At 71.1% G+C, this 56,073-nt stretch carries 50 protein-coding genes and 2 pseudogenes (2 of these 52 only partly in view); 21 read left to right on the plus strand and 31 right to left on the minus strand.

Going from position 1 to position 56,073, the window contains the following annotated elements; all coding sequences use genetic code 11:
* Positions 1-1,302, minus strand: partial view of an oligosaccharide flippase family protein gene (locus J2Z33_RS03800; RefSeq protein WP_209838029.1) — the 5' portion only. The gene continues 114 nt to the left of window position 1, outside the view; only the first 1,302 of its 1,416 coding nucleotides appear in the window; it begins with the start codon at positions 1,300-1,302; the stop codon falls past the left edge of the window.
* A gap of 142 nt (positions 1,303-1,444) precedes the next feature.
* Here J2Z33_RS03800 and J2Z33_RS03805 point away from each other — a divergent pair, with 142 nt between their 5' ends.
* The 3 genes from J2Z33_RS03805 to J2Z33_RS03815 are packed head-to-tail and all read left to right on the plus strand — an operon-like array spanning position 1,445 to position 4,783.
* Positions 1,445-2,719: a Coenzyme F420 hydrogenase/dehydrogenase, beta subunit C-terminal domain gene (locus tag J2Z33_RS03805; RefSeq protein WP_245218519.1), complete on the plus strand. Its 1,275-nt coding sequence runs from the start codon at positions 1,445-1,447 to the stop codon at positions 2,717-2,719.
* 26 nt (positions 2,720-2,745) lie between these two features.
* A complete protein-coding gene (locus J2Z33_RS03810) occupies positions 2,746-3,927 on the plus strand; it encodes a polysaccharide pyruvyl transferase family protein (protein WP_209838031.1) in 1,182 nt (393 codons plus the stop codon).
* The gene (locus tag J2Z33_RS03815) at positions 3,920-4,783 is read left to right on the plus strand and encodes a glycosyltransferase family 2 protein (protein ID WP_209838033.1); all 864 of its coding nucleotides are present in this window, start codon (positions 3,920-3,922) and stop codon (positions 4,781-4,783) included. Before J2Z33_RS03810 ends, J2Z33_RS03815 begins: the two co-directional genes overlap by 8 nt.
* Here the strand turns inward: J2Z33_RS03815 and J2Z33_RS18645 are convergent.
* The 4 genes from J2Z33_RS18645 to J2Z33_RS03835 form a co-directional block, all read right to left on the minus strand.
* Positions 4,780-5,322: an acyltransferase gene (locus J2Z33_RS18645; RefSeq protein WP_209838035.1), complete on the minus strand. Its 543-nt coding sequence runs from the start codon at positions 5,320-5,322 to the stop codon at positions 4,780-4,782. The two genes, J2Z33_RS03815 and J2Z33_RS18645, sit on opposite strands and share 4 nt — an antisense overlap.
* Before the next feature lie 140 nt (positions 5,323-5,462).
* Positions 5,463-6,299: a CpsD/CapB family tyrosine-protein kinase gene (locus J2Z33_RS03825; RefSeq protein ID WP_209838037.1), complete on the minus strand. Its 837-nt coding sequence runs from the start codon at positions 6,297-6,299 to the stop codon at positions 5,463-5,465.
* Positions 6,300-6,310: 11 nt separating this feature from the next.
* Positions 6,311-7,912: a GumC family protein gene (locus tag J2Z33_RS03830; RefSeq protein ID WP_209838039.1), complete on the minus strand. Its 1,602-nt coding sequence runs from the start codon at positions 7,910-7,912 to the stop codon at positions 6,311-6,313.
* A 3-nt stretch (positions 7,913-7,915) separates the two neighbouring features.
* Positions 7,916-8,815 (minus strand): ExeA family protein, encoded by a 900-nt coding sequence (locus J2Z33_RS03835; RefSeq protein ID WP_209838041.1) that lies wholly within the window; start codon positions 8,813-8,815, stop codon positions 7,916-7,918.
* 347 nt (positions 8,816-9,162) lie between these two features.
* Here J2Z33_RS03835 and J2Z33_RS03840 point away from each other — a divergent pair, with 347 nt between their 5' ends.
* The 6 genes from J2Z33_RS03840 to J2Z33_RS03865 all read left to right on the plus strand — a co-directional run bounded on the left by J2Z33_RS03840 (position 9,163) and on the right by J2Z33_RS03865 (position 17,671).
* Positions 9,163-9,870, plus strand: coding sequence for a sugar transferase (locus J2Z33_RS03840; protein WP_377109663.1), 708 nt, complete (start codon positions 9,163-9,165; stop codon positions 9,868-9,870).
* A 74-nt stretch (positions 9,871-9,944) separates the two neighbouring features.
* A complete protein-coding gene (locus tag J2Z33_RS03845; RefSeq protein WP_209838043.1) occupies positions 9,945-12,428 on the plus strand; it encodes a tetratricopeptide repeat protein in 2,484 nt (827 codons plus the stop codon).
* A gap of 141 nt (positions 12,429-12,569) precedes the next feature.
* Positions 12,570-13,199 (plus strand): polysaccharide biosynthesis/export family protein, encoded by a 630-nt coding sequence (locus J2Z33_RS03850; protein ID WP_209838045.1) that lies wholly within the window; start codon positions 12,570-12,572, stop codon positions 13,197-13,199.
* A 50-nt stretch (positions 13,200-13,249) separates the two neighbouring features.
* Positions 13,250-14,494, plus strand: coding sequence for a hypothetical protein (locus tag J2Z33_RS03855; RefSeq protein ID WP_209838047.1), 1,245 nt, complete (start codon positions 13,250-13,252; stop codon positions 14,492-14,494).
* A 215-nt stretch (positions 14,495-14,709) separates the two neighbouring features.
* Positions 14,710-16,308: a VPLPA-CTERM-specific exosortase XrtD gene (xrtD, locus tag J2Z33_RS03860; RefSeq protein ID WP_209838049.1), complete on the plus strand. Its 1,599-nt coding sequence runs from the start codon at positions 14,710-14,712 to the stop codon at positions 16,306-16,308.
* A 154-nt stretch (positions 16,309-16,462) separates the two neighbouring features.
* Positions 16,463-17,671 (plus strand): glycosyltransferase family 4 protein, encoded by a 1,209-nt coding sequence (locus J2Z33_RS03865; protein ID WP_209838051.1) that lies wholly within the window; start codon positions 16,463-16,465, stop codon positions 17,669-17,671.
* On the opposite strand, the gene J2Z33_RS03870 is transcribed toward J2Z33_RS03865, so the two are convergent.
* Positions 17,653-18,297: a rhomboid family intramembrane serine protease gene (locus J2Z33_RS03870; RefSeq protein WP_342454123.1), complete on the minus strand. Its 645-nt coding sequence runs from the start codon at positions 18,295-18,297 to the stop codon at positions 17,653-17,655. The two genes, J2Z33_RS03865 and J2Z33_RS03870, sit on opposite strands and share 19 nt — an antisense overlap.
* 263 nt (positions 18,298-18,560) lie before the next feature.
* Here J2Z33_RS03870 and rfbB point away from each other — a divergent pair, with 263 nt between their 5' ends.
* Together rfbB and rfbD are read left to right on the plus strand one after the other, a co-directional pair.
* Positions 18,561-19,625 carry a dTDP-glucose 4,6-dehydratase gene (gene rfbB, locus J2Z33_RS03875; RefSeq protein ID WP_209838053.1) on the plus strand — a complete coding sequence of 355 codons (1,065 nt, stop codon included), beginning with the start codon at positions 18,561-18,563 and terminating at the stop codon, positions 19,623-19,625.
* A complete protein-coding gene (gene rfbD, locus J2Z33_RS03880) occupies positions 19,622-20,491 on the plus strand; it encodes a dTDP-4-dehydrorhamnose reductase (protein WP_209838055.1) in 870 nt (289 codons plus the stop codon). The genes rfbB and rfbD overlap by 4 nt, the downstream gene beginning before the upstream one ends.
* A 16-nt stretch (positions 20,492-20,507) precedes the next feature.
* Here rfbD and rfbA read toward each other — a convergent pair whose 3' ends face one another.
* From rfbA to J2Z33_RS03900, 4 genes are all read right to left on the minus strand, one after another.
* On the minus strand, positions 20,508-21,395 hold the full coding sequence (gene rfbA, locus J2Z33_RS03885) for a glucose-1-phosphate thymidylyltransferase RfbA (RefSeq protein ID WP_209838057.1): 888 nt from the start codon (positions 21,393-21,395) through the stop codon (positions 20,508-20,510).
* Entirely contained in the window at positions 21,392-21,961 is a 570-nt protein-coding gene (gene rfbC / locus J2Z33_RS03890; protein WP_209838060.1) for a dTDP-4-dehydrorhamnose 3,5-epimerase, read from the minus strand. Before rfbC ends, rfbA begins: the two co-directional genes overlap by 4 nt.
* A 120-nt stretch (positions 21,962-22,081) precedes the next feature.
* On the minus strand, positions 22,082-23,005 hold the full coding sequence (gene rarD, locus J2Z33_RS03895) for an EamA family transporter RarD (protein WP_209838063.1): 924 nt from the start codon (positions 23,003-23,005) through the stop codon (positions 22,082-22,084).
* A gap of 102 nt (positions 23,006-23,107) precedes the next feature.
* Complete coding sequence (locus J2Z33_RS03900) at positions 23,108-26,089, minus strand: PAS domain S-box protein (protein ID WP_209838065.1); 2,982 nt, start codon at positions 26,087-26,089, stop codon at positions 23,108-23,110.
* Positions 26,090-26,211: 122 nt separating this feature from the next.
* Here J2Z33_RS03900 and J2Z33_RS03905 point away from each other — a divergent pair, with 122 nt between their 5' ends.
* Positions 26,212-26,514, plus strand: a complete 303-nt coding sequence (locus J2Z33_RS03905; protein WP_209838067.1) for a lipid-A-disaccharide synthase N-terminal domain-containing protein — start codon at positions 26,212-26,214, stop codon at positions 26,512-26,514.
* A gap of 4 nt (positions 26,515-26,518) precedes the next feature.
* Here J2Z33_RS03905 and J2Z33_RS03910 read toward each other — a convergent pair whose 3' ends face one another.
* From J2Z33_RS03910 to J2Z33_RS03935, 6 genes are all read right to left on the minus strand, one after another.
* Positions 26,519-27,535: a glycosyltransferase family 2 protein gene (locus J2Z33_RS03910; protein ID WP_209838069.1), complete on the minus strand. Its 1,017-nt coding sequence runs from the start codon at positions 27,533-27,535 to the stop codon at positions 26,519-26,521.
* A gap of 160 nt (positions 27,536-27,695) precedes the next feature.
* Positions 27,696-28,478, minus strand: coding sequence for a DeoR/GlpR family DNA-binding transcription regulator (locus J2Z33_RS03915; RefSeq protein WP_209838071.1), 783 nt, complete (start codon positions 28,476-28,478; stop codon positions 27,696-27,698).
* A 94-nt stretch (positions 28,479-28,572) separates the two neighbouring features.
* On the minus strand, positions 28,573-29,643 hold the full coding sequence (locus J2Z33_RS03920; protein ID WP_209838073.1) for an ABC transporter permease: 1,071 nt from the start codon (positions 29,641-29,643) through the stop codon (positions 28,573-28,575).
* Complete coding sequence (locus J2Z33_RS03925; protein WP_209838075.1) at positions 29,640-31,169, minus strand: sugar ABC transporter ATP-binding protein; 1,530 nt, start codon at positions 31,167-31,169, stop codon at positions 29,640-29,642. Before J2Z33_RS03925 ends, J2Z33_RS03920 begins: the two co-directional genes overlap by 4 nt.
* Entirely contained in the window at positions 31,166-31,795 is a 630-nt protein-coding gene (locus J2Z33_RS03930; protein WP_209838077.1) for a DUF2291 family protein, read from the minus strand. The genes J2Z33_RS03925 and J2Z33_RS03930 overlap by 4 nt, the downstream gene beginning before the upstream one ends.
* A gap of 62 nt (positions 31,796-31,857) precedes the next feature.
* A complete protein-coding gene (locus tag J2Z33_RS03935; protein WP_209838079.1) occupies positions 31,858-32,802 on the minus strand; it encodes a D-ribose ABC transporter substrate-binding protein in 945 nt (314 codons plus the stop codon).
* Positions 32,803-33,081: 279 nt separating this feature from the next.
* Here J2Z33_RS03935 and J2Z33_RS03940 point away from each other — a divergent pair, with 279 nt between their 5' ends.
* The 6 genes and pseudogenes from J2Z33_RS03940 to J2Z33_RS03965 all read left to right on the plus strand — a co-directional run.
* On the plus strand, positions 33,082-34,608 hold the full coding sequence (locus tag J2Z33_RS03940; RefSeq protein ID WP_245218520.1) for an L-fucose/L-arabinose isomerase family protein: 1,527 nt from the start codon (positions 33,082-33,084) through the stop codon (positions 34,606-34,608).
* A 13-nt stretch (positions 34,609-34,621) separates the two neighbouring features.
* On the plus strand, positions 34,622-35,446 hold the full coding sequence (locus tag J2Z33_RS03945; RefSeq protein ID WP_209838082.1) for a transketolase: 825 nt from the start codon (positions 34,622-34,624) through the stop codon (positions 35,444-35,446).
* A complete protein-coding gene (locus tag J2Z33_RS03950) occupies positions 35,446-36,405 on the plus strand; it encodes a transketolase family protein (protein ID WP_209838084.1) in 960 nt (319 codons plus the stop codon). The genes J2Z33_RS03945 and J2Z33_RS03950 overlap by 1 nt, the downstream gene beginning before the upstream one ends.
* A complete protein-coding gene (locus J2Z33_RS03955; RefSeq protein WP_209838086.1) occupies positions 36,405-37,880 on the plus strand; it encodes an FGGY-family carbohydrate kinase in 1,476 nt (491 codons plus the stop codon). The genes J2Z33_RS03950 and J2Z33_RS03955 overlap by 1 nt, the downstream gene beginning before the upstream one ends.
* A 59-nt stretch (positions 37,881-37,939) precedes the next feature.
* On the plus strand, positions 37,940-38,092 hold the full coding sequence (locus tag J2Z33_RS03960; RefSeq protein ID WP_209838088.1) for a hypothetical protein: 153 nt from the start codon (positions 37,940-37,942) through the stop codon (positions 38,090-38,092).
* A gap of 105 nt (positions 38,093-38,197) precedes the next feature.
* A pseudogene (locus tag J2Z33_RS03965) lies at positions 38,198-38,574 on the plus strand (IS3 family transposase); the annotation flags it as partial.
* 1,016 nt (positions 38,575-39,590) lie between these two features.
* Here the strand turns inward: J2Z33_RS03965 and J2Z33_RS03970 are convergent.
* The 4 genes and pseudogenes from J2Z33_RS03970 to J2Z33_RS03985 all read right to left on the minus strand — a co-directional run.
* A pseudogene (locus J2Z33_RS03970) lies at positions 39,591-39,734 on the minus strand (IS256 family transposase); the annotation flags it as partial.
* Positions 39,735-40,910: 1,176 nt separating this feature from the next.
* Positions 40,911-42,215, minus strand: a complete 1,305-nt coding sequence (preA, locus tag J2Z33_RS03975) for an NAD-dependent dihydropyrimidine dehydrogenase subunit PreA (protein ID WP_209838090.1) — start codon at positions 42,213-42,215, stop codon at positions 40,911-40,913.
* Positions 42,216-42,218: 3 nt separating this feature from the next.
* The gene (locus tag J2Z33_RS03980; protein WP_209838266.1) at positions 42,219-43,547 is read right to left on the minus strand and encodes an NAD(P)-dependent oxidoreductase; all 1,329 of its coding nucleotides are present in this window, start codon (positions 43,545-43,547) and stop codon (positions 42,219-42,221) included.
* 81 nt (positions 43,548-43,628) lie between these two features.
* The gene (locus J2Z33_RS03985; RefSeq protein WP_209838092.1) at positions 43,629-44,999 is read right to left on the minus strand and encodes a 1-acyl-sn-glycerol-3-phosphate acyltransferase; all 1,371 of its coding nucleotides are present in this window, start codon (positions 44,997-44,999) and stop codon (positions 43,629-43,631) included.
* Between the two features lie 237 nt (positions 45,000-45,236).
* Between J2Z33_RS03985 and J2Z33_RS03990 the strand changes: the two genes are divergently transcribed.
* Entirely contained in the window at positions 45,237-45,572 is a 336-nt protein-coding gene (locus J2Z33_RS03990; protein ID WP_209838094.1) for an H-NS histone family protein, read from the plus strand.
* Positions 45,573-45,599: 27 nt separating this feature from the next.
* On the opposite strand, the gene J2Z33_RS03995 is transcribed toward J2Z33_RS03990, so the two are convergent.
* A complete protein-coding gene (locus J2Z33_RS03995; RefSeq protein WP_209838096.1) occupies positions 45,600-46,109 on the minus strand; it encodes a DUF4329 domain-containing protein in 510 nt (169 codons plus the stop codon).
* 129 nt (positions 46,110-46,238) lie between these two features.
* On the opposite strand from J2Z33_RS03995, the gene deoD reads away from it, so the two are divergent.
* Positions 46,239-46,943 carry a purine-nucleoside phosphorylase gene (gene deoD, locus J2Z33_RS04000; protein WP_209838098.1) on the plus strand — a complete coding sequence of 235 codons (705 nt, stop codon included), beginning with the start codon at positions 46,239-46,241 and terminating at the stop codon, positions 46,941-46,943.
* A gap of 144 nt (positions 46,944-47,087) precedes the next feature.
* Complete coding sequence (locus J2Z33_RS04005; RefSeq protein WP_209838100.1) at positions 47,088-47,444, plus strand: DUF6455 family protein; 357 nt, start codon at positions 47,088-47,090, stop codon at positions 47,442-47,444.
* Here the strand turns inward: J2Z33_RS04005 and J2Z33_RS04010 are convergent.
* The 10 genes from J2Z33_RS04010 to araD1 form a co-directional block, all read right to left on the minus strand.
* A complete protein-coding gene (locus J2Z33_RS04010; RefSeq protein WP_209838101.1) occupies positions 47,420-48,283 on the minus strand; it encodes a DUF429 domain-containing protein in 864 nt (287 codons plus the stop codon). The genes J2Z33_RS04005 and J2Z33_RS04010 overlap by 25 nt on opposite strands.
* A 20-nt stretch (positions 48,284-48,303) precedes the next feature.
* The gene (locus J2Z33_RS04015; RefSeq protein ID WP_209838103.1) at positions 48,304-49,083 is read right to left on the minus strand and encodes a succinate dehydrogenase iron-sulfur subunit; all 780 of its coding nucleotides are present in this window, start codon (positions 49,081-49,083) and stop codon (positions 48,304-48,306) included.
* 60 nt (positions 49,084-49,143) lie between these two features.
* Positions 49,144-49,455: a hypothetical protein gene (locus J2Z33_RS04020; protein WP_209838105.1), complete on the minus strand. Its 312-nt coding sequence runs from the start codon at positions 49,453-49,455 to the stop codon at positions 49,144-49,146.
* Positions 49,456-49,469: 14 nt separating this feature from the next.
* Complete coding sequence (locus tag J2Z33_RS04025) at positions 49,470-49,772, minus strand: hypothetical protein (RefSeq protein WP_245218521.1); 303 nt, start codon at positions 49,770-49,772, stop codon at positions 49,470-49,472.
* Positions 49,772-51,577 (minus strand): succinate dehydrogenase flavoprotein subunit, encoded by a 1,806-nt coding sequence (gene sdhA, locus J2Z33_RS04030; protein WP_209838107.1) that lies wholly within the window; start codon positions 51,575-51,577, stop codon positions 49,772-49,774. Before sdhA ends, J2Z33_RS04025 begins: the two co-directional genes overlap by 1 nt.
* A gap of 11 nt (positions 51,578-51,588) precedes the next feature.
* A complete protein-coding gene (sdhD, locus tag J2Z33_RS04035) occupies positions 51,589-51,972 on the minus strand; it encodes a succinate dehydrogenase, hydrophobic membrane anchor protein (protein WP_209838109.1) in 384 nt (127 codons plus the stop codon).
* Complete coding sequence (gene sdhC / locus J2Z33_RS04040; RefSeq protein WP_209838111.1) at positions 51,969-52,364, minus strand: succinate dehydrogenase, cytochrome b556 subunit; 396 nt, start codon at positions 52,362-52,364, stop codon at positions 51,969-51,971. Before sdhC ends, sdhD begins: the two co-directional genes overlap by 4 nt.
* A 936-nt stretch (positions 52,365-53,300) precedes the next feature.
* Complete coding sequence (locus J2Z33_RS04045; RefSeq protein ID WP_209838113.1) at positions 53,301-54,215, minus strand: Gfo/Idh/MocA family protein; 915 nt, start codon at positions 54,213-54,215, stop codon at positions 53,301-53,303.
* Complete coding sequence (gene araD, locus J2Z33_RS04050; RefSeq protein WP_209838114.1) at positions 54,215-55,957, minus strand: L-arabinonate dehydratase; 1,743 nt, start codon at positions 55,955-55,957, stop codon at positions 54,215-54,217. The genes J2Z33_RS04045 and araD overlap by 1 nt, the downstream gene beginning before the upstream one ends.
* Positions 55,958-55,966: 9 nt before the next feature.
* Positions 55,967-56,073 carry the end of an AraD1 family protein gene (araD1, locus tag J2Z33_RS04055; protein ID WP_280922874.1) on the minus strand. It continues 880 nt past the right edge of the window, so only the last 107 of its 987 coding nucleotides appear in the window; the start codon falls outside the window, past its right edge; its stop codon occupies positions 55,967-55,969.

Raw genomic sequence — 56,073 nt, forward strand, 5'->3', positions numbered from 1 at the left:
CACCCCGGGCCACTCGCGCAGGACCAGCGGCAGCGCCAGGAGCAGGGCCGTCGCCAGCACGGGCGCCGCAAGCGGCCGAAGCGATGCGCCGAATCGGCTCCGAAGCAGCAGGAGCGAGACCGCGAAGCCGACGGACTCGGCCAGGATGCCGATCCAGATCACCATCTCCAAACCGAAGCCCTGCTGGACGGCGAGCCAAGCCAGCGGCAGAGAGACGAGCCGGACCAGGTTCGCCATGGCGGCATTGCCGGCCTTCCCTCGGGCAAGGGCGATGGTCGAGCTGCCGGTCTTGAAGATGCGGGCCGCCTGCATCACGGCCATCATGTCGATCAGCGGCACGAGCGCCGCATATTGCGCGCCCAGGGCCAGCCGTACGAAGGGCCCGCCCAGGAGGACGGTCGCGACCACCAGCAGCCCGCCGGTGAAGAACCCGGACTGGTGCGCCCCTTGCGAGAGGCGGAAGAAGCGGCGGCGCGCTTTGGGACCTTCGCCGTGCGCGGCCTCCGACAGGCGGGGAAGGAAGAAGTTCTGGATCGACTTGCCCATGACCAGCGTCGGCGCCAGCGTGAGCGTCATGCCCATGCTGAAGATCGCCAGGCTCTCCATGCCGAGGAGCCGCCCCACGACGATGCGGTCGCCGTTGAAGACGAGGAACAGGAGCACGTTGTTGAGGAGCAGCGGCCAGCCGAAGATCACGCTCTCGCGTATGATGGCGCGGTCGAGCACGAGCCTATAGGGCCGCTCCGCGACGATGTGGGTGGAGATCATGCCGACCACGCTCTGGATCAGGATGGCGAAGAGCATCGCCCGCCAGTCGCCGAACCAAGCCACCAGCGGCCAGACCGCCAGCAGGGACGCGAGCGCGGGCAGGAGGCTGGCGAGGATCATCGGCCCGAATATCCCCTTACGGTTGAGCCGATAATGGTCGAAGTGCCCCAGGGCGTTCAGCACCGGAACCAGCGCCATCAGACGGTGGCCCCAGGTCGCCTCGGGGACGTTCATGAAATCGGCGATGGGTCCGGCGAGAACGGCCAGGAGCAGGCCCGAGAACAGGCCCCGCACCACCTGGAAGCCCTGGAGCGCCGCCTGGAAGCGCGGGTCGTCGCCGTTCTTGGCCTGGATGATCTGCTGCTGGAGCCCGAAGGCCGACACCATCTCGACGATCGACATGGCGATGGCCAGCGTCGCGGCCACCCCGAAGTCGGCGACGGGGATCATGCGGGCGATGAGGAGGTTCCGCAGCAGCATCAGGAGGGACGCGGCGGCGTTGCCCGAAAGGATCAAGAAGGCGGTGCGGAACATGGGGGGAAGGGGAACCTGGGCTGCGACGTCATGGCGCCATTGGGACGCAGTGTGTTTCCGCCAATCGCGACGAGGTCAAGTTGCCGTTCCGGCCCCGGGCAAATAAAAGCCTCGGGACCGAGGCCCCAAGGAGGACCGATTGTTGGAAAACGCGGAACGAGGGATCGGCTTCGCGCCGGCCGTCTCCGAGCCGGCGACGGCCCCCTCCCTGGCGCGGGTCGCCCGGGGGAACACCTGCGCGGGCTGCGGGGCCTGCGCCGCCATCGCGGCCGGCAAGGTCCGCATGGCGGTCGCCGTGCCCGGCTACCTGCGTCCCGTCCAGTCTGCCCCGCTCAGCCGGGCCGAGGACGAGGCCATCCAGCGGGTCTGCCCGGGACTTGGACAGATGGTCGAGGCCGGGGACCGCACGGACGACGTGCTGTTCGGGCCTTACGTGTCGATGCGGACCGCGTGGGCCACCGATGACGGCATCCGCCACGCCGGGGCCTCGGGCGGCGGGCTGTCGGCGATGCTGCTCCACCTCGTCCAGAGCGGTGCGGTGGATGCGGTGATCGAGACGACCGCCTCGGCCGACCTCGCGATCGGCAACGCCACGGTGGTCACGGCGGGGCGCGACGGCATTCTCGGTGCCGCCGGGTCGCGCTACGCGCCCTCGGCGCCGCTGGAGAACCTCCAGGATCGTCTGGCCGAGCACGAGGCCACGGGCCGGCGCTTCGCCTTCGTGGGCAAGCCCTGCGATGCCGCCGCGATGGCGGCCCTGCGCGCCGCCGACCCCAAGGTCGCGGCGGCGGTGCCGGTGATCCTGTCCTTCTTCTGCGCCGGCGTCCCGTCCCACGCGGGCGGGCGGGCCGTGCTGAAGGCGCTGGAGGCCGAGGAAGCGCGGGTCCGGAGCTTCCGCTACAGGGGCAACGGCTGGCCGGGACGGGCGACCGCCACGCTCGACGACGGGACCGAGCGGTCGATGACCTACCACGAGAGCTGGGGCAAGATCCTGAGCCGCCACGTCCAGCACCGCTGCAAGATCTGCCCCGACGGCACGGGCGTCATGGCCGACATCGTCTGCGCCGACGCCTGGGAAAGCGACGAGGGCGGCTATCCGGTCTTCGAGGAGCAGCCGGGCATCAGCCTGATGGTCGCCCGCACCGCCCTGGGCGAGCGGCTGGTCCGCGACGCCGAGGCGGCGGGCCGGATCGGGACCGCGCCCTTCGACGTGGGCACCCTGCCCGCCATCCAGCCTGGCCAGCGCGAGCGTCGCCGCGCGCTTGCGGCGCGGCTCCTCGCGCTGCGGGTGGCGGGGCGGCCCGTGCCGCGCTACCAGGGCTTGCGAATCCTCGCTGCGGCGCGGCAGAACTCTGCGCAGCGCAACATGAAGAACTTCCTGGGGATGATCCGCCGCTCGCTGAAGCGCCGGCCCTGATCCCGGTCCGCCTAGAAAGGGTGACAATGGCCCCGAGACCGATCCGCGTCTGCCTCATCATGCACTCCACCCGCTCCGACAACCTGGGCGTGGGGGCGCTGACTGTCTCGGAGGTGGCGATCCTGCGCCGGCTCGCGGCCGACCTGAGGCGCGAGATCGAGATCACCGTGCTGGACCTCATGGACCGGCGGGAGCCCTACGTGACCGGGCCCGACATCCGCCTCGTTCCATACAACCGGCAGGCGATGACCCGGCCGGACGGCTACTTCGCCCTGGCGCGCAAGTCCGACTTCGTGATCGACATCGGCGCAGGCGACAGCTTCGCCGACATCTACGGATCGGGGCGGCTGAACAGGATGTTCCTGCTCAAGGGGCTGACTCACCTTGCCCGGACGCCGCTGGTCATGGCGCCGCAGACCATCGGGCCGTTCACCAAGCGGAGCTCCAAGCTCGCCGCGCGGCTGTTCCTGAACCGCGCCGCCGTGGTCGCGTCGCGCGATCGGCAATCGACCAAGGCCGCGAAGGACCTGGGCCGGCGCGACGTGATCGAGGCCTCGGACGTGGCCCTGCGGCTGCCCTACGATCCCCCGGCCCCGCGCGAAGGCGGCCCGGTGAAGGTCGGGATCAACGTCTCGGGCCTCCTGCTCGCGGGCGGCTACAGCGGCAGGAACGACTTCGGCCTGCGGACCGACTATCCGGGCCTGATCCGCGACCTGATCCGCCACTTCCAGGCGCATCCGGCGGGCTGCGAGGTCCACCTCGTGTCGCACGTCATCGTGCACACCGGCCGCATGACCGGCGAGGACGACCTGCGCGCCTGCCAAGCCCTTGCCGCCGAGTTCCCCGGCACGGTCCTCGCCCCCGACTTCGCCTCGCCATCCGAGGCCAAGACCTACATCGCTGGCCTCGATTTCTTCATGGGCGCGCGGATGCACGCCTGCATCGCCGCATTCTCCTCGGGCGTGCCGGTGGTGCCGATGGCCTATTCGCGCAAGTTCGCCGGACTCTTCGGCTCCCTGGGCTACGACCGCACCGTGGACTGCACGGGCGAGGAGAACGCCGCCATCCTGGGCAAGGTCGCCCAGGCCTTCGAGGACCGCGCGGCCGTCAAGCGGGAGACGGAGGCGGCGCTCGCCCTCGGCATCCAGAAGCTCGCAGCCTACGAGACGGCCCTGCGGCGCCTGATGGAGGCGGCCCCTCGTGCCTGAGGTCGCCGTCATCATCCCCCATTACAACGACGTGGCCCGCCTGACGCGCTGCCTTTCGGCGCTGATGCCGCAACTCACGCCCGAGGTGGCGGTCGTCGTGGTGGACAACGCTTCGACCGACAGCCTCGAGCCGGTGCGGGCGGCGCATCCGGGGCTCCGCATCGTGGTGGAGCCGCGCAAGGGCGCGGCGATGGCGCGCAATCGGGGCGTCGCCGAGACCACCGCGCCGGTGATCGCCTTCCTCGACTGCGACTGCGTGCCCGCGCCCGACTGGCTGGCCACCGTCCGCCGCGTGGCGGGGCGCGCGGACATCGTGGGCGGTACCATCACGCTCTTCGACGAGACGCCGGGGCCCCGCAGCGGGGCGGAGGCCTTCGAGACGGTCTTCGCCTTCGACAACCAGGGCTACATCGAGAGCAAGGGCTTCTCGGTGACGGCCAACCTCGTCACCTCGCGCGCCATCTGGGACAGGGTGGGCGAGTTGCGGCCCGGCTTGTCCGAGGACCTCGAATGGTGCCACCGCGCCCGGGGCCTGGGCTTCCGCCTCGTCCATGCGGACGAGTTGCGCGTCGCCCATCCCACCCGCTCGGACTGGTCGGCGCTGGAGCGGAAGTGGCGCCGGCTCACCGCCGAGATGTGGGAGCTGCGCCCCACCCAGAGCCCGCGCGCCCGCGCGGCCTGGGCCCTGCGCGGCCTCGGCATGGTGCCGTCGATCGGGGTCCATGCGGTGAAGGTGATGACCTCCCCGCGCCTGAGCGGCGTGGCGGAGCGGCGGGCGGCCCTCGCGACGCTGACGCGGCTGCGCCTGCGCCGGTGCGCCTGGATGCTGGGCCAGGCGGCGGGCCGGAAGGTCTAGCTCCGCATCCGGATGACGCGGGCGGGGACGCCGGCGGCGATGGCCCCGGCCGGAACGTCCTTGGTGACCACCGAGCCCGCGCCGATCACGCAGCCCTCGCCCAGCGTCACGCCGGCGGTGATGACCGACTTGGTGCCGATCCAGCAGTCCGGGCCTATGACCACGTCGCGCTCCACCATCTCCTGATCGGTGATGCGCCGGCCGGCAGCAAGGCCGTAGTCGGCAGCGGTGACGAAGCAGCCCGGCCCGAAGGTCGTCCGCGCGCCGATGCGGACCCACGAGGTGCTGCGCCCCGCCCAGAGCGCGGTGTGCTCCCCGAGTTGGACCTGATCCCCGAGCTCGATCCTCTCGGCGTTGCGGAAGGAGGTGTTGGGGGCGAGCCGCACGTCGCGCCCGAGCCGCATCTGACGACGGGGCCGGACATGGCTGTAGCCGTAATAATGCAGCATCCGGAACGGATGCAGCCAGACGAGCGGATCGAGGACGGAGCCCAGCAGGTGGGCGACGCGCCCCAGCGTCGTGCGTTTCCGGACAGCCATCGCGGCCCTCTCTCCTCGTTGCTTCGCGCGACGGGCCACTCCCGGCCCGGCCAGCGCGTGGCCGGCGCCGTCCCGGCCGCGTGACCCGGTCCGCCGGGGACGGTCGCCCCCAGTCCCCATGGCGCGGCGGCTTGGCCCGGTCAGTCCTTGTAGTCGTAGTCTTTGCCGAGGTAGCGGCAGCTGTTGACCACCACGCCCATGATGTTGGTCCGGCTCGCCAGCTCGCGCTCGCAGTTGTCGATCTCGGCGATGGTGGTGGTGCCCGCCCCCGCGATGATGAGCGCGGCGTCCACGTGCCCCGCGAAGGACATCACGTCGTCGCCCGACAGGACCGGTGGCAGGTCGAACAGGACCACGGTGGGCTCCAGGGCCTCCTCCAGCGCGGCGATCGCCTGGGCTGTGGCGGGCGACTGGAACAGCTCGGGCGCGTTGCGGCGCGGCTCGGGGCTGGACAGGACCGCGAGGTTCGGGCGCAGCCGGATAGAGACGTCGGACAGGCCTGCCTGCCCGTCGAGGAACTCGGCCACGCCGACGGACGGGCGGAGCCCGAGCACCTTGGCCAGCGACGGGCGCCGCAGGTCGGCCTCCACCACCACGACACGCACCTCCGGCTGCCGCGCCAGGCTGTAGGCGAGGTTCAGGCAGACGGTGGTCTTGCCGCAGGACGGGCCGGGCGAGGTGATGGCGATCCGCCGCCACTGGTTGGCGCGGACCTCGTGGATAAGCTTGGTCCGCATCATGTCGAAGCGAACCGCTTCCTTCTCGCCGGTGGCGGTGACGACATGAGCCCGAACCAGGGCCTGCGCCGGCACGGCGACCTCACGCAGCGCCTGCCAGTTGGCGAGGACCGCAGCCTCCGCCCCGGATTCGGCCGGCTGGCGGGCGCAGCCGGCGGGCGCCTGCGCAACCCCCGGGCCGGCGACGGCGTCGGTCCGGGCCGCGCGGGCCTTTTCGATCGCATGTTGGATGCGTTCCATGGATCTGATCCTCAGCCGAGGTTGGACAGGACGGGATCGAGGCTGGCGGTCATCCGACCGAGCAGGCGATCCGCCACGAGGTTGAGCGGCATGATCTGGCTGTGGATGAACCAGAGGGCGCCGGGAAGGACGACCAGGATCAGCGCCAGGGCCACTGCGATCCGCATCTTGCGGCGCCGCAGGTCGTAGCGGCTCCGGATCAGCGGCAGCGCCGCGAAGGGCACGATGCCGAGCTTGCCGGTCAGCTCGACCGGACGGCGGATCGAGCGGTCGGACAACTCCAGCAGGGCCACCAGCGCGAGGCCGAGGAACAGCCCGCCGCCCAGGCCACCGGCGGCGATCAGCAGCCGGTTGGGGCTCTGCGGCCGCTCGGGCGGGACGGCCTGCTCGACAACGGTGATGCGCTGGCCGCGCGACAGCGTCTCGATCATCTCGCCGGTCTCGGCGACGGCGCGGCGGGCCACGGCCTGGTCGTACTGCTCGCTGACGTTCTCGTAGTCGCGCTGGAGGTCGGCCAGCGTGATCGCGTTCGCCGGAGTGGCCTCGATGGTGGCCTGGAGCTCGGCCAAGCCGGCTTCGATGGCGGGCTGCTGCTCCTCCAGTTGCCGGATCTGCAGGTCCATGTCGGCGAGCTGGATCTCGTAGGCGCTCATGCCGGCCCGGGCGCTGTTGGCGACCGAGGCCCCCTGGGTGGCCGCCACCTGCGCCTCGAGCGCGGTGATCTGGTTCTGGAGCACGGTCACGCGCGGGTTGGTCGGCGACAGGACGGCCAAGGCGGACGAGAGCTGGTTGCGGAGCTCCTGGAGCTGCCGCTGCTCGGGCGTGAGGGCGGCGCCGGCCGCGTCGAAGCCGACGGCGCCGGTGGCCTCGTAGAGGTTCACGAGCTGCTGGCGACGTTCCCGCAGCGCAGCCGCGTCGCGCTGGAGTTGAAGCAGCCGCTCCTGCTCGGCGACGAGCTGGCCGCGCCGGAACTCCAGGCTGTCGGGCAGCGCGTCGCGGTTGGACTCCTGGAAGGCCCGGATCGCGGCGCCCTTCCGCGCGAGATCCTGGCCGAGCCGGTCGACCTCTTGGTTGAAGAAGTCGAGCGTCTGGCCCGCCGTCTGGGTCCGCATCTCCACGTTCTCGCGGAGCATGAGAGTCACGACCTCGTTGGTCACGGCGGCCGAGAGCTGCGCGGTCCCCGCCGTGAAGCCCACGGTGACGCTGATGGGCTGCACGGGTTCGCGAGTCGTGCGGCCCGGACCGCCGCCGGTGGTGGTGATCTGGATCCGCTCGCGCAGGTCGGCCACCAGGTCGTCGGCCGCCATCTGCACAGGCGCCTCGCCGGGGGCGGGGGCGTAGATGTCCAGGCGGTTCGCGAGGTCGATCAGCCTCTCGCGCGACAGGATGCGTTGCGTGATGAACTGGATCTGCTCGAGGGGCGGGCTCTGGACCGTGGAGGCGGCCAGGTCGCCCGGGATCTGCTCGGATTCCACGGCGAGACGGGCCTGGGTGTAGTAGCTCGGCGGCAGCAGCGCCGCGACGGTCCCGCCGAGCACCGCGCCCAGCACCGTGAGCAGGATCACGTAGGGCAGGCGCCGCAGGAAGACGGACAGGTAGAACTTGAGGTCCATGCGTCAGGCCTCCCCTCGGCTGGTGGTGGTTTCGCCCACGGCGCGGGCGCGCGGCGGGATGGTGACGGTCTGGCCGCCCGCGAAGAACACGCCATCGTTCAGCACGTCCTCGACAGTCGCGCGCGAGACGTGGCGCTGGTCCTTCGTGAAGGCGTAGACCATGGCGAGGTCGCAGAGCTGGTTGACCAGCCGCGGCACGCCCTTCGAGGCCTCGTGCACCAAGTCGATGGCTCCTTCGCTGAAGATGGGCTCCTGCGCGCCCGCCACCTCCAGCCGGTGCCGGATGTAGCCCTGCACGGTGGGACCATCCATCGCCGGAAGGTGGAAGCTGGCGGCGACGCGCTGCGCGAGCTGGATCATGTCCGGGCGGCGGATCAGGTCGCGCAGCTCCGGCTGGCCGACGAGCACGAGCTGCACCAGCTCGTCCTTGTTGGCGTTGATGTTGGTGAACATCCGGATCTCCTCCAGCGACTCGCGCGAGAGGTTCTGCGCCTCGTCGAAGATCAGGATGACCCGGCGCCCCTGGGCGTATTCCGCGATGAGATGCGCCTGGAAGCGGCTGAACAGGTCCACGTAGGAGGCCTCGACCGGCGCGGGCTGGTCGAGCGCCATCAGCACCCAGCGCAGCAGCTCGCCCCGATCGCCGTGCGAGTTGGTGATGAGCCCCACCCGCACGTCGTCGCCCAGCGTCGCCAGCAGCTTGAACAGGATCGTGGTCTTGCCGGCCCCGACCTCCCCCGTGATGAGGGTGACGGGCGCGCGGGTGACGATTCCGTATTCCAGCATGGCGAAGGCCCGCCGGTGATGCTCCGACCAGAACAGGAAGGCCGGATCGGGCACCAGGGAGAAGGGCCGCTCCGTGAGACCGAAGTGTTCGACATAGATGTCAAGGCTCGTGGCCATCTTGCGCCTTGTCCAGGAGGTTTCGGGACTTCCTAGCCCAGAGCGCCGACCTTGGCCAGACGGACTCGCCGCAGTGCGGCGAATCGTTCCCGCCCAGCGTGGCGCATTCTCCTAGAATGCCGACCAAATCTGAGGCAGTTTCCAATCGAACGCTAGTCTGTTGCCCGATCCGGCTCCGGACCTAGGTCGGAACATGTTGCACCTGCGGCATCAACAGGGCTAGAACCATTAATGAAATATTAATGACCTCGCCACCCGGGGAACCAGGGTAGCCTTCATCCGCGGGGGGCTGCCGGGCCAGCGGGCTCCAGCCTTTCCTGCCTTGACCTTTCGCGCTGAGGAAACCCATGTCGATGCATGATCGTGAGCAGAGCTGGCTTCTCGGCCGGTCGAACAACACGGCGACGGCGACGATGTCCGATGCTCCCATGGCCCCGACGAAGCAACGGCACTTCTACCGCCGCGTGGCCAAGCGCGCCCTCGACGTGCTGGTCGTGCTCCTGGCCTTCCCGATCGTCCTTCCTCTCGTCCTGCTCCTGGCCCTCGTCGTGGCGATGGAGGGCGGGAAGCCCTTCTACACGCAGGACCGGGTCGGCCGGGGCGGGCGCGTCTTCCGCATCTGGAAGCTCCGCAGCATGGTGCGCGACGCCGACGCCCGCCTGGAGGAGCATCTGAGGAACGACACCGCTGCCCGGGCCGAATGGGACGAGACGCAGAAGCTCAAGGCCGATCCCCGCATCACCCGCGTCGGCCACATCCTGCGGAAGTCCTCGCTCGACGAGCTTCCCCAGCTCTGGAACGTGCTCAAGGGCGACATGAGCCTCGTCGGGCCCCGTCCGATGATGCCGTCGCAGACGGAGCTCTACCCCGGCACCGCCTACTTCCAGATGCGTCCCGGGATCACCGGCCCCTGGCAGGTCAGCGAGCGGAACGGCACCTCCTTCGCGGCGCGCGCCTCCTACGACAACGCCTACCTCAACAGCCTGTCCTTCGGCGAGGATGTCCGCATCCTGGCGGCGACGGTCCGCGTCATCTTGCGGGCGACCGGCTACTGACGCAATAAGGGGATCGAGTAGCAGGCTGGCCGTTCGAGCCTGGTTCCCGCGTATCCTGTTTCAATCGAGATCCCATGCTGAACCGATCTGGCGTCATCCTCGCGGCGGCCCTGTCCTCCGTCCTTGTCCTGTCCGGCTGCGAGAGCCAGGAGGACAAGGCCGAGCGATTCTACCGGTCCGCCCTTGCGCTCATCGAGCAGGGCGACGAGGACCGCGCCCTGGTCGAGCTGCGGAACGTCTTCGACAACGACGGCTTCCACCAGGAAGCCCGCATGGCCTACGCGGACATCAACCTCCGCCGCGGCAACGTGACCGAGGCCTACCGCCACTATCTCCTGCTGGCCGAGCAGTATCCCGACCTAGGCGAGGTCCGCCTGACGTTGGCGGAGCTCGCCATCGAGCAGGGCAACTGGGACGAGGCCGAGCGCCACGGCGCCGAGGCCCTGCGCCTGCTGCCCGATGACCTGCGCGCCCAAGCCGTGGACCTGGCGCTGCGCTATCACGGCGCGGTCATGGCCGGCGACGAGGCCCGGCAGGAGGAGGTGGCCCGGCAGGCCCGCATCCTCCTCGCCGCCCATGACGAGCTCGGCATCGCGCGCCGCGTGGTGATCCACCGTCTGGTGTCCGGCCCGAACCCCGTCGATGCCGTGCCGGTGATCGACCGCGCGCTCCAGGACGACCCCGATTCGCTCGACCTGCACATGACCAAGTTCCGGGCGCTGGTCGCGGCCGAGGACATGGACGGCACGGGGGCCCAGCTCCGCGAGATGTATCGCCTCTTCCCCGACAACGAGGAGGTCCGCTCCTCCCTGGTGCGCTGGCACCTGATTCAAGGCGACAGCGCCGGGGCCGAGGCCCTCCTGCGCGAGTTGGCCGGCGATCCCACGGGAGCCACGGGCGGCTTCGTCACGCTGATCGACTTCATCCGGGCCGCCCGTGGCGCCGATGCCGCCCGGGCCGAGATTGAATCGCTGGTCAAGGCCAACGAGGGCACGGCCAACGCGGACCTCTACCGGACGCTCCTCGCCGGCCTCGACTACGAGGCGGGCAAGGCCGACGAGGCAGTGGCCGCCATCGAGGCGGTGCTGGAGACGGCGCCCGATTCCGACCAGACCCGCCGCATCAAGACCACGCTGGCGCGGATGCTGTCCGACATGGGCAACCGCGTCGGCGCGCGCCAGCGTGTCGAGGAGGTGCTGGAAGTCGATCAGGGCAACGTGGACGCGCTCAAGCTGCGCGCGGCCTGGGCCATCGACGAGGACCGGCCCGGCGATGCCATCGTGGACCTCCGCACCGCCCTCTCGCAGGAGCCGCGCGACATCGAGGTGCTGACCCTGATGGCCGAGGCGCACCAGCGCGACGGCGACCTCGACCTCGCGGGCGAGCGCCTGTCGGCCGCCGCCGAGGTGTCGAACTTCGCCGTGGAGCCCTCGCTTCGCTACGCCGAGTTCCTCCTCGCCCAAGGCCAGGCCACCGCCGCCGAGACCGTGCTGTCGGACTCCCGCGCCGCGAACCCGGCCTCCGTCGAGGTGGCGCTGCGGCTGGGCCAGCTCTGGCTGGGGCAGAACAACCTCCCCGGCGTCGAGCAGGTCGCGGCGCAGCTCGACGCGATCGGCTCCGACGCGGCCAAGGACGCGGCGCAGCGGCTGCGGGCCGGGCTTGCCTTCTCCAGCAACCGGACGGAGGACGGGCTGGAGATGCTCCGCACGCTGGCCGACCAGGGCGGCGGCGCCGAGGACGTGGCCCGCGCGGTCAGCGCCATGCTCCGCACCGGCAGCGCCGAGGAGGCGCGCGACTTCCTCGACCAGCGCCTGTCGGATTCGCCGGACGACTTCGACCTGCGGCTGCTCGACGCCGGCCTGATGGCCTCGGAGGACCGGATCGACGAATCGGAGGCGCTCCTGCGCGAGCTGATCGCCCTGGACCCGACCTCGGAGCGGGCGACGATGCAGCTCTACACCCTGCTGGCCCGCACGAACCGGGCCGAGGAGGCGACGGCGGTGCTCGACGCCGGCCTTGCCGCCAGCCCCGGTTCCCAGCAGTTGTCCTGGATGAAGGCCGCCGAGCTGGAGCGGAGCGGTGACATCGACGGGGCGATCGCGATCTACCAGTCGATGTACGACGCCAACAGCTTCAACGTCGTTGTCGCCAACAACCTCGCCAGCCTCCTGAGCCAGCGGGCCTCGAGCGCCGAGGACCTGGACCGCGCCTTCGCCATCGCCAAGCGGCTCGAGGACTCGCGCGAGCCGGCGCTGATGGACACCTACGGCTGGATCCTGGCGCAGCGGGGCCAGCACGCCGAGGCCCTGCCCTACCTGGAAGGGGCCGCCGAATCGCTGGGCGAGGACCCCGTGGTGAGCTTCCACCTGGGCATGACCTACCACGCGCTGGGCCGGACCGAGGAGGCGCGGGCGGCCCTGACCCGCGCCCTCGACCTGGCCGGCGACCGTCCCATCCCGCAGATGGCGACCGCCAGGGAGACCCTGGCCGCCCTGCCGGCGGCACCCGCCGGGCTGTCGTCGAACTCCTCGGCGGCCGAGCCCGCCTCCGCGCCCTGACTCCCCCACCTGTGGTGCCGGGACCGCGCCGCGCGGAAACTCGGCGCCCGGGGATGGTGCCGGTCTTGTGCGCCCGGCGGCGGTTGCTATCGTGACGGCAGGACCTAACGCAGGGCTGCCGTCGCGCAGTTGAGGAACCGCATGATCATTCGGAAGACCACCATCGCCACGGTCACGGCCGGGCTCCTGGGCCTGGGGGTGCTGGGGACGGCGCAGGCGCAGGACGCCTATCGGATCCGGCCCGGCGACGTGCTCCAGATCGAGGTCATCGAGGACCCGGGCCTCAACCGAAGCAGCCTCGTGTCGCCGGACGGGCGGATCACCGTCCCGCTGGCCGGCTCGGTGCCGGCCGCCGGCCGCACGGTGGAGCAGATCCAGTCGGACCTCGTGGACCGGCTCGCCCCCAACTTCACCGCGCCTCCCAACGTCTTCGTCGGCCTGGCCCAGATCGCACAGGACGAGGAGGAGCCTCTGGCCGCCGAGGAGCCCCCCACCATCGACGTCTACGTGGTGGGCGAGGCCGGGCGGCCCGGCAAGCTCAGCGTCGAACCGGGGACGACCATGCTCCAGATCGTGGCCGAGATGGGGGGCTTCTCGCCCTTCGCCGCGACCAAGCGCATCCAGCTCCGCCGGACCGACCCCGCCACCGGGCGCGAGACCGTCTACGGCATCGATTACCGCGCTATCGAGCAGGGGCGCAGCGGCGCGGGCTCGGTCGCGCTGGCCGACGGCGACGTGATCGTGGTCCCGCAGCGTCGGCTCTTCGAATGACTACCGCGCCGTCCCGGCGATTCGGGCGCCCGCCGTCCCGGCGGGGCGGCGTGCCCGTCCTGGCCGCGCTGGCCCTTGGCCTGCCGCTGTCCGCCCCCGCGCCCGCGCAGGAGGGGCCGAACCCCGGCCTGACCGTCAGCCTGTCGCAGGGCCTGGGCTTCGACACCAACGCCGACCTCGACCCCGGGGTCGAGGACTCCCGCACCAGCGCCCTGACGGCCTTGGGCCTGTCCTACGCCAGCAGCACCCCGGCCTCGCGGCTCACGCTCCAGGCGGGCGCGAACGTCGAGGTGCCGTTCTCCGACGACGAGGCGCGCGTCGATGGCCCGAGCCTGTCCTTCGGCTACGAGCGCGCGGTCCCCGCGTCCAGCTTCACGGCCTCGGGGCGATTCAGCCGCACCGACGTGTCGTTCCTGCGGGGCCTTGGCGACTTCCTGGGCGAGGACGGGACCATCGACCTCCCCGACGACTTCGAGGACCTGGAGGGCGAGGGCACCCGCCAGCTCGGCCGCCTCGACGCCAGCCTCTCGCTGCGCGACGACGCGCCCTTCGGCGCGACCCTGTCCGCCGGAGTCCAGGGCGTGGACTACAGCGACGTCTCGGCCGAGAGCGAGCTTCTCGACTACACCGACACCAACTTCGGCGCGGAGCTGCGCTTCAGCCTGACCGAGACCATCGACCTCCGGGCCGGCTTCACGACCTCCACCTACGAGGAGGACGGCAGCGATCCCGAGACCGAGAGGGGCGTCGATTTCCAGGGCTCCATCGCGCGGCCAGACGGACAGTATGTGGCCAGGCTGGGCTTCGACGACACCGACGAGGGGCTGCGGACCTCGCTCAGCTTCGGCCGCGACCTCGAACGCCCGCTCGGCGCCGTCTCGGGCCGGATCGGCGTCACCCGCGACGGCACGGGCGACCTCCAGCTCACCGGCGGCGTCTCGGCCAGCCGGACGCTGCCGCGCGGCACGGCGTCGCTCGCGCTCGACCAGTCGGTCGAGACGCTGGAAGGCGACGAGGAGGAACTGGTGACCACCCTCGCCGCCCGCCTCAACCAAGAGATGACCCCGACCACCTCGCTGAGCCTCGACGCGCTCTACGGCGCCTCCCAGGACACCTCGACCGACGCGAGGACCCGCAGCCTGGAGCTCGGCGCGACGGTGCAGCGGCAGCTCACCCGCGCCTGGAACCTGTCGCTGGGCTACCGCCACGAGCGCGAGGACGAGACCGGCGAGGAGCTGGCGAAGAACGACAATCTGTTTCTGACCCTGGGCCGCCAGTTCGGCGGCGGGCTCTAGCCCCCCTGAGGAGGGCACCCGCCGGCCGGAAGCTCCTGAAAGGGCACGGAGTCGCAGCCCCGGCGGCCGCCCGGGGCCTCGACCGGCCCCCGGGCGGCGCAAGTTGTCGCGCCCCGCGCGACCACTCGATTTCCGTGGCGTGACGCCCTATGGTCCCTTTCGGTTCGGCTGCCCGCGCGGGCGGTCCTGATGCGCACGTCCTTCTAGGGTGATCGATGTCCTACGTTCCCTCCCAGGCCCTCGGCCGTCCCGACCGTGGCTTCAACCCGCCGGGCCTGTTCTGGTTCGCGGCCCTGATCGTCGCGTCGCTGCCGGTCTACTGGCTGGGCTTCGAGGCGCTGGCCCGCGCCTGGTCCACCCCCGAATACAGCCACGGCCCGATCATCCCGCTGGTCTCGCTCTATCTCTTCCTGCGCGAGCTTCGGATGGCTCCGCCCGAGGACCCGGCCCAGCCGCGCCGCCGCTGGCCCGGCATCCTCGTGATCCTCTTCGCGCTGGCCTTCGGCATCTTCGGCAACCTCGTGCAGATCCCGGACGTGACCACCTACGCCTTCATCATCTGGATGATGGGCGTGGTGCTGGTGGGCTTCGGCTGGGACCGGGGCCGCAGCCACTGGGCACCGGTGCTGCACCTCATCTTCATGCTGCCCCTGCCCCAGTTCCTCTACTGGCAGCTCACCATCTTCCTCCAGCTCGTCTCCTCCGAGCTGGGCGTCTGGTTCGTGCGGCTGGCGGGAGTGCCGGTGTTCCTTGAAGGGAACGTGATCGACCTGGGCGTCTACAAGCTCCAGGTGGCCGAGGCCTGCTCGGGCCTGCGCTACCTGTTCCCGATCCTCAGCTTCTCCTACCTGTTCGGCATCCTTTACCGCGGCCCCTTCTGGCACAAGGTCGTGCTGTTCCTGATGGCCGCTCCGCTCACCGTGTTCATGAACGCGGTGCGGATCGGCGTGATCGGAATCCTCGTGAACAGCTACGGGATCGAGCAGGCCGAGGGCTTCCTCCACTTCTTCGAGGGCTGGGTCATCTTCGGGGCCTGCGTGGCGATCCTGTTCATCATGGCGGTGACGCTCCAGCGGCTCACGCCCAACCCTCTGCCCCTGTCCGAGGTCATCGACCTCGACTTCGAAGGCTTCGGCCGGCAGGCCGCCCGCCTCGGCGGGATCCAGGCCTCGCCCGGGCTCGTCGCGGCCGCCCTCCTGTCGGGCGCGGTGACGCTGGCCTTCGTGGCCACTCCGGCCCCGGAGCGGCCGGATCTCGTCCGCGAGACCTTCGCCATCTTCCCCGAGGACATCGACGGCTGGTCCGGCTTCTCCGAGGCGCTGGCGCCCGAGACCGAGACGGTGCTCGATGCCTCGGACTACGTGAACGTCACCTACGTCTCCCCCGAAGAGGCCGCGCCGGTGAACCTGTTCTCGGCCTGGTACAGCAACCAGACCGAGGGCACGGGCATCCACTCGCCCGAGGTCTGCCTGCCGGTCGGCGGCTGGGAGGTGTTCTCGATGGAGCCCGTGGCCGTCTCCATGCCGGGCACGGTCTACGGCGACTTCACCCTCAACCGAGCGGTGATCCAGAAGGGCCTGTCCAAGCAGCTCGTCTACTACTGGTTCGAGCAGCGCGGGAAGCGCATGACCAACGACTACCTTGCCAAGGCCAGCGTCGTCTGGGACAGCCTGACCATGGGCCGCACCGACGGGGCCATCGTGCGCTTCGTCACCGCCATCAACGAGGGCGAGGCCGAGGAGGTGGCCGACGCCCGCATCCGCCGCCTGATGGCCGAGGTGCTGCCCCGCCTGCCGGACTACATCCCGAACTGACGGGCTGCGCGAAGCCGTCTCCCGGGGGAGCGCCACGCGCGCTCCCCCGGGCGTTTCGCCCATGGACACAGACCGGCCCGAGCCGGGTCGTTGCGCCTTCCGGCCCGAGCGGCTAGGCAACCGCCGGGACCGCAACAGCAAGGTGAACCGCGACATGGCCGACGCAACCTCCCGGCACGTCCTCATCGTCGTGGAGAACCTGCCCGTTCCCCTCGATCGCCGCGTGTGGCTGGAGGCTACGACGCTGATCGCGGCGGGCTACCGGGTGTCGGTGATCTGCCCGCAGATGCGGAACTGGACGGCCCCCTACGAGGAGATCGACGGCGTCCACATCTACCGCTATCCCCTGCCCCTGGAGGCGCACGAGGGCGCGGTCGCCTACGCCCGCGAATACGGCGCGGCGGTCAAGGGCTGGTTCAATCTCGCGGCCAGGGTCTGGAAGGAACAGGGGCCGTTCCAGGTGATCCAGGGCTGCAACCCGCCCGACCTCGTGTTCCTGCTCGCGCGCCGCTACCGCTCCAAGGGCGTGGCCTACCTCTTCGACCACCACGACCCCTCCCCCGAGCTGTTCGAGGCCAAGTTCGGCCGCAAGGGGATGCTCTACAACGTGATGCTCCTGTGGGAGAAGCTGACCTTCCGCACCGCCCGCGTCTCCATCGCCACCAACGAGAGCTTTCGCCGCATCGCCATCGAGAGGGGCGGCATGGACCCCGACGACGTGTTCGTCGTCCGCTCCGCGCCCAAGCTCGAAACCTTCATCCCCGGCCCGGGCAACCTCGTCCACCGCAACGACGCGGGAACGGTCCTGGGCTACGTGGGCGTGATCGGCCAGCAGGAGGGCATGGACCTCCTCGTCGCCGCCGCCGACCACCTCGTGAACGGCCTGGGCCGCTCCGACGTGCATTTCGCCATCGTGGGCTTCGGCTCGGGCCTCGACGAGATGAAGGCTGACGTCGCCCGGCGCGAGCTGACGGACAAGTTCACCTTCCACGGCCCGCTCTATGGCGAGGCGCTGGTCGAGGTCCTGAACAGCATCGACATCGGCGTCGCGCCCGATCCCCGGAACGCGATGAACGACATCTGCACGATGAACAAGGTCATCGAATACATGGCGCTCGGCAAGCCGGTGGTGCAGTTCGACCTGACCGAGGGCCGCGCCTCGGCCGGCGAGGCGTCGCTCTACGCCCGCGCCAACGAGCCCGAGGATTTCGCCGACAAGATCGCCGTCCTGATGGACGACCCCGACCTGCGCGAGAGGCTGGGCCAGATCGGCCTCGACCGCGTGCGGGGCGGACTGAGCTGGAGCCACTCGGCTCCCCGGCTGCTCGCGGCCTACGACCGGATCTACCGCACCCTCGGCTGATCCGGCGCGCGGCCCAACGCCCGGGTCGCGGCCATCCCGGTCAGCAGCCCGCCCAGATGCGTCTGCCAGGCGAGCTGCCCCCCCGCCAGGACCCAGGTGACGAGGTTCAGCGCCGCCAGCACCGCGAGAGCCGCCAGCACCCCGCCGGGGCGGCGCTGCTCCTCCCAGTAGAGGACCAGCGCCGCCCCGGCGAGGCCGAAGATCGCGCCCGAGGCGCCGACCATCGGCGCCGCCGTCGCGGACAGGAGGCCGAACACCACGGCCCCGCCCAGCGCCGACAGGGCATAGACCACCGCGAGGCGCCACGCCCCCAGCCGCCGCGCGAGCGAGGGGGTCAGGGTGGCCAGCGTCGCCATGTTGCCCAGGGCATGGCCCGGCCCGCCGTGCAGGAAGGCATAGGTCGCGAACATCAGCACGGCCTGTCCTGGATAGTTGGGCTGCCAGTCGCGCAGCAGACCCGACCAGAAGCCCCCATACTGATAGGCCGTCACCCGCCAGAGCGGCGACCCCCAAAGGCCCCGGTCCGCCGCGAGGAGCACGGCCTCGACCAGCAGGTTGACCGCGATCAGCGCCATGGCGACGCCCGGCAGCCGGAGGCCCGGCTCCCCTTCCGGCCGACGCTCCACCCGGGACGAATCCCGCCCGCGCATCTCCGCTGCCGCCACCCTGCCCCCCGGTTCCCCGCGCCGGCCCGCGCGCCGTGTCCGTCCATCATGCGGCCCCTGGCCGGGGGACGCCAGCGTCCCGGGGCCACACCGGCACGGCGACCGCCCCGGCGTGGCCGCGCCGCCCTTGCCGTGGTCTCTGCGATGCGGCATGGCGCATACTTGACCATCCCGCCGTCCCGTGGCGGGGTCCCCCGCGTGGCAGAGGAAGGGAGAACCCCCAGATGAAAATCCTGGTGACCGGCGGCGCCGGCTTCATCGGCTCGGCGGTGGTGCGCCTCGCCGTGGCGCGTGGCCACGAGGTCGTGAACCTCGACGCCCTGACCTACGCGGCCAACCTCGCCAACGTGGCGCAGGTGACGAACTCGTCGCTCTATGCCTTCGAGCAAGCGGACCTCCGCGACCGCCCGGCGCTCGACCGCGTCCTCGCCGCGCACCGGCCCGACGCGATCATGCACCTCGCCGCCGAAAGCCACGTGGACCGTTCCATCGACGGCCCCGGCACCTTCGTGGAGACCAACGTCAACGGCACCTTCAACCTGCTGGAGGCCGCCCGCGCCTATTGGCTGCGCGAGGGCCGCCCCGAGGGCTTCCGCTTCCACCACATCTCCACGGACGAGGTGTTCGGCACCCTGGGCGCGACCGGCCAGTTCACCGAGGACACGCCCTACGCCCCGAACTCCCCCTACTCCGCCACCAAGGCCGCATCCGACCACCTGGTCCGCGCCTGGCACGAGACCTACGGCCTGCCGGTCGTGCTCACCAACTGCTCGAACAACTACGGTCCTTTCCACTTCCCCGAGAAGCTGGTCCCCGTCGTCATCCTCAACGCGCTCCACGGCAAGCCCATCCCCGTCTATGGCCAGGGCCTGAACGTCCGCGACTGGCTGTATGTGGAGGACCACGCCGACGCCCTCCTGACCGTGCTCCAACGCGGGCAGGTCGGCCGCAGCTACAACATCGGCGGCGAGAACGAGGCCCGCAACATCGACCTCGTGCAGACGATCTGCGCCATCCTCGACGACCTGCGCCCCGAGGCCGCGCCGCACGACCACCTCATCACCTACGTCGCCGACCGCCCCGGCCACGACCTCCGCTATGCCATCGACCCGACCCGCATCCGCGAGGAGCTGGGCTGGCGTCCCTCCGTCACGCTGGAGGAGGGGCTGCGCCGCACCGTCGAATGGTATCTTCGGAACGAGGACTGGTGGCGTCCCCTGCTCGCGCGGCAGGGCGTGGGCCAGCGGCTCGGCACCAAGGTCGATCCCGTGCCGGAGAGCGCGGAATGAGGCTCCTCCTCATCGGCCGCACCGGCCAGGTCGCCACTGAGATCCTGCGCCGCGCCCCCGAGGGCGTGGCCGTGACCGCGCTCGGCCGCGACGTGGCCGACCTCTCCGACCCCGCCGCCTGCGCGGCGGCCATCGCCAGGGCCGAGGCCGACGCGGTGGTCAACGCCGCCGCCTGGACCGCCGTGGACCGCGCCGAGTCCGAGGAGGAGGCCGCCCGCGTCATCAACGGCGAGGCGCCTGCCGCCATGGCCCGCGCCGCCGCCGCGCGCGGGCTGCCCTTCGTCCACATCTCCACCGATTACGTCTTCGACGGGCTGGGCACGAAGCCTTTCGCGCCCGAGGACCCGGTCGCCCCCCAGAACGCCTACGGCCGCTCCAAGCTCCTGGGCGAGCAGGGCGTGCGTCAGGCCGGCGGCCCCCATGTCATCCTGCGGACGGCCTGGGTCTTCTCGGCCCATGGCGCGAACTTCGTGAAGACCATGCTCCGCCTCGGGCGCGAGCGGGAGGCGATCACCGTCGTCGCCGACCAGATCGGCGGCCCCACCCCCGCCGCGGCCATCGCCGACGCCTGCTTCGCGCTGGCGCAGGGCCTCGCACAGGGTGGCCCAAGCGGCACGCACCATTTCTGCGGCGCCCCGGAAACGAGCTGGGCTGGCTTCGCCGAGGCGATCATGGCCGAGGCGGGCCTCGCCTGCCGGGTGAACCCGATCCCCTCCTCGGCCTATCCGACGCCGGCCACGCGGCCCCTGAACTCGCGGATGGACTGCGGCTCGCTCCACTCCGCCTACGGCATCGCCCAGCCCGACTGGCGCGACGGCCTGCGCAACGTGCTGAGGGAACTGGGGGCGCTGCACGCCCCCGCCTAGGCGAAAGGGCGGCCGATCAGGCCGCCCCCCCCTCCTCCGCCATCGCACGCAGGTAGCGCCCATAGGCGTTCTTCCCGAACAGCCTGGCCCGATCCAGCAGCGCCTCGCGGCCGATCCAGCCCTGCCGCCACGCGATCTCGTCCGGGCTGCCGGTCTGGAGCCCCTGCCGCTCCTCCAGCGTGCGGACGAAGTTCCCCGCGTCCAGCAGCGAGGCATGGGTCCCGGTGTCGAGCCACGCATAGCCCCGGCCCATGGTCTTCACCGACAGCCGCCCCTCGTGGAGGTAGGTCTCCAGCAGCGTGGTGATCTCCAGCTCCCCCCGGGCCGAGGGCTGGACGCCCCGCGCCCGCTCGGAGGCCGTGCCGTCGAGGAAGTAGAGCCCGGTCACGGCGTAGTTCGACGGCGGCACCTCGGGCTTCTCGATGATGGCGCTCGCCTGACCGTCGGCGCCGAAGGCCACCACCCCGTAGCGCTCCGGGTCGGCGACGTGGTAGCCGAAGACGGTCCCGCCCTGGGGCTGGCGGTCGGCCTCGGCCATCAGGTCGGGCAGGCCGTGGCCGAAGAAGATGTTGTCCCCCAGCACCATCGCCGAGGGGGAGCCGGCCAGGAAGTCCTCAGCCAGCAGATAGGCCTGCGCGAGCCCGTCCGGCGAGGGCTGGGCGATGTAGGTGAGCGACAGGCCCCACTGCGCGCCGTCGCCCAGCGTCCGCCTGAACTGGTCCTGGTCGGCGGGGGTGGTGATCAGCGCGATCTCCCGGATGCCGGCCAGCATCAGCACCGACAGCGGATAGTAGATCATCGGCTTGTCGTAGACCGGCAGGAGCTGCTTGGAGAGCCCGATGGTGATCGGATACAGCCGGGTGCCCGACCCGCCCGCGAGGATGATGCCCTTGCGATTCGTCATTTCGTTCCGTCCCAGGTGAAGGGGCTGTCCCATTCCGCGAAGCGCGGCGCGGCGCGGTCCTTGTCCGACAGCACCGCCTTGTCGGCCCCGATGCCCCAGTCGATCCCCAGCGTCGGGTCGTCCCAGGCCACCCCGCCGTCGCAGTCGGGCGCGTAGGTGTCCGTGCACTTGTAGGCGACCTGCGTGTCGGGCGTCAGCGTGACGAAGCCGTGCAGGAACCCCACCGGAATGAGGAGTTGGCGGGAGTTGACAGCCGTCAACTCCTCCGCGACCCACTTCCCGTAGGTCGGCGAGCCCTTCCGCGCGTCCACCGCCACGTCGAGGATCGCCCCGGCGATCACGCGCACGAGCTTGTCCTGCGCGCGCGGCGGGCGCTGATAATGGAGCCCCCGGACCGTGCCGGCGGCCGCGCTCAGGGAATGGTTGTCCTGCACGAAGTCGAGGTCGATCCCCTGCGCCCGCAGGACCTCGCGGTTCCAGGACTCCATGAACCAGCCCCGCGCGTCCCCGAACCGCCGCGGGATCAGGACCTTGACCCCGGATAGGGCCGTATCTTCGATCTGCACCGTCGCCTCGTTCCTTGCCAGTCGCCCCGGCTCTACCAAGGCGACCCGGCAGCGTCACGGGCTTTTCGGCCCCCGGCTCGCCGCGGCGCGGAAACGCATCGTCGCCCGGGCCGCCGCGCCTCAGCCGGCGGCGACGGGCCGCCGCGCCTGCCGCAGCAGCGAGGCCGTGTAGACCGCCAGCGCCGCCCAGATCATCGGGAAGGCGATCATCCGGGCGCGGCCGAACTCCTCTCCGAACAGCAGCACCGCCGTCAGCGCGATCATCGTCGGCGCGATGTATTGCAGGATGCCGATGGTCGAGAGCCGCAGGAGCTTCGCGCCGTTGGCATACAGGATCAGCGGCACCGCCGTCACCGGCCCGCAGGCCAGCAGCAGCCAGGTCGTCGCGGTATCCCCCGAGAGGAAATGGCTCCGCCCCGTCGCCACCAGCCAGCCCAGGTAGGCCAGCGCGGGCGCGAGGAGGATCAGCACCTCCAGCAGGAAGCCCTGGTTCGGGCCCACCGGCAGCCGCTTCTTGAGGAAGGCGTAGATCCCCCAGGTGAGCGTGAGCCCCAGTGCCACCATCGGCAGCCGCCCCGTCTCCCAGGTCAGCACCGCGACCCCGGCGGCGGCCAGGGCGATGGCCGCCCATTGCGCGGGGGCCAGCCGCTCGCGCAGCAGCGCCGCGCCCAAGAGCACGCTGAACAGCGGGTTGATGTAGTAGCCCAGCGCCGCGTCGAGCGCGTGCCCCGCGCCGATGGACCACACGTAGATCCCCCAGTTGACCGAGATCAGCGTCGCCGTCGCCACGGCCATGCCCAGCATCCGGGGCGAGCGCAGCGCGCGCCGCAGGTCCTCCGTCCGGCCCGTCGCCCAGATCACCGCACCGGCGATGGGGATGGACCAGATCACGCGATGGACGATCACCTCGGACGGGGGCACATGGGCCAGCGCCTTCATGAACAGCGGCAGGAAGCCCCAGAGCACGTAGACCGTGGTCGCCAGCACGATGCCCTTCAGGCTGTCGCCGTTGCCGTCCCCGTTGCCGTCCCCGTTGCCGTCCATGACCGACCCTCCCCCGGATGCCGCGCCCGCAGCCGGTAGCGCAACGCCCCGCCGGGGGCCACCCCGGACGCGCCGCCGGGACGGGACCGGGGCAAGGGGCCGCTAGCGCTCCAGCAGTTCGCGGACCTTGGCGGCCAGCGCCTCGACGGCGAAGGGCTTGGTCAGCATCGCCATGCCGGGCCGCAGGAACCCCCCGGCCCGGATCGCCCCCTCGGCATAGCCGGTGATGAACAGCACCTTCAGGTCCGGCCGCCCCTCCCGCGCCCGGTCGGCGAGCTGCCGGCCGTCGAGTCCCGGCAGCCCGAGGTCCGTCACCAGCAGGTCGAAGCGCCGCCCCGGCCCGAGCAGCTCCAGCGCCGCCGGGCCGTCGCCGGCCTCCAGCACCGCGAAGTCCCGCTCGCGCAGGACCTCGGCCACCAGGGCGCGCACCACCGGCTCGTCATCCACGACCAGGGCGGTGCCGCCGCGCCGGGCGGCGGGGATCTCGGGCCCCCGCATCTCCACCCCGCCCGGCTCCATCCCGCCCGGCGGCGCCCCGCCCCGCTCCGCCGCGTCCTGGATGCGCGGCAGCAGCAGCGTGACCGTCGTGCCCCGCCCTTCCTGCGACTCCACCCGGACCAGGCCTTCGGACTGCCGGGCGAAGCCGTAGACCATCGACAGGCCAAGCCCGCTCCCCTGGCCAAGCGGCTTGGTGGTGAAGAAGGGCTCGAAGGCCCGCGCCACCACCTCGGGCGCCATGCCCAGGCCGGTGTCGGCGACCTCGACCGCCACGAAGGCACCGGGACCGGCATCCCCCTCGCCTTCCCCAAGGAGGACGTTGCGCGTCCCCACCCGCAGCCGCCCGCCCCCGGGCATGGCGTCCCGCGCATTGATGCAAAGATTGAGGAGCGCGCTCTCCAGTTGCACCGGATCGCAGAGCGTCCGCCACAGCCCCTCGGCGCGGTCCAGCTCCAGCGCGATCGCCGGGCCCAAGGTGCGGCGCAGCAGGTCCTCCATGCCCGACAACAGGGCGTTGGCGTCCACGGGCCGGGGATCGAGCGGCTGGCGGCGCGCGAAGGCCAGCAGCCGGTGGGTCAGCGCCGCCGCCCGCTGCGCCGAGCCCATCGCCGCCTCCACGTAGCGCCCGAGCCCGTCCGTCCGCCCCTGCCGCAGCCGCGTGCCCAGCAGGTCCAGCGATCCCACGATCCCGGCCAGGAGGTTGTTGAAGTCGTGGGCGATGCCGCCGGTGAGCTGCCCCACCGCCTCCATCTTCTGCGCTTGCCGGAGCTGCTCCTCGGCCTGCCGCTGCCCGGTCACGTCGCGGCCGATGGCGTGGAACACCCCGTCCCCCGGCACGCCCGTCCAGGACACCGTGCGCCAGCTCCCGTCGGCGTGGCGCAGGCGGTTCTCGAGGTCGGCGATCCGCTGGCCCCGCCGCAGCCGCGCCAGCGCCCGCAGCAGGCGCGGCCGGTCCTCGGGCCGGGTGAGATCGAGGAAGGGCGTCCGCCGCAGCGTCTCCTCGTCGTGGCCCAGCGTCCGCGCCCAGGCCGGGTTGATCGCCCGCCGCGTCCCGTCGAGGCCGAACACCGCCATCAGCTCGTTGGAGTTCTGCCAGATCCGGTCCCGCTCGGCGGTGCGCTGCGCCACCTCGGCCTCCAGGTCGCGGTTCAGCCGCCGCAGCTCCTCCTCGGCGCCGGCGCGGGCGGTGTCGTCGCGCAGGGTCAGCACCGCGCCGATCCGCGTCCCGTCCGGCAGCCGGATCGGCCGGGCCGACCCCACCGCCCGCACCTCCCGCCCGTCGGGGCGGCGGATGCGCCAGCGCGCCTCCTCCGCCGCCTCGCCCCGCAGCGCGGCCCGCGCCAGCGGCAGCTCCTCGCCGGGATAGGGCGCGCCGTCCTCGGTGAAGAGCCGGTAGGTTGCGCTGTAGTCCTCCGGCCCGACGCCCAGCCGCGCCACCCCGTGGATGCGCGCGGCGGCCTCGTTGACGAAGGCGATGCGTCCCCCGGTGTCGGTGACGACCACGCCCTCGGCCAACTGCCCCAGGATCGCCGCCGTCCGCGTGGCGTCCCGCTCCGCCGCCTCCCGCGCCTCCCGCAGCGCCCGCTCGGCCGCCTTCCGCTCGGATATGTCGGCCACCAGCACATAGAAGCCGTCCCAGGCCCCGTCGGCGGCCCGGCGCGGCAGGTAATGGACCTCGGTCTCCTCCCCGCCGCCGTCGGCGCGCGGCGTCGCCGCCTCGAAGCGCCGCGCCTCGCCCCGCAGGGCGGCCTCGGCATGGTGGCGGCGCAGCCCGAAGGCCTCCGCGCCCAGCACCTCCTCCATGGTCCGGCCCAGCACGTCGTCGCGCGCGCGGCCGAACCAGTCCTCGTAGGCCCGGTTCACGAAGCGGTAGCGGCCCTCCCGGTCCACCAGCGACATCAGCATGGGCAGGGCGTCCGCCAGCAGCCGCAGGCGCTCCTCCTCCGCCCGCAGCCGCGCCTCGGCCTCCGCCTTCTCGACCGCCGAGGCGGCGAGCTGCGCGAGCTGCACGAGGATCGCCTCGTCGGTCCCGTCGAACTCCCCCTCCAGCCGGTCCGAGAGCTGGACCAGCCCGAGGTTCCGCCCGTCCCGCCCCACCAGCGCCGTCGCGAGCCAGCCGCGCATCGGCGGGTGCCGGGCGGCCTCGGGGCCGAAGCCGCGCCAGCGGGGATGCGCCTCCAGCTCGGCCTGGGTCATGCGGACGGTGAGGTTCCCCTCGCAGACCCAGGCATAGACGCCCGACCCGTCCGGCGCGCTCTCGTAGCCGGCCCAGCGCGCATAGCGGTCCGACAGGGAGACGGCGGTGATCGCCTGCGACCAGTCGGGCCCGCGCGTGAGGCTGCACACCGACTGGTGCGCGCCGACGATCTCCCGCGCGGCGTCCGTGATCGCCTGGAGCGTCGCCGGCAGGTCCGGGGCGCCGACGATGGCCCGCGCCGCCCGCGCCAGCGCCGGCATCCGGTCGGCCGCGCCCCGGGCGGCGCCGTCGGAGGCCTCGCGCAGCCGGGCGTTCTCGGCCCGCAGGACCGCCGCCTCGCGCCGCAGGGCCTCCAGCTCGCCCGCCGCGTCGCCGATCCGCGTTTCCATGCCGACCCTCCCCGGAACCGCAACAAAGCCGAGCGGGCGGGGTTCCGCAAGGCCGCCGGGCGCTCTGGACGCCGCGCCCCGCGCGGGGCAGAGGGGAAGGCGCCGCAGCAAAGGGGACGCGCATGGACCTCCTGGCCCTCTTCCACGTCGAGAGCGGGACCGAGCTCGCCTGGGTCCTGGTCGGCTTCCTCGCCCAGGTTCTCTTCGGCGGGCGCTTCGTCCTGCAATGGTGGCGGTCCGAGAAGGCGGGCGAATCGGTCGTGCCCGTGGGCTTCTGGTGGCTGTCGATCACCGGGGGCGCGCTGATGCTGGCCTACGCGCTCTATCGCATGGACCCGGTCTTCGTGCTGGGCCAGGGGCTCGGCCTCGTCGTCTACCTCCGCAACCTCGCGCTGATCCGCAAGGCCGCGCGCCGCCGGGCCTGAGCCCTCACCCCTCGTCCCCGAGGTTCGCCGTCCGCCGCACCGAGTAGTGCGTCCGCGCCTCCTGCCGGCCGTAGTAGATGCGGACCAGCACCTCGCTGAGGAGGCCCAGGGAAAAGAGCTGCAACGCCGACAGCCCCGACAGCACCGTCAGCAGCAGCAGCGGGTTCCCCGACATGTCCACCCCGCCCGCCAGCTTCATCCCCACCGCGCCCAGCAAAGCCAGGATGCTGACCCCCAGCGCCAGGAGCCCGAGCCCCCCGAAGAGCCGCATCGGATGGGCCGAGTAGTCGAGCAGGTATTTCAGCGTGATGAGGTCCAGCAGCACCACCACCGTCCGCCACAGCCCATACTTCGTCACCCCCGCCACGCGGGGCCGATGGCTCGTCGGCATCTCGGTCCAGCGCGCCCCGCGCTGCACCATCAGGATCGACACGAACCGGTGCATGTCGCCATACAGCTCCAGCTCCGACAGGAACTCGCGCCGGATGACCTTGAGCGTGCAGCCAAGGTCCCGGATCGGCACCCCCGTCACCCGCCGGATCAGCCCGTTGGCGAGCCGCGAGGGCAGCTTCCGGGTCAACCGCGCGTCCTGCCGGTCCCGCCGCCAGCCCGCCACGAGGTCGTGGCCCTCCTCCAGCCTGGCCACCATCGCCGGGATGTCCGCCGGGTCGTTCTGGAGGTCGCCGTCGATGGTCACGATCGCCCCGAACCGCGCCCGGTCCATCCCCGCCCGCAGCGCCGAGGTCTGCCCGTAGTTGCGCCGCAGCAGCACGAGCTTCACCCGCCCGTCCCGCGCCGCGATCCCCTCCATGAGCCGCGCGCTGCCATCGCGCGAGCCGTCGTCCACCAGGATGATCTCGTAGGGCTTGCCCACCCGCGCCAGCGCCGCCGTCAGCTCCTCGTGGAGCCGGGGCAGGTTCTCCTCCTCGTTGTGGATCGGCACCACCACCGACACGCCGTCCACCGGCTCGGCCGCCAGGTCGCGGGCGAGAGGATCGGCGAGCGGGGCTTCGAGGGGCATCGGCGGGGCTCCTGGGCGGGACTGCGGTCCACGACGATAGCACCCTTCGCCGCCGGGGGCAGGGCCCGGCCCGTTCCCGGTGGCGCGCCCGCCACGAAAATGTCACGGCGGCCGGCGGCCCGGCGCCCCGTCTGGGCGCGTCTGGGCGCGTCGGGGCGCGTCACCGCGCGATCAGCACCTCGATGCCCCGCGCCTCGAAGGCCTTGGCCTCCCGGTCCGGGATGCCGTCGTCGGTGACGAAGGCGTGCACCACGTCCAGCGCGGACAGCCGCGTGAAGGACGACCGGCCGATCTTGGTCGAATCCGCCACCAGATAGACCCGCGCCGCCGCCCGGATCATCGCCTGCTTGAGCTGGAGGTCGGCGAAGCTCGGGTAGGTGAGCCCCGCCTCCAGATCGACGCCGGCGGTGGCCAGGAACAGCTTTCCCGCGAAGATGCTGCGGAAGTAATCCACCGACGCATCGCCCGACAGCGACAGCGTCGGCGGCTTGAACTGCCCGCCGGGCATGTGGATCGTGTTCCCCGGCACCGCCCCCAGGATCACCGCGATGTTGAGGGCGTTGGTGATGACGGTCAGCCCATGGCGCGGCACCAGCCGGCTCGCCACCTCGGTCGTCGTGGTCCCGGCGTCGAGGATCAGCGTCTCCCCGTCCTGCACGAGGCTCGCCGCGAACGCCCCGATGCGGCGCTTCTTGTCCATGTTCTCGCTGTGCTGGAGCGTCAGGGCATTGACCTGCTGCGGCACCGTGTTGAGGTAGGCCCCCCCGTGCTCGCGGGTGATCTGCCCCTCGGCCTCCAGCCGCTCCAGGTCCTGGCGGATCGTCGCCTCGGACACCTGGAAGGCGGCGGCGAGGTCGCGCACCCGCGCGCTCCCCTCCTCCTGGAGCCATTCGAGGATGCGCCGGCGCCGCGGCTCCGACAGAAGGCCCGGCTGGACCTCCATCCTGAACTCGCTCGGCTTGGCGTCCAACGGGGCCCCCATCGTCTCTGCCTCCCGAGTTATGCTGCAAACGGAGGAGGGAGCAAGCCGATCCCCCTCAGCGCCCCAGCGCCGCCTGCTGCTGGAGCACCACGCGCGCCTGGATGCGGCTCTGCGCCTGGTCCACCACCACGGCCGCGATGATGACGAGGCCCTTGATGACCGTCTGCCAGAAGGACGAGACCCCCATCATCACCAGCCCGTCCGACAGGATGCCGATGACGAAGGCCCCGACGATGGTCCCGCCGATCCGGCCCCGGCCCCCCGACATCGAGGTTCCCCCCAGCACCGCCGCCGCGATGGCGTTGAGCTCGAAGGTCTCCCCCGTCGCCGGATGCGCGGCCTGGAGCTGCGAGGCGATGATGAGCCCCACCAGCGCCGCGCAGAAGCCCGAGAACATGTAGACGGCCATCTTGACGCGGTTGACCTTGACGCCCGAAAGCGCCGCCCCCCGCTCGTTGCCGCCCACCGCGTAGATGTGCCGCCCCAGCGGCGTGCGCCGCGCGACATAGGCCGCCGCCAGCGCCACCACGACCAGGAGCCAGATCGACACCGGGATGCCGAGCCAGCTCCCCGCCCCGAGCACCCGGAACGTGTCCGACCCATAGTCCGGGTTGCCGTTGAGGTTCGGGAAGGTCTTGCCGTCCGATGACAGCAGCGCCGCCCCCCGCGCGACATAGAGCGTCCCCAGCGTCGCGATGAAGGGCGCCACGTTGAGCTGCGTGATCAGGAGCCCGTTGACGACGCCCACGCCCACCCCGATGGCGATGACGATCAGGCAGATCTCCACCATGTTGAACTGGATCGTCCAGGCTTGGCCCAGGTCCAGCCCGTTCAGCACCAGCCAGCCCGCCACCATCCCGCAGAGCCCGACGATGGAGCCCACCGACAGGTCGATCCCGCCGGTGATGATGACGAACGTCATGCCGATCGCCAGGAAGGCGTTCAGCGCCACGTGCTTGGACATGATGACCATGTTCGCCGCCGACAGGAAGTTCGGCGCGGCGAAGGCGAAGAAGCCGAACACCAGGATGAGCGCGACGAAGGTCCGCAGCCGCAGGAGCAGCAGGAGCGTCGAACCCGAGCCGGCGCCCGGGCGGGTGGGGAGGGAAGCGGGGGCGGCGGTCATGCGGCGTCCTCCAGTCGGGATGTGGCAGGGGCGGCGGCCGAGGCCACCTTGGCCGCGTCAGCCTCGGCGGCGTCGAGGATGGCGGTGACGCGGCCGTCGGCCATCACGGCGATGCGGTCCGACAGCGACAGCACCTCGTCGAGGTCCGAGGTCACGAAGACGATCCCGAGCCCCTCCCCCGCGAGGTGGCGCATCACCCGGAACACCTCGGCCTTGGCGCCCACGTCGATGCCGCGCGACGGCTCGTCCATGAGGAGCACCTTCGGACGGGTCATCAGCGCCTTGCCGATCACCACCTTCTGCTGGTTGCCGCCCGACAGGCTGAACACCGGGTTCTCGACCGACGCCGCCTTGATGGCGAGCCGCTTCGCGTAGTCCAGCGCCGCCCGCGCCTCGGCCCGCAGGTCGAGCCGCCCAAGCCGCGCGAAGTCCCGCAGCGACGACAGCGTGAGATTCTCGCGGATCGCCATGGTCCCGATCAGCCCGTCGCGCTTGCGGTCCTCGGGGATCAGCGCCACGCCGCGCCGGATGCGGCCCGCCACGTCGCCCGCCAGCGGCTCGCCCCCCACGAGGACGCGGCCCGTGGCATGGGGATGCCGGCCCATGATGCAGTCCAGGAACTCGGTCCGCCCCGCGCCCATCAGGCCGTAGATGCCCAGGATCTCCCCCTCGCGCAGCGACAGCGACACGCGGTCCACCAGCCAGCCGCCGCCCTGGCGCGGCAGGCTCACCTCCTCGGCCCGCAGCACCTCCGGCCCGAACCGGGCCGGCCCCTCGCGCGGGAAGTCCTTCGAGGCGTCGCCGATCATGTTCCGCACGATCCAGGGCACGTCCACCCCCTCCATCGACCGCGCGCCCGTGACGACCCCGTCCCGCAGCACGGTGATGTAGTCGCCGACCCGGATCAGCTCGTCGAGCCGGTGCGAGATGTAGACGATCCCCACGCCGCTGGCCTTGAGGTCCGCGATCACCTTGAACAGCCCCTCGACCTCGGCGGCCGACAGCGCCGAGGTGGGCTCGTCGAGGATCAGGATGCGCGCGTCCTTGGCGAGGCTCTTGGCGATCTCCACGATCTGCTGCTGGCCGATGCTCAGCTCGCCCACCAGCGCGTCGGGGTCGATGTCGCGCTCCAGCCGCCGCATCACGGCGCGCACCGCCGCGGCCTGCGCGGGGCGGTCGATGTCGATGCCCGCGCGGGTCCGCTCGTGCGCGATGAAGATGTTGTCCGCGACGGTCATGTCCGGGAACAGGTTCAGCTCCTGGAAGACGATCCCGATGCCGTGCCGCTCCGCCTCGCCGGTGGAGCGGAACCGGACCGGCCGCCCCTCCATCTCCATCCGGCCCTCGGTCAGCTCCTCCACGCCGGCGATGACCTTCATCAGCGTGGACTTGCCCGCGCCGTTCTCGCCCACCAGCACGTTCACCGCGCCCATCCGCAGGTCGAAGTCCACCGCCTTCAGCGCCCGCGTCCCCGGATAGACCTTGGTCCCGCCCCGGATGGACAGGCCGATCGGAGGCCCGCTCACGGCGCGTCCTCCAGCGCCAGCCGCGTCGGCACGACCTGGATCGGGTCCGACCCCGACCGCAGCGCGAAGGCGCCCTCGAAGGCGACGCGCTTGCCCAGGAGGTCGCCCTCGGGCAGCGCCAGCGCCTCGGTCGCCCGCGCGTTCAGCGCCCGCGCCAGCGCCGCGAACTCGATCTGGTCCTTGAAGTCGGTGAAGACGTAGAAGGGCGAGGCGTCGCGCAGCGCCGTCCCCTTGACCACCGGCCCGAGCTGGATCTGGAGGTCCGCCGCCCGGTCGCCGTCGAGGTCCACCTCCAGCACCGCCGCCCGCGACTCCCGGTCCGCGCCGACCACCGTCCCCTCGCCCTTGGCGAGGAAGTTCCAGGCCCCGCCTCCCGCCGCCCGCGCGCCGAGCGCCTCGCCCGCCGCGTCGAGCCCCTGCCCGATGGCGGCCGTCAGCTCCCGCGCGTCCACCGCCCCCTGCGCCACGTGCGGCAGGAGCCGGGCCTCGTAGGTGTCCGCCACCACCTGCCCCACCATGTCGGCGGGCGCGGCGGCCCCGGCCCCGGCCCCGGGGGCCTTCTGGACGATCTTGCAGCCGCACAGGACGGACGCGGCCAGGAGGCCGGCGAGAAGGGCGCGGGTCATCGCGAACCCCCTTGGAACAGAGGAAAAGGGGCGGCCCGGCCGCGCGGGCCGCCCGAACGCCCTCAGGACGCCAGCGCGAAGGTCTCGAGCTGGTCGGCGTTGTCGGCCGTGACGAGGATGCAGTCCATGAGCTGCTTCTCCTCCAGCCCCGTCGAGCCGTCGGTCAGGAACCTGTCCGCCTGGTCCACCGCCATCTGCGCCTGGGCAAAGGCCGGCTGGAGCACCGTCGCCTTGATTCCCCCCGCGAGGATCGAATCGCGCACGTCGTTCGACCCGTCGAAGCCCACCACGACGACATCGGTCCGCCCCGCCGCCTCCAGCGCCGCCCAGGCCCCCATCGCCATCGTGTCGTTGCCCGAGATGACGCCCTTGATCCCCGGGTTGGCCTGGAGGATCGACTCCATCACCGTGTAGGCCTCGGTCTGCGACCAGTTGGCGGTCTGCTGGGCGACCATGGTCATGTCGGGATACTGGTCGATGATGTCGTGGTAGCCCGAGGATCGGATGCCCGCGTTGGTGTCCGACTCCTTGCCCACCAGCTCGGCGTAGTCGCCCGCCTCGCCCATGAGCCGCACGAACTCCTCCGCGCCAAGCTGCGCGCCCTGGTAGTTGTTCGACACGATCTGGCTGACGGCCACGCCCGACTGGGTGATCTCCCGGTCGATCAGGAAGCTCGGGATGCCCGCGTCCTTGGCCCGCTGGATCGGCGCGACCGAGGCGTCGGCCCCGGCATTGTCGAGGATGATCGCCTTCGCGCCCTGCGCGATGGCGGTGTCGAACAGCTCCGACTGCTTGTTCGGGTCGTCGTCGTGGACGAGGACCAGCGTCGCGTAGCCCAGCTCCCGGGCGCGGGCGTCCGCGCCGTCGGCCTCGGCCTTGAAGAACGGGTTGTCGTGGCTCGGCGTGATGATGACGATGAGGCCCTTCGAATCCTGCGCCCAGGCGGGAACGACCCCCGTCGCCCCCACGGCCAGCGCGCCCAGCACCGCGCGACGGCTGATGTTCATGTCTGTCCTCCCTTTCCCTTGCCCACCAACGGGCTTCCTCCAAGAGCAAAAGAGAACGAAAGCGGTTGGCTTGTCAATTGCTTTCGTTTGCCGAGCATCTCACCGAATCGCGCTGTTAGCGCCACCATCAAGCAAATTCGACGGGACCACGCAACGCTCGTTCCTGTCAGACGCCGTTAACTTCCGTCAGGCATCTTTGTCTTGCGCGTCCAAGTCGGGCCCGCTAAACGAAAACAAATGCAAGCGATCGAAAGTCGAGCCAGCAGGGAGGATGCGAACATGACGCTGACCGTCATCGGAGAGGATGTCACGACCCAGGAGGCGGGCTCCGTCCCCGTGACCCCCCTCGTCCGCCGCGCCGTGACGCTCGGCGTGGTGATCGGCTCGCGCGCCTTCTTCAACGCCGCCCCCTGCCGGCAGGCGCGCGAGGAGGTGCTGGCCCAGCTCGACCGCTTGGGCATCCGCGCCCTGACCCTGCCCTTCGAGGCCACGCACAACGGCGCGGTCCAGTCGATCCCCGACGCGCAGCTCTACGCCGACTTCTTCAAGCGGCACCGCGACGACATCGACGGCCTCGTGATCTGCCTGCCCAACTTCGGCGACGAGATCGCCGTCGCCGAGCTGGTGAGCCGGTCGCGGCTGAACGTCCCGATCCTGCTCCAGGCCAGCAACGACGACAACGACAAGGTGTCCGTCGCCGAACGGCGCGACGCCTTCTGCGGCAAGATCAGCGTCTCGAACAACTTCTGGCAATACGCCGTCCCCTTCACCGAGACGACGTTCCACACGGTCGATGCCGGCGGGCCCGAGTTCGCGGCCGACCTCGACCGCTTCGCCCGCACCTGCCGCACCGTGCGGGGGCTCCGGGGCGCCCGCCTCGGCGCCATCGGCGCGCGCACCGGCGCCTTCCAGACCATGCGCTACTCGGAAAAGCTCCTCCAGGCCTCCGGCATCACCGTGGTCACCGCCGACCTGTCCGAGCTGATGGGCGCCGCCGGCCGCCTGCCCGACACCGATCCCGCCCTCCTCGCCAAGATCGGGCGGATCCGCGCCTATGGCCGCATCCCCGCCCATATCACGCCCGACCAGATCCTGCGGCAGGCCAAATGGTCCCTGACCGTGGACCGCTGGATCGTGGAGAACGGCTGCGACGCCTCGGCCATCCAGTGCTGGCGCAGCTTGCAGGACAACTTCGGCTGCGCCACCTGCGTGACCATGTCGATGCTGGGCGAGGAGCTGATGCCCTCGGCCTGCGAGGTGGACATCATGGGCGCGCTGTCGATGTATGCCCTCGCGCTCGCCTCCGGGGCCCCGCCCGCGATCCTCGACTGGAACAACAACTTCGGCCGCGAGCCCGACATGTGCGTGGCCACCCATTGCGGCAACTTCCCCAAGCGGTTCATCGGCGACACCCCCGAGATCGGCGAGCTGGACGTGCTGGGCGAGACCATCGGGCGCTCCAAGTGCTTCGGCGCCGTCAAGGGCAAGGTCAAGGCCGGCCCGATGACCTACTTCCGCCTCAGCTCGGACGACCGCGCCGGCACGCTCAAGGCCTATCTCGGGCAGGGCGAGTTCACCGACGACCCCTATCCGATGGACGGCGGCATCGCCGTCTGCCGCGTCCCGCGCCTGCGCGACCTGATGCGCTTCGTGACCCAGAACGGCTTCGAGCATCACGTCGCCATGGTGCGCGGCCACCACGCCGCCGTCGTGAACGAGGCCGTCACCCGCTACCTCGGCTGGCCGCTCCACGACCACGACACTCCGCCCGCGCCGATGCTCGTCCCCCCGCCCCGCCGCTTCTGAAGGACCCCGCCCGATGTCCCTGCCCAACGACCCGCTCCCCCTGATCCGCGAGAAGGCGCTCTGGATGCGCCGCCGCGCCTTCCGCATGGTGTTCGAGGCGCAGCTCGGCCATCCGGGCGGCGACTTCTCGGCCATCGACGTGCTGGCCACGCTCTACTTCGGCGCGATGCGCCACGACCCGTCGCGGCCCGACGACCCGAGCCGCGACCGCTTCATCATGTCCAAGGGCCACGCGACGGGCGCCATCTACACCGCGCTCGCGGCGGCCGGGTTCTTCCCCGAGGACTGGCTCGACACCTACATGCGGCCCCGCTCGCTCCTGAACGGGCATCCCAACCGCAATTACCTCCCCGGCATCGAGACCAACACCGGCCCGCTCGGCCACGGCTTCCCCGTGGCGGTCGGCATCGCCATCGCGGGCCAGATCGACGGCGCGGGCTTCCGCACCTTCGTCCTGACGGGGGACGGCGAGCTTCAGGAGGGCTCCAACTGGGAGGCGGCGATGACCGCCGGCCACCGCCGGCTCGCCCACCTCACGCTGATCGTGGACCGCAACCGCCTCCAGCAGGGCGCCGGGACCGAGGAGACCAACGGCCTCGACCCGCTCGACGACAAGTTCCGCGCCTTCGGCTGGCACGTCGAGGAGGTGGACGGCCACGACCACGCCGCCCTCCTGAAGGTTCTCGGCTCGCCCGTGGGCGACCGGACCCGGCCGCTCTGCGTGATCGCCAGCACCGTCAAGGGCAAGGGCGTCTCGTTCATGGAGAACAAGGCCTCCTGGCACCACGGCGTGCCCAACGCCGCCCAGTTCGACCAAGCGATGAAGGAGCTCGCGTGATGGCCCAAGCCGCACCCGTCCAGACCGGCCTCCACGACTGCCGCGAAGCCTGGGCCCGCACCATCGAGGATCTGGCCGCCGCCGATCCGCGCATCGTGGCCGTCGTCAACGACTCCGTAGGCTCCTCGAAGCTTGGCGGCTTCCAGAAGAAGTATCCCCAGCGCCTCATCAACGTCGGCATCGCCGAGCAGACCATGGTCGGCGTCGGCGCGGGCCTCGCCAACGGCGGCAAGGTGCCCTTCGTCTCGGCCGCCTCGCCGTTCCTGACGGGGCGCTCGCTCGAGCAGGTGAAGGCCGACGTGGCCTATTCGAATGTCAACGTGAAGCTCGTGGGCCAGTCCTCGGGCGTGGCCTACGGTGAACTCGGGCCGACCCACCACTCCATCGAGGACCTGGCCTGGCTCCGCCCCCTGACCAACCTCACCGTCGTCGTCCCTTCGGACTCTTGGGAAACCGCCGAGGCGGTGAAATGGGCGGCCGAACACGAGGGCCCCGTCTTCCTGCGGATCAGCCGGATGCCGGTGCCCGACCTCGCCATCCCGAACCGCGTCTTCCGCGTGGGGCAAGCCGAGACCGTGCGCGACGGCGACTCGCTCGCCATCATCGCCTGCGGCACCACCGTGCACCTCGCCGCCGAGGCCGCCGACCGGCTCGCGGCCGAGGGCATCCGCGCGCGGGTCCTGAACATGGCGACGATCTCCCCCCTCGATCGCGACGCGGTGCTCGCCGCCGCCGAGACCGGCGCGATCGTGACAGTGGAGGAAGCCAACATCCTCGGCGGTCTCGGCAGCGCCGTCGCCGAGGTGACGGCGCAGGCCCGCCCCGTTCCCATCGAGATGGTGGGCTTCCCGGGCTTCCTGCCCACCGGCTCGGTCGAATGGCTCTTCGAGCAATACGGCCTCTCGCCCGAAGGAATCGTCGCAGCGGCCCGCCGGGCCTTGTCTCGCAAGGGGGCGTGATGGCGACGCCCCGCATCCTCGCCCTCGACCAGGGCACCTCAAGCACCAAGGCGGTCCTGTTCGAGTCCGACGGAGCCGTGGTCGCCCGCGCCAGCCGCCCGCTGGCGTCGAGCTACCCCCGCGACGGCTGGGCCGAGCAGGATGCGGGCGCGATCTGGGACAGCGTCCAAGGGGCCGTAGCCGACATCGTGGCGCAGGCCGGGGCCGAGGGCATCGCGGGCCTTGCCATTGCCAACCAGCGCGAGACGCTGGTGGCCTGGGATGCCGAGACGCATCGACCGATCGCTCCTGCGATCCTGTGGCAATGCCGCCGCACCGCCGAGGCCTGCGCCGCGCTCATCGTGGCGGGTCACGACGCGCGGGCGCGGGACCTGACGGGCCTCGGGATCAACCCGCTCTTCCCCGCCTCCAAGCTCGGATGGCTCCTGCGGCACGTCCCCACCGCCAAGGACCTGCTGGCCCGGGGCCGGCTCCGCGCCGGCACCGTGGACTCCTGGCTCCTCTGGAACCTCACCGGCGGGGCTGCCTTCGCCACCGACCACTCCAACGCCTCCCGCACCCAGCTCCTCGACACCGCCCGCCTCGAATGGTCCGAGGAGCTGGCCGACCTCTTCGGCGCGTCCCTCGCGGCCCTGCCCGAGCCGCGCCCCTCCGACAGTCGCTTCGGCGAGACGGCCCCGAACGCCACCGCCCTGCCCGCCGGCACGCCGGTCCTCGCCATGATGGGCGACAGCCATGCCGCGCTCTACGGCCATGGCGTGCGCGCGCCGGGGATCGTGAAGGCGACCTACGGCACTGGCTCGTCGCTGATGACGCTCACCCCCCGCCGGATCGCCTCGGCGCACGGCCTCTCGGGCACCATCGCCTGGTCCACCCGGGCGGGTGGCCCGGCCCACGCCCTCGAAGGCAACATCACCGTCTCGGCCCAAGCCGCCGCCTTCGCGGCCCAGCTCCTCGGCCTGCCCGACGCCGCCGCCCTCTCGGACCTCGCCCAGACGGTCGAGGGCTCCGAGGGCGTGACCTTCGTCCCCGCCCTCGCGGGCCTCGGAGCGCCGCACTGGGACGACCGGGCGCGCGGCACCCTCGCCGGGCTGACGCTAGGCAGCCAGCCCGCCCACGTGGCGCGCGCGACCCTCGAGGCCATCGCCCTCCAGATCGCCGACGTGCTGGCCGCCATGGAGCAGGATCTGGGACAGCGCCTCGATAGTCTCCGAGCCGACGGCGGAGCCTCCGCGAACGATCTTCTGATGCAGCTCCAGGCCGACCTGCTGGACCGCCCGGTGATCCGGGGCGAGGTGGCCGAGGTCGGCGCGCTCGGCGTCGCCACCCTGGCCTTCGCGTCCCTCGGGGTCGAGGTCGCGGGCGGCGAGGGCCGCACGACGACCTTCACGCCCCGCATGGACCCCGCCCGGCGCGAGGCGCTCCACCGGGGCTGGAGAGCGGCCTTGGACCGGGTGCTGCACCACGCCCCCTGATCCCCCGCCCCGAAGCACGGCTAGCCTGCGGGCAAGGGGACGCAGGAGGAGGCCTTGGCATGATCCTGTCCACCATCGGCTACGAGGCCGCGACCCTGCCCGAGGTGATCGCGAGGCTCCGGGATGCCGGCGTGGCGCTCGTCCTTGACGTGCGCGCCGTGGCCGCCTTCCGCCTGAACTGGCCCCCGTTTCGACCGGGCACCTGGGCATGACCATGGAGGCTCAGGTCAGCCCCAAGCACGTGCTTGTGTCTGACGCTGAGATCATCACCGATGGCGGCCGGCGCCGCCGCTGGTCGGCGGCCGAGAAGCTCCGCATGGGTGTATCGGATCATGCAGGCGCACAGCCTCCTGCTGGCCCGCCACTGCACCGAGCGGCCGGACCTCGCCCACGACGGCAAGGTCATCGCCATGCGTTCCAATCTCCGCTGGCGCAGCGATGGCTTCGAGTTCACCTGGCTCGGAACGGCGAGGTCGTCCGGGGCGCCTTCCTCATCGACGCCCACGACCGCGAGGCCATCGCCTGGCGGGCTGTGGCGAACGCCGGGATCGGCGGCTCGGAGGTGCGAAACATGATGCTGGAGGCCGTCGAGGCGCGCTTCGGCGGCTGCCGGGCCCCCCAACTCGTGGAGATGCTCAGCGACAACGGCTCGCCCTGCACCGCCAAGGAGACCCGCATCTTCGTCCACCAGCTTCCCGCGACGGTGACGCACAGCATCAGAAGCAGGCCCGCAGCCACGACGAGTGGTCCGATAACCGGGGCACCCGCGACCCGGTCCTCCCTACGAGCCCATCCATGAGAGGCAAGGTCGCGGCCAGCACGAGCGGAACAGGCGGAAAGGTCGCCTCCGCGACTGGACCGCAGTGATCCCTCCGCCTCGATCAGGAGGACGGGCAGGAGCACCAAGATCGTGCCCAAGACACCGCAGAGGAGCAGCATCAAGAGCATGAGCCCCACGAAGGGGCGCGAGCCGAGGACCGAGATAGCCACCATGGCCCGGTCGCCGCCTTCTCGACCAGGACGACGACATCTAGCGCTCCCGACGGCGAGGCTCAGCGTTGGATGGCCCAGCCTCCCGGCTTCGCGCCCCGCATTGGTCCTCGGACAGATGTTCCCAGCCCCAGCGTCGGCGCTGCGATGCCCAGACCGATGCGGCGCCCCGCGCGTCGCATCGCCGACCAGATCAGGCCGAGTGCGCAGGGACACGGTTCGGGACGACGCGGCGGCCGGGCGGCTGAGACGCGGCGGTCGGCGCAGACCGGAGGCCGGGAACCGGCGAGGGCGGACGAGCGGCTGTCGAGCAGCGACAACGTCGGGCCCCCGTACTGCTGCCGCTGGGCTGGGCTGAACCGGCTCAATCAGGGCTCCGCTCCGGCCTCGACCATCGGCCACGAGCGCCGAATCGCCTCGGTCGGGGCCGGATGTCCGAACGCCACGACCGTGGCAGCTTGGCGACAGTCTGACATCTGCGTGATCGGCGCTCCGCTGAAGGGGCAGATGGCCTATTCCACAAGCCGAACTCGAAAACGAATCGCGGACATTCCTTTCCACCCGCTTGGCCCAAGCCAGCTTGGCCATCCCTGCGGGAAACTGCCGCCATGACGCAATGAGCCAATGAGAGGAGTGTTCGTCGAGGGTCTTCGCCAGAAGCGCCCCGATAGCGTCCGTCAATGACGTGTGGTCTTGGGTGTGGGGCTGGGTGGTCACGGGTCATGCGGCGTGGGGTGTAGGCCTGGGCGCGGTGAGCTCATCGAGCTGCGGTGCAGCGAGTTCGGCCATGCCCTCGATCTGCATGTAGAGATGCTGGAGCTGCCATTCGTCGTTGGCATCGAGGAGCACGGCGCCGATCAGTCGGGTGAACGGCCACGGCCGCCGTCATCGAGCTTGCGACCATGTGCGGCCGCCACGGCCGCCGCATCACCGCCCTCCTGAGAGCCTCGGGATGGCGGGTGGAGCGCGATCCGGCCGGCGCGAAGGGCTCAAGGCACCACGCCGACAGCCTGAGAGGGGCCGGCTGTGGCTGAACGACGTCTCGCTTGTCCGGCTCGGGCCGGAGAGGCCGGACCATGTGCGGGCCTGCGACGTCGTGCAGGGCCAGACCCGCGACGGGCGCAGGTTCCGGATGCTCTGCGTCGTGGACGAGTTCGCGCGCGATGCGGGTGAACCGGACGCTCCCCTCGGCCAGCCGCTCGAGACCTTGGCCGGGCTCACGCCCAAGCGCGGCGCACCCCAACGGCCCGGCGTTCATGGCTCGGAATGTGCGGGGCTGGCTCGCCGCAGGGGGCGCCAGGACCGCCGACATCGAGCCGGGCAGCCCTTGGGACGATGGATGCGTCGAGAGCTTCACCGCCAAGCTCAGGGAGGACCTGCTCCATGGCGGGATCCGTCCCCCGCTTCGAGACGCCCAGGTTCCCACCGAAGGCGGGCGACGCCATCCGCCCGCACTCGGCCCCGAGATGGAAGCCCCCCGCTCCGCAGGTCCGGCTCCCCGAGCCCCACGTCCGGCCCGCCAGGAGGCTAGCCCACCCCGCCCCGGCGAACCATCATCGACTCCGGAGCCGCGATCAGGGGCCAGCCAGATCTCCCGAAAGGTCCGTAGCCTGCCGAGCCGATGCTAGTGACAGGCGCCCCTGCCTCGTCGTCGCCCCTGTGATCCGCCCGAGGCGACGGCCACATCCAGGTAGCTGCGCCGTATGCAGGGCTGCCCGACCGGGAAGCCCACTTGCATTCCACCTGGACAGCCTCGACGGACGAGACATCGCCCGCAACCCGGAGCGAACATCGACGCCGAGGGAGTCGCTGAGCTCCGGTTTACCGTGGAGAACGCTACCTCGCGCAGCTCAGCAAGGGACTCTTCTCCCGACGCCGCACAGCGACCAGCAAGGTCTTTCGGCGAGCCTCTCCCTTACGCGCACCCCGTAGCCGACCGTGAAAGGAGAGCCATGGCACGGCAACCCCTCGCGGTGCCCCGCCCCGACGACAAGGGGCCGGAGCATCGCTCCGGCCTCCCCTCGCCCCAAGGACGGGGTCTCACTCGGCCGCGAGCTTCGCCTGCGGGTTGTTGGGATGCGTCGTCCAGTTGGCGTAGCCGCCGACCACGCGGCCCGTGCGCGGGTCCACGCTCCCGCGCGGCAGCTCCACCATGGTGATGCAGTCCTGCACCGGGCAGACGTCCACGCAGAGGTTGCAGGCCACGCAGTCCTCGTCCTTCACCGTGAACACCCGTCCGGGGTTCATGGCGACCGCTTGGTGGCTGGTGTCCTCGCAGGCCGCATAGCAGCGCCCGCACTTGATGCAGAGGTCCTGGTCGATCCGCGCCTTGGTGACGTAGTTGAGGTTCAGGAACTGCCAGTCGGTGACGTTCGGCACCGCGCGGCCCACCAGTTCCTCGACCGACGTGAACCCCTTCCGGTCCATGTAGTCCGACAGGCCCGAGATCATCTCCTGCACGATCTTGAACCCGTAGGTCATGGCGGCGGTGCAGACCTGCACGTTGCCCGCGCCCAGCGCCATGAACTCCGCCGCGTCGCGCCAGGTGGTCACCCCGCCGATCCCGCTGATCGGCAGCCCCCGCGTCTCGGGGCTCCGCGCGATCTCGGCCACCATGTTGAGCGCGATGGGCTTCACCGCCGGCCCGCAATAGCCGCCGTGCGTGCCCTTGCCGTCGATCTTGGGCTCCGGCGCGAAGTCGTCCAGATCGACGCTGGTGATCGAGTTGATGGTGTTGATGAGGCTCACCGCGTCCGCCCCGCCCCGCTTGGCCGCCTCGGCGGGCTTGCGGATGTCGCTGATGTTGGGCGTCAGCTTGACGATGCAGGGCATCCGGCTGTGCGTCTTGACCCAGCGCGTCACCATCTCGATGTATTCGGGCACCTGCCCCACGGCGGAGCCCATGCCGCGCTCCGCCATCCCGTGCGGGCAGCCGAAGTTCAGCTCCACCCCGTCCGCGCCGGTGTCCTCGATCCGGTGGAGGATGTCCTTCCACGATTCCTCGTCGCAGGGCACCATCAAGGAGATGATCAGCGCCCGGTCCGGGTAATCGCGCTTGACCGACTTGATCTCGCGGAGGTTCACCTCCAGCGGCCGGTCGGTGATGAGCTCGATGTTGTTGATCCCCATCACCCGCCGGTCCGCGCCGTAGATCACGCCGTAGCGCGGCCCGTTGACGTTGACCACGGGGGGCCCCTCGGACCCCAGCGTTTTCCAGACCACCCCACCCCAGCCGGCCTCGAAGGCGCGGCGGACGTTGTATTCCTTGTCGGTGGGCGGCGCCGAGGCCAGCCAGAACGGGTTCGGGCTCCGGATCCCGAGGAAGTTGGTCGCAAGGTTCGCCATGGCTCAGGCCCCTCCCATCAGCGCCGCGTGGATCGCCTCGGCCGCGTCGCGCCCCTGCGCGGCGGCCGTCACCGTCAGGTCCTCGCCCCCCGGAGCGCAGTCGCCGCCGATGAAGACGCCGGGCGGCAGGCTGAGGGGGTCGATCTTGCCGCCCGCCACCCCGACGCCCTCGGGCAGCTCGCCTAGCGTCTGGCCGATGGCCTTGAACACCTGGTCCGCCTCCAGCCGGAAGCCCGCCTCCGCCAGCCGCAGCCCCTCGGGCGTGGCCTCGGTGTAGGCGAACTGCACCTCCTTCACCGCGCCGTTGCCGCGCAGCTCCACCGGGGCGGCCTCGTGAACGATGCGGACGCCGACGTGCTTGGCGTGGTCCTGCTCGTAGCCCGACGCGCTCATCTGCCCTTGGTCGCGGCGGTAGACGATCGTCACGTTCTCCGCCCCCAGCGCCTTGGACTGCACGGCGGCGTCGATGGCGGTCATGCCGCCGCCGATCACCACGACGCTGCGCCCGATGGGGATCGCGCCCTTGTCCGCCGCCTGCCGCAGCACGGCGATGAACTCCACCGCGTCGCGCACCTCGCCCCTCTCCTCGCCCGGCGCGCGCAGCGCGTTCACGCCCTGCAGGCCCACGCCCAAGAACACCGCGTCGAAGTCGCGCCGCAGGTCGGAGAGCGTCATGTCCCGCCCCAGCTCCACGCCCATCCGCAGCTCGATCCCGCCGATCCGCAGGAGCCAGTCCACCTCGGCCTGCGCGAAGTCCCCCGCCACCTTGTAGGCCGCGATCCCATATTCATTGAGCCCGCCCGGCCTCGCCCGCCGGTCGAACACCACGACCTCATGCCCACGCATGGCGAGCCGGTGCGCGCAGGCCAGCCCCGCCGGACCCGCACCGACCACCGCCACCCGCCGCCCGGTGGACGGCGCGCGGGCGTAGGGATGCGCGTTCGTCGCCATCCCCGCGTCGGTGGCGAAGCGTTGCAGCCGCCCGATCTCCACCGGCTTGCCCTCGGCGGCCTCGCGGACGCAGGCCCCCTCGCAAAGCTGCTCGGTCGGGCAGACCCGCGCGCAGGCCCCGCCAAAGATGTTCTGGTCCCAGATCGTCCGCGCCGCGACCTCGGGCGTCCCCGTCAGGATCTGCCGGATGAACAGCGGGATGTCGATTTCCGTGGGACAGGCCGCGACGCAGGGCGCGTCGTGGCAGAAGTAGCAGCGATCCGCCGCGACCCGCGCCTCGTGCGGATCGAACGGCAGTTGCGCGTCCGAGAAGTGGCTGGCGATGCGCGCGGCGTCGAGCCGGTGCGGCACGACTCCGGGCGTCTGCGGGCTGTTGGTCATGGGCTCCCCGTTGAACGGCTTCATCTGGGCTTGTTTTGCCCGAGCCTGACACGGAGCCGAAATTTTACCAAATGGAAAAATTCAGCGGGGGCCGTCCGTCGCGAACAGGTGAGCGATGCTGCCCGCGTAATAGGCGAACAGGTCCGCCTCCTCCGCCCGCCGCGCCACGCCCTCGGGCATCTCCGCGATCACCCCGCGCTCGCGCAGCAGCGCCAGCGCGTCCCGCACGATCTCCTCCGGCCCGCGCCCGGGCAGGTCCACGCCCCGCCCGGCGAGGTGGCCCAGGTCCTCCCGCACCGCCTCCACCAGCGCCGCCTCGGACCGCGCCGCCCCGTCCAGCAGGTGCCGCGCCACCAGCGGCACCGGCACGACCGGCATGGCGGCGTTGACCCGCGCCATCAGCTCGGCCGCCAGCGCCTCGGTCGGATGCTCGGGGGCCCCGGCCAGGAACTCGCGCAGCGACAGCGGCGGCCCCAGCGCCACCTTGGCGGTGCCGAAGCCCCGGAACCGCCCCGTCGCCCGCAGCCAGAGGTGATGCCCCAGCCCCGCCAGCACCTCGCCCAGCGGCGGGCGGAACCGCCGCACCCCCGTCACATGGGCGCGGATCAGGAAGCGGTCCTCCAGCACCCGGTCGTAGTTCAGCGCCACGGGCACGAAGATCACGTCCCGCGTCCGGTCCGGCGCCCCTTCGACGATGTAGCTCAGCAGCCCCAGACGCGGCTCTCCCGGCCGCCCGTCGAGGCTCAGCCGCCCTTCGGGAAAGATCGCCTGCGTCACCCCCCCGGCGGTCGCCATCTGGACGAAGCGCGCCAGCACCCGCCGATAGAGCGCGCCCCGGTCCCGCCGCCGGATGAAGTAGGCCCCCATCATGCGGATCACCCCCGACAGGGGCCAGACCCGCGCCCATTCCCCCACGGCATAGCTCAGCGCCCCCGCGCCCGACACCAGCCACGTCACCAGCACGTAGTCCATGTTCGACCGGTGATTCATCACGAACACCACCGCCGCGTCGGGCGGCAGCCCGTCGATGGCCCGCAGGTCCACGTCCGACAGCCGCATCCGATACAGCGACCGGCTCAGCCAGCGGGCCAGCCGGATGCCCCAGCCGAAATACACCGTGGCCGAGAAGGCGGGCACGATCTCGCGCGCATAGTCGCGCGCCTTCTCGAAGGCCACGTTCTCGGGGATGCCGCGCCCATGCGCGTCCTCGGCCACCGCCCGCGTCACCATGGGATCGTGGATCAGCCGCTGGATCATGTCGTAGCGCCGCGCGAGCTTGAAGGGCTCGATCGGCCGCTTCAACCGCGTGTTGAGCCGTCCGACCACCCGCTCCATCCGGCGGCGAAAGAACCAGCGCACCGACGGGAACAGGAAATGCGACGCGAAGGTGACCCCCGCGAACAGAAGGATCAGCAGCAGCAGCCAGAGCGGAATCTCGACGGTCCGGGTCATGGCCGGACCCATGACAGGCTTGCCCGCGCCCATCAATCCCGCCATCCGACAATCCCGCACGGGCCCGCCCCGGGCCGCAGCCCGAATTCGACCGCGCGGCCCGCTTGGCGGAATTCGGCTTTTCCCGGATTTTATTCGCGCGGATGATTGAAACGCGCGGCGCGCTCATTATGAATGGGAAACGAGGGAAGTGCGTGACCCGTGCCGCCCGTTCGACCGAACACGAGGGAATCAGGAATGACCGATTACGAGAACATGTCCCGCAGGGAGCTGGTGGCGCTCCGCGCGAACATCGACAAGGCGATCGCCACCGCCGGCGACCGCGACAAGCGCAACGCGCTCCGCGCCGCCGAGGAGGCGGCCCGCAACCATGGATTCAGCCTCGCCGACCTGATGCCGCTGATGACGCAGGCCAAGCCCCGGCGCGGCCGCCCGGCCGAGGAGGGCGGCGCGCCGCGCTACCGCAACCCCGACAACCCCGACCAGACCTGGTCCGGCCGGGGCCGCCGCCCCCGCTGGATCCACGAGGCCGAGGCCGCCGGCCGCCCGCTGGAGGATCTCCGGGCCGACTGACGGGACCGCGCGGGGGCGCCTAGGGGCCTAGGCGCTCCCGCAACTCGTCCAAGGTGTAGCGCTTGGCGACCTTCCCCGCCTGGGCCTTGTAGAAGTTCGGCGCCACCGGCAGGCACCCCGCGCCGCAGACCTGCCGGGCCACCATCCGCGCGGAATCGACGTGCCAGAGCCGCGCCCGCCCGGCGTCGCGATCCAGCCATCCACGCCCAGCCGCCGATCGGCCAGCAGGTCCACGTCCGAGGGCAGCTCGTTATGGTAGCTGAAATCGAAGGCCCCATGGGTGTGATAGCTCGCCCGCACGTCCAAGCCCGAAGGCCATTCCAGCGGACAGGAATCCCGATTTCCCTCCACCGGCGGCGTCGCCGAAAGCGCGCCGTCCGACGTGATTCCGATGAAGCCGCAATACTCCCGCCGCTTGGCGAAGGATAACGGCTGAATCTCCTCGAACAGCGCCGTCACGAACTCCACCTCGTCGCGCGACTGGGCCTGCCCCATCGCCGGAAGCAGCAGAAGGACGGCAAAGGCAAGGCGAGGCATCGGAACTCTCCGGGGATCGCGTTGCAGGCTATCACGCCGGCGCGGGCCGTCACGATTCCGATGCGGCGGATTTGACTTCCCTCGGGCCGGCGTCGCACAAATCCCGGGGACCGGGGAAAGGACACCGCCATGAGCACCCATATCGGCGCGCGGCCGGGCGAGATCGCCGAGACCGTCCTCCTCCCCGGCGACCCGCTGCGGGCCGAATGGGCGGCGCGCACCTTCCTCCGGGACGCCGTATGCGTGAACCGCGTCCGGGGGATGCTGGGCTTCACCGGCACCTGGAACGGCCACCGCGTCACCATCCACGGCACCGGCATGGGGATGCCGTCGCTGTCGATCTACGCGAACGAGCTCCTCCGCGACTTCGGCTGCCGCACCCTGATCCGCGTCGGCTCCGCCGGGGCCTACCAGCCCGCCCTCGGCCTGCGCGACGTGGTGCTGGCGCAGGCGGCGTCCTGGGTCTCCACGCCGTCCACGCCTTACCTCCGCGACCTCCACCTCGCCCCCATCGCCGACTGGGGCCTCCTCCTCGCCGCCCACCAGGCCGCCGCCCGGCGCGGCACGCCGGTCCATGTCGGCAACATCCTGTCCTCCGACACCTTCTACACCGAGCGTGACGACCACACCGCCCTCCTCACCCGCCACGGCGTCCTCGCCGTGGAGATGGAGACGGCCGAGCTCTACCTCCTCGCCGCCCGCCAAGGCGCCCGCGCGCTCGCCATCCTGACCATCAGCGACCATCTCGTGACCGGCGAGGACCTTCCCGCCGACGACCGCGAGCGGAGCTTCGGCGAGATGTTCGAGATCGCCCTCGCCGCCGCCTTCGCCTGACGGCGTCCCCTCGGGCCATCCGGCGGGCGTGATGCATTCCCCTCACGCGCGGCCGACGAATCGCGGTCGCGTTGATCCAGGTCAAATCGCCGCGCCCCCGGGCCTCTAGGCTGCCCCTCAGTCCCCCAGCCGAGGAACCCCGCCATGACCGTCATCCGCGAAGCCCTGGCCACCTGGCACGAGCGCCGTGAGCGCGAGCGCGAGATCGCCCATATCACGCCCCAGGAGATCGCCGACTACGGCCTGAGCCCGCAGGAGTTCCGCGACATCGCCCTCATGCCCGAGGAGCAGATCCGCCGCATGGAGGAGATGGCCCGCCTGAACGGCCTCGACCCCGCCCGGCTCGACGACGACCGCCCGCTCCAGATCGCCGTGGCGCTCACCTGCGCCCATTGCCAGGAGCAGGGCCGGTGCCGCCGGGCGCTCCGCGACGGCGCGGACCGCGACGACACCGACTTCTGCAACAACAGCGAGACCTACCGGATGCTCGCCGCCGAGTAAGCGCCCCGGCGCGGCAGCCGCTTCAGTACCTCCGGGTCGGCGATCCACCCCTCCGACAGGTCGAGCGCGTCCAGCCGCTCCGGCGCGTCCCGCATCAGCCGCGCCGCCCAGGCCGCCTGGACGGCGCAAAGGAGCGCGTCCACCGCGTCCCCCGTCGGGTCCTCGGCCAGCCGAGCGGGGGCCTGCACGGTCAGATCGAAATATGTGCGGCCCTCGTCACCCGTCAGCGCACCAAGCAAGTCCTTTCGGGCTTCGGCTAACGCTAGGGTCTGCTTCGTCTTTGCATCGTTCTTATAGGGGCGCTTGCCAATCAGCCCGCGCGCGGCGACCCCTGGATAGGCCTCGACCGCGACGCGGGAAGGATCGCCGTCGCAAAGACCCGGGAGATGCACGCCGGCCCGCTTGAGGCGAGGCACCCCCGCGAACTGCATGAGAGCCACCGGCACATAGTCGAGCTTCTGCGGGCTTGCGGCTCCTATCCCCGCCTCAAACGAGCGAAAGTGCTCTTTCTGGCCCTTCTCCCGTCGTGCCTTGTAGTCTTCCAAGGCAGCACGAAATTGCGCCTTCCCTCCATCCATCCCGATCAGGAAGTCTGCATATGCCAGCCAATCTTCTGGCCAGTTCATGTTCCGCAGGAATGTGCGCGACTGCGTGAAGGGGAAGTCAAAGCCCGCGACCCAGGGACCGGGCTCCTGCAGAGCCGCTTCAAAGGCGTCCAGCGATGCCAGCCGGCCCATCCTTTCGAAGATCAGACGATCCCCGTCCAGCCGGCAGACGGCGACGCAAATCGGCTTCCGCCGGCTCGGCGCACTTGTGAAGTCGATACCGTAAATCCGCACGGCGCGGCTTCACCCGCGCGTCAGACCACCCGTTCCAGCATCAGCCGCCGGATGTCCATGATCGCCTTGGCCGGGTTCAGCCCCTTCGGGCAGACCTTGGCGCAGTTCATGATCGTGTGGCAGCGATACAGCTTGAACGGGTCTTCCAGGTCGTCCAGCCGCTCCCCCGTCGCCTCGTCGCGGCTGTCCACGATCCAGCGATAGGCGTGCAGCAGCGCCGCCGGGCCCAGGTAGCGGTCGCCGTTCCACCAGTAGGACGGGCAGGCGGTGGAGCAGCAGGCGCAGAGGATGCACTCATACAGCCCGTCCAGCTTGCGCCGGTCGTCGATCGACTGCCGCCACTCCTTCTCCGGGGCGTTGGTGGCGGTCTCCAGCCAGGGCTTCACGCTGGCGTGCTGGCCGAAGAAGTGGCTCAGGTCCGGGATCAGGTCCTTGATGACCGGCATGTGCGGCAGCGGATAGATGCGGACATCGCCCTTCACCTCGTCCAGGCCGGTCACGCAGGCCAGCGCGTTCACCCCGTCGATGTTCATGGAGCAGGACCCGCAGATCCCCTCGCGGCAGGACCGGCGGAAGGCCAGCGTCGGGTCGATCCGGTCCTTGATGTAGATGAGGGCGTCCAGGATCATCGGCCCGCAGTTGTCGAGATCGACGAAGTAGGTGTCGATGCGCGGGTTCGCCCCGTCCTCCGGGGTCCAGCGGTAGATGCGGAAGGTCTTGAGGTTCGTCGCGCCCTCGGGCTTGGGCCAGGTCTTGCCCACGCTCATGCGGCTGTTCTTGGGAAGGCGTAGCTGGACCATCTGGCATTCCTCGGTCTGGCGGCCGGGCGGCGCTCCGCCCGGGCTCGGGATGGGTGGGGCCTACTGCCGGGCAGAGGCCTCGATGCAGCCGGGCAGCTCGGGCCGGGACAGGAGCGGCGTCACCACCTGCGCGGCCAGCTCGGGCGAGGGGCCGCTCGCCGCAGCCAGCGCCGCCCGCTGCTCGGGCGTGGCGATGGCCACGACGCAGGCGGCGATGATGCGCGCGACGTGCTCCGAGGCGCCGGGCATCCCCTGCGTGCTGTCCTCGATCATCGGCAGGACCACCGCCTGCGCCCGCGCGTCCTCGGCCGAGGTCTGGGCCAGGGCCGGGGCGGCCAGCAGGCCGAGGAGGAGGATGAGGCTGGGCTTCATGCGCGGGGTTTCCTTCACGAACGCAGGCGCGGCGGGCGGATCGGCGGCTGTCCGGTCCGCTGCTCGACGCATCGGGTATAGACCTCGATGGGGTCGCGCCCCGCGAGGTAATCGCCGGTCAGGCCGATGGCGACGCCGCCGAAGGCCCCGTCGCTCGAACTCGCCCCGACCGTGACCGAGCCCGTCGGCCCCTGCGCCCCCCGGGCCCGCTGCTCGCAGACCTGCGCGGCGCGCTCGGGATCGACGGGACCGGGCTCGCAGGCCGCCAGGAGCAGCGCCCCAGCGGCCAGCAGCATCGGCGGGACGATGTTCGGCATCAATAGACCCTCGCCTTGGGCGCCACCTTCTTCGGGTCGATGCCGCCCTGCTCGGGCGTGGAAAGCGCCTCGGTGTGCACCGGGCGATAGGCCAGCTCGACCTCCGTCCCCCGAACATAGGACAGCGTGTGCTTGCGCCAGTTCACATCGTCGCGTTCGGGGAAGTCCTCGTGGGCGTGCGCCCCCCGGCTCTCCTTGCGCGCCTCGGCCGAGACGATGGTGGCCAGCGCGCTCGGCATCAGGTTGGTCAGCTCCAGCGTCTCCACGAGGTCGGTGTTCCAGATCATCCCGCGATCTGACACCCGCAGGTCGTCCATCCTGCCCGCCACCGCCGTCATCCGCCGCACCCCTTGGGCGAGCGTGTCGCTGGCGCGGAACACCGCCGCGTCCTCCTGCATGGCGCGCTGCATCTCCTCGCGCAGCGCGGCCGTCGGCACGTGGCCCTTGGCGTGGCGCAGCGCGTCGAACCGCCCCAGCGCATAGTCGAGCGCCTCCTTCGGGATGTCCGGGTTCGCCGTCCCCGGCGTCACGATCTCCGCCGCCCGGATCGCCGCCGCCCGCCCGAACACCACGAGGTCGATCAGCGAGTTGGACCCCAGCCGGTTCGCCCCGTGGACGCTCGCGCAGCCCGCCTCGCCCACCGCCATCAGGCCCGGGGCCAGCCGGTCGGGATCGTCCGCCGTCGGGTTCAGCACCTCGCCCCAGTAGTTCGTCGGGATGCCGCCCATGTTGTAGTGGACCGTCGGCAGGACCGGGATCGGCTCCTTGGTCAGGTCCACCCCGGCAAAGATGCGCGCCGATTCGGTGATACCCGGCAGCCGTTCGTGAAGCGTCTCGGGCGGCAGGTGGCTCAGGTTCAGGTGGATGTGGTCCTTGCGCTTGCCGACGCCCCGCCCTTCGCGGATCTCCAGCGTCATGCAGCGGCTCACCACGTCGCGGCTCGCGAGGTCCTTGTAGGTCGGCGCGTACCGCTCCATGAACCGCTCGCCCTCGGAGTTGGTGAGATACCCCCCCTCCCCGCGCGCGCCCTCGGTGATGAGGCAGCCCGCCCCGTAGATGCCGGTCGGGTGGAACTGCACGAACTCCATGTCCTGCAAGGGAAGCCCCTGGCGCGCGACCATGCCGCCGCCGTCGCCCGTGCAGGTATGCGCGCTGGTGGCCGAGAAATACGCCCGCCCGTAGCCGCCCGTCGCCAGCACCACCATCTTGCCGGTGAAGACATGGATCGTCCCGTCGGCGAGGTTCCAGGCCACCACGCCCCGGCAATCCCCCTCCGGCCCCATCAGCAGGTCGGTCGCGAAATACTCGACGTAGAACTCCGCCTTCTGCTTGACGCTCTGGCCATAGAGCGTGTGCAGGATCGCGTGCCCCGTGCGGTCGGCGGCGGCGCAGGTGCGCTGCACCGGCGGGCCTTCCCCGAACTCGGTCGTGTGCCCGCCAAAGGGCCGCTGGTAGATCTTGCCCTCCTCGGTCCGCGAGAACGGCACGCCGTAGTGGTCCAGCTCGTAGACGGCCTTCGGCGCCTCGCGGGCGAGGTATTCCATGGCGTCCATGTCGCCCAGCCAGTCCGACCCCTTCACGGTGTCGTACATGTGCCATTGCCAGTGGTCCGGCCCCATGTTCCCCAGCGAGGCGGCGATGCCCCCCTGCGCGGCGACGGTGTGGCTGCGGGTCGGGAAGACCTTGGTGATGCAGGCGGTCTTGAGCCCCCGCTCCACCATGCCGAGCGTGGCGCGAAGGCCCGCGCCCCCGGCGCCGACCACCACCACGTCGTAGGCATGGGTCTCGTACGAATAGGCGGCCATGGGAACCCCGTTCAGAGGGCGATGCGCGCCACGGCGAAGACGCCGGTGGCGAGGATCGCGTAGGTGACGCAGATGGCGGCGATGACCATGGCGCGGCGCGGCGTGCCATGGGCGTAGTCCTCCAGGACGACCTGCACGCCGTGACGGAAGTGGACCAGCCCGACAAGGAGCGTGAGCCCGATCACCAGCGCCGGGAAGGGCCGCGACAGCGCCGCGACGGCCTCCTCGTGAGGTAGCCCGAGGATCGAGCCGAAGGTGAAGACGAACAGCGGCACCAGGATCACCAGCGCGATGGAGGTCACCTCCATCAGCCAGAAATGGTCCGTGCCCCCGCCCGAGGCGCCCAGGTTCTCGGCCCGCTTGCGGGCGGTGATGTAGCTGGTGGAACGGCTCATGCGGTCACCCACAGGATGAGGACGGTCAGGATCGTCAGGACGACGGACAGGCCCACGATGATCTTGCCGAACAGCTCGGCCTGGTGGATCTCCATGAAGCGCCCGGTGGACCAGACGAGGTGCCGGATGCCGGCCAGCGTGTGGTACCAGAGCGCCCAGACGCTCCCCAGCAGCACGAGGTCGCCGAACCAGCTCCGCAGCACCGCGTCGGCGGTGGCGAAGTGATCCGGGCCGGTGGCGGCGGCGAGCAGCCACCACACCACGAGGATCGTGCCGACGATGAGCCCGACCCCGGTGATCCGCGTCAGGATCGAGGTCGCGGTGGTCCATTGCGGACGGTAGATCTGCAGGTGCGGCGAAAGCGGTCGGTTGCCGCGCGGAATATCGGGCATGTCTGTCCCTGAGCTTTGGCCTCGGAGCTAGGGCTCCTTTGCCCGCTTTTCGAGGCGCTGTCACGCGCCTGTGCGAGGGAAAATGCTTCAGGATCGAGTGGTTTCGCTAACATTCCGTGAGTTGTGATCGCAGCCTTTCGGCCTGCGATCACAAACCTCGGCCCCAAGGCCCGCTTCGTTCGCCCGCCCCGCCCGGACGCCCCGCCCCACGACCGCATCGCCCTGGGGCGTCCGTCGCCCGGGGGGCTCTGCCCCCCATCGCCTCCGGCGATTCCCCCCGGGATATTTGGAGCCAAAGAAGGCCAGGGGCGCGAGGAAGGGCGGCGCGCTTCGTTCCGCGCAGGGCGGGACTCCCCCAACCGCCCGCCCCCTCCCCGCGTCCAGCCCGCGCGATTCGCCCGGCTCGCGCGCGTGGCACGAAGCCCGGGGGCGTTGCGCGAGCCGGGCGTTGCGCGCCCGTTGCCGTCGGAGATCGTCAACGCTTTCCTGCGATTCTCCCCGTGCACGCAACACGAGGCCCCGCGCCGGGCCGCTCCCTCCTCCGCCTGCGCCGGGGCTGGCGGGGCGGGGAGGCGACCGGCGGGGGCGGAAAGGAGAACGACGATGAAGGGCGCCCCCTCGGGGGCCGGCAACAACGCGGTGGGCCAGCAGCGGCCAGATACCGGGACCGGGAGATCCTCCCCGGCGCCCCCATGACCCAGCCCGCTGGATGCAGCGGACCGGCCCTCCGCTGCGCGCGCGCCCCGCCCCCGCCAGCCGAGGACAACCGGAGGCCTCGCGGGGATTTAGTCTGTCCGGGTTCCAGCGCGCCGGGACCGCGCCCGCCGATCCCCTTCTTCTGACCCCAGGTGTCCGCGGGGAATCGCCGCAGGCGATGGGGCAGAGCCCCCTGCGGCGGACGTGGCGCGGCTCCCCTCGGACCCGCGCCCCGCCCGATCAGAACTCGAACGCCGCCACCACGTTGCGCCGCCCCAGCGTCATCGCGTCCGCCACATGGACCAGCGGCGACAGGTCCACGTCGCTCTCGCCCCGCCCGACCAGCTCGGCCATGCGGGCATAGAGCGCCGGATACTCCTCGACCTCCGACCCGTCCTGCCGCACCCCGTCGACCCAAAGCTCGTTCCCGCCCGAGCGCAGCGCGACCCTTGGCCCGTCCTCGGCCTCGATCTCGATGTCCCAGGTCTGCGGCCCGGTCTGGAGCCAGTCCAGCTCCATCGACACCCCGCGCGAGAACTCCACCCGCGCGGCGATGGGCGTCTGCCGCCCGTCCGGGAAGTCCAGCTCCGCCCGCACGACATGGACGGGCCGGGGCAGGATCTCCGTCAGGATCGACAGGGCGTTGATCCCCGGATCGAAGACCCCGAGCCCGCCGGGCTCGAACACCCACTCCTGCCCCGGATGCCAGTGGCGCACGTCCTCCTTCCAGGTGATCTTGCCCGCCCGGACCTCGCGCCCAGCCAGCGCCGCCTTGGCCCCGGCCACGCCCTTGCCCATGCGCGAATGCCAGGTCGCGAACAGCGTCACCCCCGCCTCGGCGGCGAGCCGCTCCAGCTCGTGCACCTCGGCCAGCGTCTGCCCCGGCGGCTTCTCCAGCATGACGTGCCGCCCGGCCTTCAATGCCTTCCTCGCGTACTGGAACCGCGGCTGCGGCGGCAGGCAGAGCGAGACCACCTCGATGTCCGGCCGCTCCAGCAGCATCACGTCGAAGTCGCGGAAGGTCGGCACGCCTTCCACGCTGCCCTGCCGGCTCACCGTCGCCGCCAGCTCCCACTCCGGCGAGGCGTCGATCGCCGGGACGTGCTGGTCCCTGGCGATCTTGCCCACGCCGACGATGCAGACCTTGCGGCTCATCAATGCGAGTCCTTCCCGACCGGAGCCCCACGGCAGCCCCGAAGGAAGTCGAGGTCCGCCCCGGTGTCCGCACCGCCCACGTGCAGGTGGTGGAGCATGGCGTAGCCCCCCTCGGGCGCCGTCGCCGCCGGATGCCACTCGGCCAGCCGCCGCGCGATCTCCTCGTCCGTGAGGTCGAGGTGCAGCCGCCGGTTCGGCACGTCCAGCTCGATCATGTCGCCATCCCGCACGATGGCCAGCGGCCCGCCCGCCGCCGCCTCGGGCGAGGTGTGCAGCACGACCGTCCCGTAGGCCGTCCCCGACATCCGCGCGTCCGAGATCCGCACCATGTCGGTGATGCCCTTCCGCAGGACCTTGGGCGGGAGCCCCATGTTGCCGACCTCGGCCATCCCCGGATAGCCCTTCGGCCCGCAGTTCTTGAGCACCATCACGCAGGTCTCGTCGATGTCGAGCGCCTCGTCGTTGATCTTGGCCTTGTAGTCGTCGATGTCCTCGAACACGACCGCGCGGCCCCGGTGCGTCATCAGCGCCGGCGTCGCGGCGGACGGCTTCAGCACCGCCCCGTTGGGCGCGAGATTGCCCTTGACCACCACGATGCCGCCCGACTGCGTCAGCGCCCTCTCGTTCGACAGGATCACGTCGTCGTTGTGGTTCTGCACGTCGCGGACCTGCTCCCAGGCGGTCTCGCCCGAGACGGTCAGCGCGTCGTTGTGCAGGAGCCCCATCTCGCCCAGCCGCTTGATGACGACCGGGAGCCCGCCCGCATAGAAGAACTCCTCCATGAGGTATTTCCCCGACGGCATCAGGTTCACGATCGTCGGCACGTCCCGCCCGCAGCGGTCCCAGTCGTCGAGCGTGAGGTCGATCCCCACCCGCCCCGCGATGGCGAGGAGGTGAATTACCGCGTTGGTGCTCCCCCCGATGGCCGCGTTGGTGCGGATGGCGTTCTCGAAGGCCTGCTTGGTCAGGATGTCCGACGGCTTCAGGTCGTCCTTGACCATCTGCACGATGCGCCGCCCCGAGAGCTGCGCCATCGTCCGCCGCCGCGAATCCACCGCCGGGATCGCCGCGTTCCCCGACAGCGCCATGCCCAAGGCTTCCGCCATCGAAGCCATCGTGGACGCCGTCCCCATCGTGTTGCACGACCCCGCCGACCGGCTCATCCCGGCTTCCGCCTCCAGGAACTCCTCCTGGGTCATCGTCCCGGCCTTCACCATCTCCGAGAACTTCCACAGATGGGTGCCCGAGCCCACGCGCTCGCCCCGGAAGTGCCCGTTCAGCATCGGGCCGCCCGTGACCATGATCGTGGGCACGTCGCAGGACGCCGCGCCCATCAGCAAGGAGGGCGTGGTCTTGTCGCAGCCCACGAGGCAAACCACCCCGTCGATCGGCTGGCCCCGGATCTGCTCCTCGACCGCCATGGCGGCGAGGTTGCGGAACATCATCGCCGTCGGGCGGAACGTGCTCTCGGACACCGAGAACACCGGCACCTCGACGGGGAAGCCCCCGGCCTCGTAGATGCCGTTCTTCACCTTCTGCGCCAGCACATCCAGATGCGCGTTGCAGGGGTTGAGCTCGCTCCAGGTGTTCAGGATGCCGATGACCGGGCGCCCGTCGAACATGTCATGCGGGTAGCCTTGGTTCTTCATCCAGCCGCGGTGATAGATGTTGTCGCGCGACGTGCCGCCCCACCACTCCTGCGAACGGAGCTTGCGGGGCCAGGGTGCGGGCGTGAACGCCATGGGAAACCTCTAGAGCTGACGGACGGTCGCGACGCCCTGATCGGCGTCCACGGCGAGAGGGTTGCGGAGAGCGAGCCCGAAGGCGGGGACCTCGATCTCGAAAACGTCGCCGGGCT

The sequence above is a fragment of the Rubellimicrobium aerolatum genome (assembly GCF_017872975.1).
In the GTDB taxonomy this organism is placed as follows: domain Bacteria; phylum Pseudomonadota; class Alphaproteobacteria; order Rhodobacterales; family Rhodobacteraceae; genus Rubellimicrobium; species Rubellimicrobium aerolatum.

Coding starts and splice junctions, on each gene's coding strand:
- J2Z33_RS03810 (WP_209838031.1), top strand. CDS start 2,746: ATGGCCCCGAGACCGATCCGCGTCTGCCTCATCATGCACTCCACCCGC.
- J2Z33_RS18645 (WP_209838035.1), bottom strand. CDS start 5,322: ATGGCTGTCCGGAAACGCACGACGCTGGGGCGCGTCGCCCACCTGCTG.
- J2Z33_RS03825 (WP_209838037.1), bottom strand. CDS start 6,299: ATGGAACGCATCCAACATGCGATCGAAAAGGCCCGCGCGGCCCGGACC.
- J2Z33_RS03830 (WP_209838039.1), bottom strand. CDS start 7,912: ATGGACCTCAAGTTCTACCTGTCCGTCTTCCTGCGGCGCCTGCCCTAC.
- J2Z33_RS03835 (WP_209838041.1), bottom strand. CDS start 8,815: ATGGCCACGAGCCTTGACATCTATGTCGAACACTTCGGTCTCACGGAG.
- J2Z33_RS03840 (WP_377109663.1), top strand. CDS start 9,163: ATGTCGATGCATGATCGTGAGCAGAGCTGGCTTCTCGGCCGGTCGAAC.
- J2Z33_RS03845 (WP_209838043.1), top strand. CDS start 9,945: ATGCTGAACCGATCTGGCGTCATCCTCGCGGCGGCCCTGTCCTCCGTC.
- J2Z33_RS03850 (WP_209838045.1), top strand. CDS start 12,570: ATGATCATTCGGAAGACCACCATCGCCACGGTCACGGCCGGGCTCCTG.
- xrtD (WP_209838049.1), top strand. CDS start 14,710: ATGTCCTACGTTCCCTCCCAGGCCCTCGGCCGTCCCGACCGTGGCTTC.
- J2Z33_RS03865 (WP_209838051.1), top strand. CDS start 16,463: ATGGCCGACGCAACCTCCCGGCACGTCCTCATCGTCGTGGAGAACCTG.
- rfbB (WP_209838053.1), top strand. CDS start 18,561: ATGAAAATCCTGGTGACCGGCGGCGCCGGCTTCATCGGCTCGGCGGTG.
- rfbD (WP_209838055.1), top strand. CDS start 19,622: ATGAGGCTCCTCCTCATCGGCCGCACCGGCCAGGTCGCCACTGAGATC.
- rfbA (WP_209838057.1), bottom strand. CDS start 21,395: ATGACGAATCGCAAGGGCATCATCCTCGCGGGCGGGTCGGGCACCCGG.
- rarD (WP_209838063.1), bottom strand. CDS start 23,005: ATGGACGGCAACGGGGACGGCAACGGGGACGGCAACGGCGACAGCCTG.
- J2Z33_RS03900 (WP_209838065.1), bottom strand. CDS start 26,089: ATGGAAACGCGGATCGGCGACGCGGCGGGCGAGCTGGAGGCCCTGCGG.
- J2Z33_RS03905 (WP_209838067.1), top strand. CDS start 26,212: ATGGACCTCCTGGCCCTCTTCCACGTCGAGAGCGGGACCGAGCTCGCC.
- J2Z33_RS03910 (WP_209838069.1), bottom strand. CDS start 27,535: ATGCCCCTCGAAGCCCCGCTCGCCGATCCTCTCGCCCGCGACCTGGCG.
- J2Z33_RS03915 (WP_209838071.1), bottom strand. CDS start 28,478: ATGGAGGTCCAGCCGGGCCTTCTGTCGGAGCCGCGGCGCCGGCGCATC.
- J2Z33_RS03920 (WP_209838073.1), bottom strand. CDS start 29,643: ATGACCGCCGCCCCCGCTTCCCTCCCCACCCGCCCGGGCGCCGGCTCG.
- J2Z33_RS03930 (WP_209838077.1), bottom strand. CDS start 31,795: ATGACCCGCGCCCTTCTCGCCGGCCTCCTGGCCGCGTCCGTCCTGTGC.
- J2Z33_RS03935 (WP_209838079.1), bottom strand. CDS start 32,802: ATGAACATCAGCCGTCGCGCGGTGCTGGGCGCGCTGGCCGTGGGGGCG.
- J2Z33_RS03940 (WP_245218520.1), top strand. CDS start 33,082: ATGACGCTGACCGTCATCGGAGAGGATGTCACGACCCAGGAGGCGGGC.
- J2Z33_RS03945 (WP_209838082.1), top strand. CDS start 34,622: ATGTCCCTGCCCAACGACCCGCTCCCCCTGATCCGCGAGAAGGCGCTC.
- J2Z33_RS03950 (WP_209838084.1), top strand. CDS start 35,446: ATGGCCCAAGCCGCACCCGTCCAGACCGGCCTCCACGACTGCCGCGAA.
- J2Z33_RS03955 (WP_209838086.1), top strand. CDS start 36,405: ATGGCGACGCCCCGCATCCTCGCCCTCGACCAGGGCACCTCAAGCACC.
- J2Z33_RS03960 (WP_209838088.1), top strand. CDS start 37,940: ATGATCCTGTCCACCATCGGCTACGAGGCCGCGACCCTGCCCGAGGTG.
- preA (WP_209838090.1), bottom strand. CDS start 42,215: ATGGCGAACCTTGCGACCAACTTCCTCGGGATCCGGAGCCCGAACCCG.
- J2Z33_RS03980 (WP_209838266.1), bottom strand. CDS start 43,547: ATGACCAACAGCCCGCAGACGCCCGGAGTCGTGCCGCACCGGCTCGAC.
- J2Z33_RS03985 (WP_209838092.1), bottom strand. CDS start 44,999: ATGACCCGGACCGTCGAGATTCCGCTCTGGCTGCTGCTGCTGATCCTT.
- J2Z33_RS03990 (WP_209838094.1), top strand. CDS start 45,237: ATGACCGATTACGAGAACATGTCCCGCAGGGAGCTGGTGGCGCTCCGC.
- J2Z33_RS03995 (WP_209838096.1), bottom strand. CDS start 46,109: ATGCCTCGCCTTGCCTTTGCCGTCCTTCTGCTGCTTCCGGCGATGGGG.
- deoD (WP_209838098.1), top strand. CDS start 46,239: ATGAGCACCCATATCGGCGCGCGGCCGGGCGAGATCGCCGAGACCGTC.
- J2Z33_RS04005 (WP_209838100.1), top strand. CDS start 47,088: ATGACCGTCATCCGCGAAGCCCTGGCCACCTGGCACGAGCGCCGTGAG.
- J2Z33_RS04015 (WP_209838103.1), bottom strand. CDS start 49,083: ATGGTCCAGCTACGCCTTCCCAAGAACAGCCGCATGAGCGTGGGCAAG.
- J2Z33_RS04020 (WP_209838105.1), bottom strand. CDS start 49,455: ATGAAGCCCAGCCTCATCCTCCTCCTCGGCCTGCTGGCCGCCCCGGCC.
- J2Z33_RS04025 (WP_245218521.1), bottom strand. CDS start 49,772: ATGCCGAACATCGTCCCGCCGATGCTGCTGGCCGCTGGGGCGCTGCTC.
- sdhA (WP_209838107.1), bottom strand. CDS start 51,577: ATGGCCGCCTATTCGTACGAGACCCATGCCTACGACGTGGTGGTGGTC.
- sdhD (WP_209838109.1), bottom strand. CDS start 51,972: ATGAGCCGTTCCACCAGCTACATCACCGCCCGCAAGCGGGCCGAGAAC.
- sdhC (WP_209838111.1), bottom strand. CDS start 52,364: ATGCCCGATATTCCGCGCGGCAACCGACCGCTTTCGCCGCACCTGCAG.
- J2Z33_RS04045 (WP_209838113.1), bottom strand. CDS start 54,215: ATGAGCCGCAAGGTCTGCATCGTCGGCGTGGGCAAGATCGCCAGGGAC.
- araD (WP_209838114.1), bottom strand. CDS start 55,957: ATGGCGTTCACGCCCGCACCCTGGCCCCGCAAGCTCCGTTCGCAGGAG.